The organism is Paenisporosarcina sp. TG-14, from assembly GCF_000297555.1.
Classification (GTDB): Bacteria; Bacillota; Bacilli; order Bacillales_A; family Planococcaceae; genus Paenisporosarcina; species Paenisporosarcina antarctica.
The window spans coordinates 1-57,671 of the sequence record NZ_AMGD01000033.1; the positions used below are offsets into that span (position 1 = coordinate 1).

Consider the following 57,671-nt stretch of genomic DNA (forward strand, 5'->3'; position numbering starts at 1 on the left):
AAAAGCAGCATAATCCTACTTTTAAGCATGTCACTGGATCAGGCAATTTATATATTCTTATCCAATTTTAACGTGCAATTTTAGTTGCTTGGAGTGCAAGATGGCGACTCCAGCGGGAAAAGCGCGAGCTGAAGACCCCACAGGAGCGTGTTTTTCGCGACGAGGAGGCTGAAGCCGTGCCCGCGGAAAGCGTCCATCTGGAACGGAAAGCAACGGGATACTTGATAAACTACGTAAGAAAAGACTGCCTTAAAAAAGCAGTTTTACTGACTTTCTGGACAGCCCCGCGACAAATAAATAAATCAATTATAGCCGACTAAAATTCTTCACCAAAGTCATTTGACAAAGAACCAGTGTAGTTAATCATTCAATTCATAGCCACATGCAAGAATGGAACTTTCAGCTAATACCATTAAAGAATCGATGTATGTATCACCAAGATTTAATTCTTTTTTTACAATCGATAATTCCGTACACCCTAAAATCATATAATCACAAGAAAGGTCGTCCATTTTACTAATAATTTGTTGCCATTTCAAAAAATCGACAGGCTGCGAAGCTTTAACATCATCATAAATGATAGACATAACCAATTTCTGCGTTTCTTCATCTGGGACAACGGGTTGAACACCTGCACGTTGGCATGCTAGTTGATAAACAGAAGTAGTCAATGTTCCAGTTGTTGCAAGAATACCGACTTTTTTAGCACCTATTTGAGCAGCTCGTTTTGCTGTTTCATCAATCATATGCACCATTTGAATTCCCGCTCCCTGTTGAATATCTTGATAAAATGAGTGAGCGGTATTACATGGAACAGCTAATACTTCTGCTCCAATGGATATTAATTTAGTAGCATCTGAAATCATGACTGGCACAGGGTTAGCTTTTGATCGGTCCAGTATATATGTCGTACGATCTGGGATGCTGGTGTTATTGGTAATTACCATATTGACATGTTGTTGATCTGATTTTGCTTTTGTACGTTTGACAATCATTTCACCTAGCAACATCGTTGCAAGCGGGCCGACCCCTCCGATGATGCCTAACACTTTTTTTTTCATTATTTAAGACAAACCTTTATTGTTAAAGTATTTTTTATACTTACGATAGTAATTTAAATTATTCAACGTTAATTTTGCCCAACGCTTTGGATTGAAATCTTTTTTGTAAAACAAATGATTCGTGAATTTTCCTGCAGCAATTAACTCTTTTGCTTCCTGTTTAAGTTGATCGTTTTGTGCGTACTTAAATAATACTCCTTTTGGAATGATCATCCAAAGATGCTTGTCTTTCGCATACGTCAACGTTTGTGGAATATTAAGCATATGATCATCTGCCACATACTTCATCAGGTTGTGACCACTTGCAGTAACATAGTAACTACTTCGACCATTTCGCAAGTTAATCTCAAATAACTTGTATTCACCATCTCGTAAATCAAGTTTCATATCAAAGTTTGCGAAGCCAATGTAGCCGATATCTTCTAAGAAAACACGCACTCGGTCAAGTAATGCTTCATCAAACGTATTAATGATAGCTGCATAACTTCCGATTCCTTCAGGTGAATGCTCTTCTAAAATCGGGTTACCTAAAGACATGAGTTTGACTTTTCCGTCTTTACCTACATACGCATTTAAAACACGCATGTAAGAATCGTCTCCCGGAATAAATTCTTGAATCGTTAAATTATCTTTGTAAGTTGATTTATATATCGCTTCAATGATGGCATTCTTTTCTGCTTCATCATGTGCCAAAAATACTTTTTTCTTTCCTGGGAATGAACAATTCCAATACTCGACAGAGTTAGATGCTTTGATGATGATTGGATACATAAAGTCGAGGGTAAATGAGTCCTTTGTTTTAAAGGTACAAAGTGATGTCTTAGGATAGGCAAATCCATATTGCTCACAAATATTATAGAAATTTTCTTTTAACACGATACGATCCATTAGTTTTTCATCAATGTATGGTACCGCAAAATGTAACTGTAATTGTTCTTTATTTTGGATAATTAATTTAGCATAATCGTCTCCACAGGCCAGGAGCAATAGTTTTTTATCAGCATGTTCACTTGCCACTTTTAAAAGAGCTGGAACGAACACATCTTGTTCATTTAAATTAGGAATAACTTGAAAATCTAAAATTTTGCTATCTTGTGTTGCGGATAAATTCATACGACCTAAAACGAGTGGTTTTAATCCATAAGCTTCATGAAAAGCACGTGCCATTCCGTATGCGTTCATATCTGAACCAAGTAATATAGGTAAAAACGAATGATTTGTTGTCATGGTATATCAACTCTCTTTTCCAAAACATATTGTGTATTTATATATTAACGTGAATTATAGCTGTAACCGAGCATTCACTTTTCTATTTAAATGGAAGCTATAGATATGAGGATCTATGTTCTAGTTACTAACGAATGAATAAATAACATCCACCAGACAATTATCATATACATATAAGTGCTTCAATGAGAAATTATATCATTTTTCGAACAATAGTTTAAGGGTCTACTTCTAACTGTTTAAATAATTGCTATTAATTCATCTATTAAAAGTTGATATAACTGCTTACCTATAATTTTGAAAACGTCTTACTAGACTAAATCGACAATAAGTTTCACGATTTTCGGTCCATCTAGTGGGTTCATGATGATAAACTCATTTAAATATAGACTCACACGATGGTTACCCAATTTGCCTTATGTTAAAACTTTTCTTGACCATATTCGGAAGACTTTTATACATGATATAACCGATGCAAGCCCCTAAAGTATTTAGCCATAAGTCATCTACATCACTACTGCGCATTTGAGGAAGTTGCAGTATTTCAATAGCTACTGATATAAGAAATGCAGTACCGATTACTCGCCAAGCTCGATTAAACTTTTTCCACAATAATGGAAGAAAAAAACCTATAGGGATGAACATCACAATATTTCCAACGAAATTAATTAAAAAAGGTTGCCATAAGTCCAAGTACTTGATTGCATTATAAGTCTCGGTTAATACCCGAAAAGGTTCAAGATTTATTGCTTGATGATCCCCGTTAGTAAATTGTACTTCCCCTCCCTGGCTACTTACCGCGGGTAAAATAGTCTGAGATAGCAAGCCAACAAGGAACATAAAAAACAGTGTAATGCCGAACTCACGTAAGAAGTTCGTTTGCATTTTTAATCGTTTCATTCGAAAAATACGTACCGCAATAATGACTGGTAAAATTAATACCATATAGAAACCCATGTCTTGTATATATCGAATAATCGAATCCATAATCCACCCTTTATCTTTTCTGTAGTCTACTTTATCTTAAGCTCTTTTAAATTATTATCAAATTTAATTAATACTAATGCCTTACTCTTCACGTATTCATATCACAAGAAATGGATATTCTATTTCTAGATAAGAGCAAACTTTAGGGATATCTATACTATATATCATATAATAAGATTGGAAGCCGATAAATTGAGGGTTTCAATATAGCAAGTAGTGCTAAGAAACAAATGAGTGAAGACCGGTGCGTTCTAATGTACGCTGAAGTTGACAACGCAATGCGCCGCATATTGGAATCCGAAAGGAGTGGAATAATTATGCGTTACCTAAGCACCATCATCACATTACTTTTTATCGCCTATTTAACAAGCCCACTCTGGGAAAAGCCAGCAAGTGACTATGTGGACGTATCCTTTTTAGATACGATTGATGCACAAGTAATTAAAGGATATGAATTTTTTAAAAATCAACCCTTTATTGAAAATACGATAAATGACCTTTCCAATACAGTAACTACTTTACCCGCAAAGCTAACTAATGAAGTTAATAAATCCACCTATGATCCTGTTACCCAATTAGAAAAACCAACATTAGCGACGCCAACTGATGGTTTATTTTCAGTTCATAACATTCAAGTTGGGGACAAATTGGAGACAGTAAATAAAGAACTAGGTAAAGCAAAACGTACGACATTAAATGAATATGGGTCTAAGTGGCACACCTTTCACACCAATTACCAAAACTTTTTAATGGTATCTTTTGATGACTCTTCTCGAGTGAATGGTTTATTCACTAATAACGATTTAATTGCCTCTTCTTACGGAATTAAATTAAATAGTCCTAAGACAGTTGTTCAAGAAACGTTAGGCGAGCCGCTCAAACATATTCAAAAAGAGAACATTAATTATATTTTAAATGATCGTGGAGAAATGGAAACATTTTTAATTGAAAATATTTATGTTACCGTCTTTTATGACGTTCATGAAAACAATACCGTCACAGCTATACAAATCATATCGGACAGTTTGGAAAACGAAAAAAATTCTTTATATGGTGAAACTAGTGATGCATTGCGTGAAGGGTTTGAGTTTCAATTATTTGATTTAACCAACGCCGCCCGTGTACATCACAATGTTCCTCCCGTGAAATGGGAATCAACGGTTCGAGGGACAGCTTACAAACATAGTCTTGATATGGCGAGTCAAAATTACTTTAATCACACCAATTTAGCTGGGCAATCTCCTTTTGATCGTATGACTATGGACGACATTAATTATTCAGTAGCTGGTGAAAATTTAGCATATGGTCAGTCCAGCAGTATTTTTGCACATGAGGGATTAATGAACTCTATTGGCCATCGCAAGAATTTATTAAAACGAGACTTTAAATTACTTGGCGTGGGTGTGGCTTTTAACGATGAAAATCAACCTTATTTTACAGAGAACTTTTACACACCGTAATTCATGAGAAGCCAGCCAATTATGCCGCTCCTTGTAAGAAAGTACCCACATAAAAAATATAATACAGTATCGACAATGGTTTCCGGGTCGCTTTGGATGCTAACCCACTAAACCATACCCTCCAGAACGAAAGACGCCGTTGAAGTGACTTTATCACTTTAACGGCGTCTTTCGTATATGCCAATCCTAAGGTGTGTTTCAACCTGCGCTCGCCTGGCTGCTTAGGTCACTCGTCGCTCGGGAAATATTGCAACCTCCATGCACATAGTCAATTGAATACTAATCACTAGAACATTGCACTTTGTCTGTTGAATTATTTAACCGATTAAGTTGTTTCTTTAAACCTTTATGATATTAATGCTTCACAGACTTTCCTGTAATTCAGTAACCGACGAAAGAAAGGAGATATGAAAAGTCGTTCCATCTCCGAATTTACTTTGCACCTTAATTGTTCCTTTCATTGCTTTTACTATACTGAAAACAACCATTATACCAAGACCTGTTCCTTTTGTACCTTTCGTCGAATAGTAGGGTTCCCCTAATCGTACAAGCTCTTCCTCAGTCATACCTATGCCTGTATCCTTAACTTGTATTAACACATTATTTTTAGTGAAAACTGTCTCAATGGACAAAACGCCACCATTTGGCATTGATTCAATTGAATTTTTCATTACATTGATAAAACATTGGTGAAATTTCTGACGGTCCCCTTTAATCAATCCACAAGAAGGAAACTTGGTCGAAACTTCTACAGAATTTAAATTAGCTATAGGTTGAAGTAAGTTCAACACGTGATGAAGCTCAACATGCACATCGATTTCTTCCACTAATTCTATTTGCGGTTTTGAAAAGGTCAAATAATCTTGTATGACTCTTTCGGCAGATTCTAATTCTCCTTTTAGAATGGCGAGGTATTGGGTTCTATCTTTACTTTCAATTGAATCATCTTCGAGAAGTTGAACAAAACCCATTGCAGATGTTAATGGATTCCTAATCTCATGAGATATTGCCGCTCCCATTTGCTCCACTGCTTGCAATTTTTCTACCTTTAACAAGCGTTGTCTTAAAAGAATATTTTTTTCAATAACCTCCATGATATAAGAAATCATTGCAACCCCAAGTGGTGGGATAAACAGGTAGGCTACCCAGACATCCAGCTTATTATTATGTAGATTTAGAATTTCGAGAATAACTAATATGATCAAACTTACCAGAATAGTTATACCTACTGAAAAAAGTATTCTGCATTTTGAAGTTAGTTTTAAAAACCATGGATAGATACACCATATTAAAAAGCTAAATAAACCATAAAATATTAACGAAGATAAGAACCCAATATCGAATCCATGAAATCCTCTAGTAATTATGATAAATAATCCTAAAATCGGACTTAATCCAAGATAAAGACCTCCTACCATAAATGGAACAATTCGCAAATCTAATATTAATTCTTCATTTAATTGGTATGAAAACATAAAACATAGTATTGAAGATAGAATAAAATATGATAAAGCTGTGCCCTTGTTCAAACGCACTTTACCTGATTTCTCTGCCCACATAACACAAAAGAAAAGCAATACGATCATTAAAGATAAATTAAATAAAAAATGCTTTGTTAGTTCCAAGAGCAATACCTCTTCTAGGTCTTTTAGGAAAATATTAACTTAAAACTATTCAATACACAAACATTTTTGGGTTTTCAGAAATAAAAAAGTGCCAACATTATAATGTTGACACGACTTAATTTTGTGAGTATTTAAAAAGTGAAACTAGGTGAGTTTCTCAATGAACACTACTTTTAAATAATTTCCTTCTTTAAATTCATCTATTGTTTTATAGTCTTCAGGTAAAGAAAATTCTTCTCGAATTTTATATGTACTACCTGTTTGTTTAAATGCCTTTTCAATAAACCCTTTAAATTTAGTCATTCCAAACGTACTGCAGTTAGATGATGCGACAATGACACCTTTTTTCTCAGTAATCGAAATAGCTTGCATTAGTAAATCGGGATAATCTTTCCCTGCACTAAATGTATGCTTCTTAGAACGTGCAAAACTTGGAGGGTCTAAAATGACCAAATCAAATTTTAATTGTTTACGTACTGCATACTTGAAGTAATGAAAAACATCTTCCACCATGATATCTTGCGCCTCAAAATCAATGCTATTTACACTGAACTGCTCAATCGTTTTACTTTTACTGCGGTTAGCTAAATCCACACTCGTTGTTTTTGTTGCTCCACCTAGAACTGCGGCAACCGAAAATGCCCCTGTATAAGAAAATGTATTTAACACACTCTTTCCTTTTGAATAAGAATCATGAATCGTTTTACGAACATCCCGTTGGTCTAAAAAGATACCGACCATAGCACCATCATTTAAATACACGGCAAAATTTATGTCATTTTCTTTAATAAGTAAAGGCTCAGGTGCCTTCTCTCCTGAAACAAAATCATCATCATCCATGTAAGTTCCTTGTGATGCAAAGCGTTTCTTTTCATATAAACCTTTCACATCGACTAATTTTGTTAATGCTTGAATAATGTCGTCCTTAAACTTATACACACCTTCACTATACCAACTAATAACATAGTAACCCGCATAAAAATCAATCGTACATCCACCAACTCCATCGCCCTCTCCGTTAAACACACGGAATGCTGTGGTTTTTGGATTATTAAACAAAGAAGTGCGATGTTCAATTGCTAGTTTCAATTTCTTTTCAAAAAACGTTACATCTACTATTTCATGTTGATTTTGACTTAACACCCATCCGCGACCTTTGTTTTGTTTGCCATAATACCCTTTTCCTAGAAAGCGTTGATTATCATCAACTAGCTCAATGATTGTACCTTCTTCTTTTACGTCTTTCATGTTGAGAATTGCATCTTCTGTTATGAGGGGATAGCCTGCTTTTATATTTTTAACAAAAGAAGACTTCACTTTAAGCTGTATATTTTTTCCCATGAAATCACCCAATCAATTGTTTTTCTCTATTCTACATCTGTTTCTACTGAATATCATTTATGCCATCTAAATCCCTGTGAATTTATGTGCTTTATTTATTACTTTAACCATACAATGTAAAATATTTATGTTCTAGGGAGGAGAATAATGAAATGCCGATAAAACCTAAGCAACTTCAATCAGGTGACACTATTGGAATCGTCACATTAGGTAGCCCTATAAATGCTACCACGATTAATGAAGGCATTGCTACATTAGAAAATATGGGATTCAGTGTGGTTATCGGAGACCAAGTATATAACTCTAATGGGTTCCTAGCAGGTACCCCTCAAGAGAGGGCATCTGATTTGATGGCTATGTTTGAAAATAAAGAAGTCAACTGCATCTTACCAACTAGAGGAGGAACTGGAGTCGCCGGTATCCTTCCATTCCTCAATTTCTCTGTAATTACTCAAAACCCGAAAATTATTTCAGGTTACAGTGATATAACTGTGTTACTAAATTCGTTGTATGAATACTCAGATTTAATAACATTTCAAAGTTTACTATTGCTTGATTTCAATAACCGAACGCCTGCTTATAACTTTAATCAATTCTTTGCTGCTACTTCTGCTATAGCGGCACCTTGGGAAATTACTAACCCTCCTGGCATGCCCTTTGTAAACAAAGTATCTGGAGATGTAACGGGTCCTATTGTTGGGGGAAACCTTACTTCTTTCGTTGGCACGTTAGGCACTTCTTTTGAAATTAATACCGAAGGAAAAATCTTGTTTCTTGAAGAAACTCATGAACCAATCAACACCGTGTATCGCTATTTAAGTCACTTGAAATTAGCCGGTAAATTCGACGACTGCATTGGCATACTAATGGGGGAATGCACGAGTTGCGAACCTGCTTACGGCGTTACATACAATGCACTCATCGATGAATTTCTAGTACCATTAGGAAAACCTTTAATGAGCAATATATCATCAGCACATGGTCTCTTTAAGGCAGCTATTCCTATTGGAGCTAGTGTAAAGATGAATACCGCTGATCTTACATTAACTGTTATGGAATCCGTGGTAACACCATGAATTAAGAACTAAAAAACCGATTGCAGAAAGCTGCAATCAGTTTTTATGTTTATTTTCTTATTTTTTCAACAAAGAAGCCCATTCATTTTCTAACCACTTATCAAAGCCTGCTCCTTTTTCACCTTCGTAAGCATCATATACGTCGAGTCTCATTTTCTTAAATTTCTCTTCGAACTCTTTAAAAGAATGATCTGCTGGCAAACTCTTTTTAATACGAAGCAAGATTTTAGAGGTCCCTTTTATGATGTCGAATTTTGTTTGCTTAGGTTGTTGAACATCCTCTCCTAAGCCTTTAAGCTGACGATAAGCAGCCTCTTGCACTTTAAACACCGGGTCTTTAGTCATTCTTGTCGTTAAAACATCAATAACTTTACTATGCTTATACTGACCTAGCTCTTCTACTGCATCAAAACGCGTTCTCCAACTAGACGTTCGATTCGCAGCTTTTTTTAATTCATTGTAATTTTCCGGCAATTCATTTTGTACTTTATTAGTCAATTGATTCAATCTCCTTTTATATAAAAATCCATTTGTGGACAAGAAAACATTCATGCATGGAACAGAATAATCCTTTAACAAGTATTGTACCATTTTCTGACCAATGACATACTCGGTTTCGTAAAATGAGATTATTCAAACCAATTGATGAGCTACAAAATGAAGTATTCAATCAAATCTTATTTGTTAATAATTTCTTTCAGCTCTGACCAATTAGTAATTCTTGGAATCGTCAAATGTTGATTATACGACTGATTCATAACATACACTTTCAACAAATCATTCGAAAGTGTGTTCAAAACATCTGGCTTGTCATCAAAGTAATAATCCAACTTTAACTCTTGAATGATTTTTACCTTGTCCTGATCTTTCATGCCACAGAAAAATTTCTCTGCTTGTACAGGAAAACCTTGTTCTATCAACCATTGTTTCGTACGTTCTCCATGCTCGCTAGGCCTAGCTGTTATATAGTAAATTTCATGCCCTTGCTTACTTAGTTCTACCAATGTTTCTACCGCATCTGGATAAGGAGGGCAGGATGTGTAGTAAATCTCTTCTAGGGAGCTGTTCCACATGTTAAAACCCTGCTCTGCCGTAAGACCAAATGCTTCATGAATTTCAACTTTTTTTATTTCATGAAAAACATCAATAGGGATGGTTTTGTTCAAGTTTTTATTATAAATATGGAAGGCATGTTCTCTTAGACTAATCAGTGTATCGTCGATATCAAAACCAAATTTCATACTAGTATCCCTCAATTGCTTAATCATATTTTGTAACTTGGATAGCCGACAAACTTAAAATCTTTGCCGATTTTGATGATATCTGCATCCAGTAAGTCAACCGCGTCTGCCATTTTATCGATTCCTGATCCTTCTAAAAATGTAGGTGCTTGTTGCCCTCCGATTAGTTTTGGTGCAATATAAATAATCGCTTTATCGATTAGTTTATTTTCTAAAAAGGCTGCATTAATCGTGCCTCCACCTTCAATTAATAAAGATGAAATTCCTTTTTCACCCAAAATCCGCATCACTTCTTTTGGGTTTACATGCTTCGAACCAGAAGTTGGAAATACAGAAATACTCATGCTTTCTAACAACGACTTTTTTTCTATGTCGAAGTTCTCGCTAGTAAAAATCCATGTGTCAGCCAATTTGTCTGTAATGACCTTACGATCTAGTGGTATTTTTAGCGTAGAATCTAAAATAATACGAACTGGGTTACGGCCGTTTGCAATTCTAGTTGTTAACTCTGGATTGTCAGCAATCACAGTGTTCACTCCAACTAAAATTGCCATATGCTCATTTCGTAGCTGATGGACATCATGTCTAGCTTCTTCAGATGTAATCCACTTACTATTAGACGAATGTGTTGCAATTTTACCGTCTAATGTAATTCCTGCTTTTAATGTAACGAAAGGTGTCTTTTTCACAATGAACTTATTAAACACTTCATTCATTTTTTTAGATGTTTCTTCAAGAACACCAACAATCACTTCAATCCCTGCTTCTTCAAGGATTTTCACGCCGTTACCTGATACTACTGGGTTTGGGTCAAGAGTGGCTATGATTACTTTTGTTATTCCCGCTTCCACAATGGCTACTGCACATGGACCTGTTCGCCCATGATGAGAGCAAGGTTCAAGTGTCACGTAAATCGTTCCACCTCGTGCGTTCTCTCCTGCCATACGAATTGCATGAATTTCTGCATGTGGTTCTCCAGTTTTCAAATGAGCACCCACTCCAACAATTCGATTTTCGGTGACAATAACAGATCCTACAAGAGGGTTCGGGTCTGTTTGCCCTTTCATCGCTTGCGCATTTTTTATAGCTAAATCCATATAAAATTCGTGGTTAGTCATTTGGACAAGTCCCTTCATCTTTTACCTCTAGATGCCCAGAGCGCTTAATTTTAGTTTGCAAGTATGCCTCGTTAAATTCCGAGACATCTCCCCACAAAGGTGTACGTCCTGAAATTGGGAGGCCAGCGTCAATTAGTGCGGCTACTTTTTTAGGATTGTTCGTTAACAGCGTTACTGGCTTCGAACGTAATGTTTTTAAAACTTGAATGGCATCATCATAGTTACGAGAGTCATCAACAAAACCAAGACCTTCGTTCGCTTCTACTGTGTCATAACCATTCTCTTGAAGAATATAAGCCATTGCTTTACTAAATAAACCTATTCCTCTGCCTTCATGGTTAGCTAAATAAATTAGAGCACCTGCTCCATGGTCCACAATCATTTGCATTGACTCTTTGAGTTGATAGCCACAGTCACATCTCTTACTTCCGAAAATATCCCCGGTATGACAGATTGAATGCATTCTCATTAGGGCGTCTTCTTCATGTTCGAAATCACCATAAACGAGAACACTTGATTGTTGAAATTCTGCTAGGTTTGCAGAAGATAGTTTGTCGATGATTTGATGAATATCTTCTTTTTCTTCTTTCGTTTGCAACCAACAATACCATTGAAATACGACGGTTTCCCCGAACAAATTAAGGGGTAGATTTATTGGCCCAACCAAATATATAGAACCTTGACTTGAATGAATTAATTGAATTTTATCCTCTAATACTGCAAGAGCTTGTTTTGAAACAGTTTGTACTTTACTCATATTAATATCCCCTTTTTGAAATCTCAATAAAAAACTAAAACTAACAAAGTTTCTTTTCCCTTAAGGTTACTTTATGTAAGTAATTATATTTTTGTAACTTATAGTTGTCAAGTAAGTTAACTACAACGTCCTCAAACTCTCTTTATCTTTTAATTATCGTTTCGATATACACTTTATCTTTTACTTAATTTCAGTCTATCAAACTCATTAGGTTTCATTAAGATTGAATCGGTTCTTTAACACATTCAATCAATATAGCTAGACACTTGTAACCATTCTTACGATTAATAAGTCCTGAATGTTACACCATGCCAGACTTCATGACTCATAAAAGTTAGCAGTCCGCTTCAGACACCTGCACCTTGGTCTAAAGTATAAAGAGGATGGACTTGCTCCATTCGTTCCCTTGCAACCTGGACGTGCAGAGGGATAAAGGTTTGGTTTACTAAAGATCTGACAATTGATGCTGCTTTTAAATAGATATTCGACCGAAGATACCATTTCAGCCTCTTTCTGCATACTTTATATCCAAGACTTCTTTTAAAAGTTAGCAGTGACAATTACTTTATAGAAGGCTCAGTCAAAGAATAATGTTGATGATATTTGATATCTTTCCGAAATCTAACTATTAATAAAGTAATAACAACTATGGGTGAGGGTGAGGTTAAGAGGGAACACGTGGCAATACGGCAAAAGATAAAGTAATAGAATACTATCAGATTATATATAATGATAGCGGGAAGAAGTGAGGTGATTGTATGTTAAAAAAACTTAGAAGAATTAATATGAAAACGGCTGTATTTATGGGGATTTGTTTTTACTCTTTGACAATCTTAATCCATATCCTTATTATAAGCGGCATTATTCCATTGTCGTGGGTTAATGGTGGACGGTCTGAATCCTTCGCTACTCAGCTACCAATATCTATTATCAATACTATTATTGCTATTATTGGAGGAGTATTTACGCTAATGATTGGCGGAAAAATGCTATACAAATACAAAAGAGGAATAACCGCTATATGTTGGTTTTTTGTTGTACTTTGGTCTTTTGGGTTTATACAACAATTGTTAGGAACACCTTTTGAAAAAATAGTTTGTTCGTTAATATTGCTTCTTGGAGTCATCGCGAACTTACGAATGGCGATTGAAAAAAGATAGTAATACACACTTATTATTAAAACATAAAACAAAAGGCTGTCTAATAAGTCCCTTCTATAAAATTGTAGAAAAATAAGTCTTTTTTCTCCACCTATATTTGAACATTGCAATCAGTTTGAAATTGTCTTTGAAAGACGGCAAGAAAAACATGTGCAACTGCGGTTACTCGTCCAATAACTTTCCATCGGGAATAGCGTGCGGAAGACCCGCAGGAGCAAATTGGAACGAAGACTAAGAATGCCACATCGTGTTGCAACGCCTTCGTGACAAACATCATGTTGGCCTGAGAAGGCTGAGGACATTTCTGCTGTAAGCGTCCGTCTGTCTCTTTATAAAAAGGAGTTGGTCCATTTCTGGAACCAACTCCTTTTAATCAAACATATGAAGTTTAAGCCTTTACTTTATTAGCACGTTCTTCAGATTCTGCTACTATGACGGCACAAGCTGCATCCCCTGTAATATTAACTGCAGTTCTAGCCATATCAAGCAAGCGATCAATCCCAATAATTAAGGCAATTCCTTCAACAGGTAAGTTAACTGAGCTCAAAACCATAGCGAGCATTATTAGGCCTACACCTGGTACACCTGCTGTTCCAATACTTGCTAAAACAGCTGTCAATACAATTATCACTAAAGCTGTAAGCGTTAACTCAACGTCATACACTTGAGCGATAAAAACGGTTGCCACACCTTGCATAATGGCTGTACCATCCATATTAATAGTGGCGCCTAGAGGTTGTACAAAGCTAGAAATAGACTTTGGAACCTTAAGATTTTTTTGTGCAACACTCATAGATACTGGTAACGTTGCATTACTACTAGAGGTACTAAATGCAACACCCATAGCAGGTGCAAAACCTTTAAAGAATTGAAATGGATTTCTTTTTGCTAAAATCCAAATTGCTGAACCATATGTAACTCCTCCATGAATAACCAACGCAAGTAAAACGACGCCCATATAAAGACTCATTGCTTTAATTGCATCCACACCTTGCATCCCAATAGCAGAAGCAAGAAGTGCAAACGTACCATACGGAGCAAATTTCATGACAAGGTTTACTAGATACATCATAATTTCGTTTCCTTGTTCAAGAACTTCTTTCACTCTTGCTACTTTCGAACCTAACATAGTTAAAGCTAAACCAATAAAAATGGCAAAAACAATGATTTGTAACATGTTTGCTTCAGCAAATGCTTGTGCTGGATTCTTTGGAACAATGTTTAACAAAGTTTCCGAGATTGGTGGTGCCTTTTCTCCACTGTATTCTAATCCCTCGGTATTGAATGTACCTGCATTACCTGGTTCAAGAACAAACGCTAAACCTAATCCGATAACTATTGCAATAGTTGTAGTTACTAAAAAGAATCCAATAGTTTTTAATCCAATACGACCTAACTTTTTAGGATCGCCTAGTCCTGCAGTGCCTAAAGTGATAGAGATGAAAACAATTGGCACAACGAGCATAGTGATTAGATTTATAAATAATTTTCCTATAGGAGTAAAAATATATGTATCTAAAGGAGGGAATAAATCTGGTGCAAATAAATTTAGCATAACTCCTGTTATTGCGCCTAAAATCAATGCAATAACAATTTTAATTGATAAGTTCATGAAATACCCTCTTTCTTATGACAAACTAAAGAATGAAAACTTAGGACTAGAATCTAGGATTCATAAGTTGCTGTCTATGTCTTATGATGATTGTATTCAATTTAAGTATTATTCGACTGTATTCTACTTTATTCGATTTTAATACCGCTGTAAAGAGTGCATATTATACTAGTACACATGTTGAAATTCCTAATTAAATAAAAAAGTTGGTTCAATGTATGAACCAACTTTTTAAGATTAATTTATATTTTTCGTGTTTTCATAGAAAATAACTTCTAAAGCCACTCTTCTTCAGTTATATCAAAATTCTTTTCCACCCACAGTAACGCTTCCTCAACTGATGCTAGCTTATGGTCATCTTGAATTACCCATTCTCGATCACACATAAATATATAGTACTCATCATCCTCTTCATACTTTGCAATAGCTAAGGCGGTTATTGATATTTCAATTATTGAACCGTCTTTTTCTTCAAAAAACATACTACTTAAGTTTTTATTCGTATCGTTTTTCGTTTGTTTAATCACTTTCGCTCCATCAAGTTCACTTATTATATCCATTGGGTCTGTCCTCTTTTCATCTTAAATTGGTCTGAATTTATCTTATCACTTTCATAAAAAGACTTCATATTTGAAACGTGAAACCCATACATTATTCGATTTCAGGAAGCTGAAAGACAAGAAATCGTTCATTTTCATTTTGTTCGTACAAGCCTGGTATAGTAATATCTTTCAGTAATTCGAAAGTTGTTCTTGTTTCTAGAAACTGGACATATTCTGTCGTTGGGTAGTACAAAATCAAGTCGATAGGTCTCTTATGTTGATCGACTGATTTAAGAATATTCCCGACAACATTCATGAATATTTGAACTGAAAAAGGATTGAAGAAATAAAATACATTATCCCTTGAATCGATTTCATACTCTTGGGCAAGGCATCTTTCAAAGTACAAAGAATCTATCCTTTTTTTCCCTTTCGGATCGTAATTATCAAGATTTTCAAGTGCATCTTGGTAGAGCTTTCCACTCATCTCGACCCCGACAACCGATACTTGAGCATGGTGATGGACGTAAAATGGAAGACGTCCTTTGCCACATCCAAAGTCCACAACTCTATCTGTCTTTTTTAGTTCATAGTTCTTAAAAAATTCATCCAATGCCATGTAGGGTGTTGCTTCATAGCGATTATAATGAACTGATTGATTTAACACTTCCAGCGTACCGGCAGTCTTAATACGAAGCAATCGATCAATTTCTTTTTCACTCATAAACAATACCTCTATTTTCTTAATCTTTGTCTCAATATTAACAATGCATTTTGGCTTCTGCCTGCTCCCATGAAACGGTATAACCTTTTCCTTTTGAACAAAAAACCGACGATGAGCTATACTCAGGATCTGCTTTTTTATTGTAAGCGATTCTCTCGATTACTTGTTCTTCGTTATGACACCGATCATAACCACCAAACACCAGATTGAGCATGCCTTTTCCTTGTGTATAAGAAGCAAGCTCCGCAGCGTAATTCATGAAGGTTGACACCGGAACTTTGCCAGTCAATATCGCTTTATTTCCTTCTGTTTTTGGTGAATCAAAACTGCCATATGCAATTTGAATATCTGATAATACTTTCCCCATTTGATGTAGCTCTACTTTAACTCTGAAATAATAAAACGGCTCAAGTAAATGGTTTGACGTTTTTTCTAAACCTTGTCTCAATGCTCGGTATGTAGCTTCTCGAAAATCACCGCCAGAAGTATGCATATTATCTGCTCGCCCTGTTAATAGAGTGATTTTCACGTCCGTTATGGGTGAACCTGTCAATATTCCGTTATGTGCTTTTTCAAATAGATGTTGTCGTACTAAGTTTTGATTACCAACAGTTAAATCATTTGCATGACATGTATTATTAAATGTGATTCCACTATTTCTCTCAGAAGGTTCTATTTTTAGATGAACCTCTGCATAATGTTTCAATGGCTCAAAATGACCATACCCATTTGTCGTCGACTCTATCGTCTCTTTATATAGAATTTTAGGCTCCTCAAATGATACTTCAAAATGAAACCGCTCCATTACTAGCTGTTTCAAGATTTCTAATTGAATAGTCCCCATCACGTGAATATGAATTTCCTGTAATCGCTCTTCCCACCTAACATTTAATGATGGATCCTCCACATCTAACATCTTAAAGCTTCGTAAAGCGTCTTTTATATGCACCAATGGGTCTATAACCACTCTGGACTTTAATGTGGGTATCATTTCATACACGGCTTTTTCGTGTAAAGTTCCTAAACCATCACCCGTAAATGCATTTGATAATCCGATAACAGCAAATAACTCCCCGGCTTTTACATGGTCAACCATTTTATATTTACTTCCATTATATACTCTAATTTGTGTAATTTTTCCTGTGTTTCTATGCTCATTATTTCCATAAGTTAATTCATCTCGCACGCTTATAGTACCGTTCAAGGCTTTAATAAAAGTAATTCTTGTCCCTTTGTCGTCATGACGAACTTTATAAACTCTTCCAGAAAAGGCATCTTCATTTGAATAATGTGTAGAGGTTAATTGATCGAATCTATTCAAGAATTCGATTACACCTATATCTTGTAAGGCTGAACCATACGAACATGGAAAAATTTTATTTTCTTTAATCATTAATTTTAATGCCTTTAGCCATAAATCTTTTTGATATCCTTCTTCTATATAATAGTTCAACAGCTTTTCATCTCGCTCGGCTACGAACTCAATGAGTGCTTCCGTCATATCATCTTGTTGAAAAGAGTCAGTTATATCATAAACATTAGCTGTTAAATCTGAATGAATTTCTTGCAGAACGCTTTCAACATCTGCTGCTATTCGATCTGTCTTATTAATAAAGAAAAACGTAGGTATATTGTGTTTTCTAAGTAACTGCCAAATCGTCGAAGTATGTCCTTCTATGCCTTCGACAGCACTAACAATCACTATGGCATAGTCCATCACCTGAATTGAGCGCTCCATTTCAGGAGAAAAGTCCACATGACCTGGATTATCTATTAAATAATATGTTGAATCCTTATAAGAAAAAATTGCTTGATCTGCAAATATTGTAATACCTCTTTGCCTTTCAATATCATGACTATCAAGAAAAGAATCTTTGTGATCCACTCGACCTCTTTGCTTAATACTTTTTGTGTGGAAAAGTAATTGTTCAGCAAAGGTGGTTTTACCCGCATCAACATGAGCAAATATACCAATCGTTTTATTCATACTGCCACCTCACTTACTTCAGTTCTATCTTAGCATCTACAAAGGATAAAAGCAGATACCCGCAATGAGAATCTGCTTTTATCCTTTAAATTTCAATTATGAATTATTGATTATTCTTTTTAACATTCGCAATATCAGTTTGACTATAGTTCCCTTCATCTTTGTTACCAGTTGTATTAGCAAGAACATTCTTTACTTGATTATAGGTCATACCTGATTGTTCATTTTTACTTTTGACATCAGTAATATTTGTTCCTGATTTTGTAAATGTACCTTGAATATTTTGATTGTTATTCAAAAAAGTTCACCTCCAATTCATTTTCTGTTATTTTCTCTCAATACAGCTTTTTTACTCATGGATTTAATAACTAATATAAATAACACTGGATGCCATATTGTTACCTATACAAATTTTGAATAGTATTTTCACTAAATACAAAAAATGAAATTAATGGTAAAAATCCTATTTATAGTGTTTTTAACCAGTATTATATGATAATTCTCCATAGTAATTCAATATCTCTATTAACTTAATTTGTTTGTTTAAAATAATAAATAATCGAATAATTCCGTAAAATCTATTTACTTTATTGAGTAAATACCATTTAATAGAACTATATATATATCATCTACTAGATAGATATATACATTTTATTAACTTTGGGGGCAGAGAAATGAGAAAAATTGGTAAAAAGGCGTATCTATTAATTTCTATCTTTATGCTAATTACATTAGCAGCATGTGGCAATGATACAAAAACAACTAATGATGACACAGGCGAAAAAACTGATGGTCCTGTATCAGCAAAAATTGGGGTTATTTCATATTTAACTGGTCCTGGTGCTGCATATGGTGAAGCAATCACGAATGGTTTTAACTTAGCTTTAGAAGAAATTAATGAAAAAGGCGATGTAGAAATTGAACTAGTTATTGAAGATTCAGCTGGTAAGCAAGAACAAGCTTTAACAGTTTCTCAAAAACTAATGAGTGATGATGAAATTATCGCAATATTAGGACCAACTTTAAGTACTGAAATGAATGTTGTAGCACCTGAAGCTGACTTAAACGGCATTCCAATAATGGGAACTTCTACTACAGCTGCAGGAATTCCTCAACTTGGCGAGTATGTATTCAGAAATTCAATACCTGAATCTCTAGCAATACCAGCAGCTTTGGAAAAAGCGGTTGAAAAGTATGATGCTAAAAAAGTTGCCATCCTTTATGGTAATGACGATCTTTTTACAAAGTCTGGATTTGACACAATGAAAGCAGAAGCAGAAGCAATGGGCCTTGAAGTTTTAACAATTGAAACTTTCCAAAAAGGTCAATCTGACTATAATGCACTACTGACAAAAATTAAGGGGCTTAATCCAGATTTAATTTTAGCTTCAGCACTTTATAATGAAGGCGCGGTTATCATGGACCAAGCAAGAAAAATGGGAATAGAAGTACCTTTTATTGGCGGAAATGGTTTTAACTCTCCACAAGTTATTGATATTGCCGGTGCCGCTTCAGATGGTTTAATTGTTGCAACTCCTTGGTTTGGCGATAAAGACGAACCAAAAGTTCAAGAGTTCGTTAAAAAGTATGAGGCTGAATATGGTAAAAAACCAGACCAATTTGCAGCACAAGCTTATGATGCATTATATATCATGGCAGAAGGCTTACAAAATGCTGGAGAAGCAGATAGAGACGCTCTTCGCGATGCTCTTGCAGAAATAAAAGACTTAGATGGACTGCTTGGTAAATTCTCCTTTGATAAAGATGGAGATGTTGTCATGGAGCCAACGGTTCTCATAATTGAAGACGGTAAGTTCCAATTATTTGAGTAAAGTTTGTCGATTTTAAAGAAATTATATTAGTAGTTAAGTTCAAAGCTATGCTAAGTGGCAAAAGTATTTTACTTTTGCCACTTCATTAGTCAAAATCACTTTTCCCTCTTCTATTTGAGGTGGGAGTCTTACACCCCGTTAATTTGAAATAATTTAATAGTCAAAGGAAGTGATGTCTTGTTAATAGAACAACTAATAAATGGAATAACACTAGGGAGTATATATGCCATCGTTGCCCTTGGTTTCACTCTTGTTTTTGGGGTACTTGGTATCATTAATATGGCACATGGAGAAATCTTTATGATAGGTGCGTTTATCGGTGTCTTAATGACTAGTGTATTTGGAATGCCACTTTGGGTTGCATTTATCGGAGCAATAGCTGTCACTGCCATTTTAGGATACATGCTTGAACGAATCGCATTGCGTCCACTTAGAGGAAAGCAAGGCGTATCACATCTAGCTCCCTTAATAAGTACGATTGGAGTATCTATTGTACTTGAGAATCTATCACATCATATATTCGGAGCTGGTAACCAACCTTTCCGTAATGCATTTTCTGAGATTCAATTCCAAATCGGGTCAATTACTATTTACCTTGTGCAAATAATAATATTTGTTATCTCTGTTGCGTTAATGATAGTCCTGTCCTATTGGCTTTCAAAAACCAAAGCAGGTAAAGCTCTACGTGCTACCGCAGAAAATTTAGAAACGGCAAGTCTTCTAGGAGTTAATACAAAGCGAACAATAACGACTACTGTTATTATCGCATCTGTATTAGGTGGAATAGCAGGGATCTTAGTAGGGATGGCGTTTAACTCAGTTAATCCTCAAATGGGATTATCGATGGGACTTAAGGGATTAGCCATTATCATTTTAGGTGGTATGGGTAATGTTAAAGGAGCTATGGCAGGAGGATTACTCCTTGGTGTAGCTGAGACCGGGATTGTAGCTTACGGAGATTCAGGATATCGTGACGCAGTAGCCTTTATTACAATCATCTTCATCCTGTTACTAAGACCTCAAGGGATTTTCGGTAAAAAGACAGCTGAGGCAGGAAGGTGATTTTATGTTAGGAGAACTATTAAATCCATACTATTTACAAGTCGCATCCTTTATCATGATCAATATCATTCTAGCAATAAGCATTTATATTACTCTTTCCTCAGGTCAATTATCCTTAGGAAGTGCTGGATTTATGGGAATCGGGGCTTATACTTCTGCCCTATTAACGATTAACTTTGATTTACCAATTATAATTGGTATCTTTGCGGGTGCAATAGTTGCAGGTATTTTTGGAATTTTAATTGGAATCCCTGCTCTAAGGTTACAAGGAGTCTATTTGGCCATAGCTACACTAGGTTTTGGTGAAGTCGTTCGTGTAATCTTTGTTAACTGGGAATCTGTAACTCAAGGTGCAATTGGCTTATCTGGTATTCCCCATATGGGTAGAGCACTATTAAAAAGTTTCGCAGCAATTGGTTTTGATCCAGAAATGATTGGCTTAAAAAACAATCAATTTATTTATTTACTTGTCCTTCTCATCTTATTAGGGATTAATATTTTACTCGTATGGTTCTTTACTAGACAAAATAAATCTCGTGTTGGACGAGCTTACGCAGCCATTAAAATGGATGAAAAAGCCGCTGAGTCCATGGGTATTAATATTACATATTACAAAGTTTTATCCTTTACTCAAGGGGCCGTTTTAGCGGGTTTTGCTGGTGCTTTATATGCCCATGTTTTGGCCTATATCAGTCCCGCAGATTTTGCTTATCATCGCGCAATAGAAATACTAATCTTTGCAGTGTTCGGTGGTAGTGATGTAATTTGGGGAGCTATATTTGGAGCAGCATTTATGACGGTTTTGCCTGAGGCTTTGCGATTTATAAGTGAATATCGATATATGATTTATGGTGTAATCCTTATCTTAATGATGGCATTCCGCCCTCAAGGAATCATAGATGTATCAATATTGAAATGGATTAAAAAGACAATGAAGTTTAAAAGGGGGTCCGACCATGGTACTGGAATTAAATAACATCACTAAAAACTTTGGCGGAATCTCCGCTTTAACGGATGTTTCTTTCAAAATAAATGAAGGTGAAATTTTTGGTTTAATAGGTCCTAACGGTGCCGGGAAAACGACGATGTTTAATATTATTACGAACATGTTCCTCCCCACTTCTGGGGAAATTAGTTTTCTTGGAGAAAAAATATCAGGGACTAAACCACATAAAATTACCGATAAAGGTATTTGTCGAACATTCCAAAATATACGTCTTTTCTCTCAAATGACGGTACTAGAAAATGTTTTAGTTGGAGGTCACTGCCGGATTAAATCAGGTGTTATAAGAAGTGTTATTCGTACAAAGTCTCAACGTAAAGAAGAAGAATTCATACGTGAAACCGCTACAGATTTATTAGAATTAGTAGGTTTATCTAGTTATTCAGAAGTTGTAGCGGAAAACTTAGCATACGGACAACAAAGAAGACTTGAAATTGCCAGAGCTTTAGCCAGTAATCCAAAATTATTACTGTTAGATGAACCCGCTGCCGGGATGAATGAAACCGAAACGGAAGACCTGTTTGACTTAATTAAAAAAGTACAAAAAAGAGGTATAACGGTATTATTAATTGAACATGATATGCCCTTCGTAATGAAACTTTGTGACAGAATTACTGTTTTAAACTTTGGAAAGAAACTTGCAGAAGGAACACCTCAAGAAATCCAGAACAACAAAGATGTTATTGAAGCATACCTCGGTTCAGAGGAGGACGAACAAAGTGCTTAAAATAACTGAAATTGAAACTTTTTATGGAAAAATTCAAGCTCTAAAAGGCGTTAGTCTTGAAGTAGAGCAAGGTAAGGTCGTAACTATTCTTGGTGCAAATGGTGCAGGAAAAACGACCACGATGAAAACAATTTCTGGTTTATTAAAACCAAAACGTGGAACTATTGAGTTTTTAGGGGAAGATATTACTGGCCTGAGACCCGATCAACTTCTTAGAAAAGGGATTGCGCTTGTCCCTGAAGGTCGAGCTATATTATCAAGCATGACCGTTTTGGAAAATCTTGAAATGGGTGCCTACCATCGAAACGATAAAGACATAAAAAAAGATATTGAAGAAGTAATGGCACGATTTCCAATTTTAAAAGAACGAAAAGAACAGCTTGGTGGTACCCTATCAGGTGGCCAACAACAAATGCTCGCTATTGCACGAGCATTACTATCAAAGCCCAAACTATTATTGCTAGATGAACCCTCCATGGGATTGGCACCTTTAATCGTGGCTGATATTTTCAAAATGATACGAGAAATAAAAGAAACCGGCACGACCGTCCTTCTTGTCGAACAAAATGCAAAACAAGCGCTAAAAGTAGCTGACTATGGTTACGTTATGGAAACCGGAAAAATAATAATTAATGGACTAGCTACAGACTTGTTAGAAGATACACGGATTGTAGAAGCTTATCTCGGAAAAAAATCAAGTTAATAAAGATAATTTAAGAAACCCCAATGGAATCGGGGTTTCTTTTTTCTATTATTTAAAACCTTATAAACGGGTAAAAAGATGGAGAGATTATTTCCCCATCTTTTTACCACCTATTATGAATTTCACATTACACAGTGCTGTTATTAATTTTGGGTATATCCTTTTTGATGTACTATTTCATCTTCTATTTCTTTTTGGAATCCTTCAATGCTTTCTTTACGGCGTGCATTTTTCTGTTTGATATCTTCAAGTTCTTTACCATCAGCAAAGTGCATTGCTTCTTCTGCTGCCTCCATATTATCAACTGTATTCTTTTTCATTTCCTTAAGCTTTTCTGCATTATCAGATCGATCATCTGGTTTCGGGGTATTCCAAGACATAACAATTCCTCCTTCAATTTTGTAAATCGTACAAGAATTATTCTTCCCGATTTAATGAAACCTATCCGTTAAATTTTATGACTAATAGCTTGTAACTTTTTTAAACAAAGGACATTCAAATAAAAATAATGCTATTTATTTCCAGCAAATCACCTCTTAAATACATATCAAATTTAAATTATTTACAAACTAAGGATAAACTTGAGAACTTTTTCTTTCCAAAGGATTATCAATACTTCCTGAGTAATCTTTCTTGGATTTAACTGAAACAAATTCTTCTTCTGGATAACGATAGACGGTAAGTGCCCCTCCAAAGACAACTCCCTGATCGATGTTGATAGTATTATTAACCAATAAAGGACGTGGTTTTGGATCATGCCCCCAAACAATCAACGAACTTTTATTATGTGAAATAAACCAATCCTTTCGCACAGGCTTTCCCGTTTCATCAAATCCATCTGTATCTCCAAAGCGACAGAAGTCACTAATAGCTTGCGATTGCTTTCCGATAAAATCGTCTTTAATACCGGCATGCGTGCAAATTAATGACTGTATACCGTTCTTCATAAATACATAGTGAGAAGGTGCAGAAAGAAAAAATTCCTTCAACTTGTGTTTTAATTCAAGTGCTTTTACAGCTCCAGATTCTTTTTCAAATACTTTAAATTCTTCTTCCACTCTTTCATCACCATGCTTTAATGTTACAGTTCTTCCATCCAACCATCTTGCAATTTTCCAACCGTGGTTGCTATCAATCATATAAGCAAGATCCATTTGAACATGTTCGTAGAATAAAATCATCGTTTTAAGAGAATGAGGTCCTCTGCTCATGACATCGCCAATGGAAACAAACTTTCTGCCATCCGGATGAATATAAAGACCTGTTTCATTTTTTTTATATCCTAATTTTTCGAGCATAAGAATTAGTTCCTCATAGCAACCATGAATATCACCGATAACATCTATTCCTTGCTGTATATCTTTTATAATAGGGTTTGTAAGTCTGATAAATTCAAGATTTTTTGTTTCCTTAACTAAATGAATGGAGTCGTATTCTTCTTTTATTATCAAACTCTTTTCTCTTTTGAAAATTTGGTACTGTTCTTTGATTCTCCTCTCTCCTCGAGGATTCTTTCGTTGCCTATCTCTTATTAACAGTTTTTCTTCAGGTATTTCGAGAACAATTGATACAATTTGAACATTGTTTTTTCTAGCTAGAGAAATATATCGTTTGCGACCATCACAGTGAAGGTGAGTTGCATCCACAAACGTTAATTTATTTAAACGACATCTTGCTTCAATCGCAGAATCCATCACGTCGAAAGCTTCTTTAGAAATGCTATTGTATTCGTCCGTTAGGTTATCTTCTTCATCTTTTTGTCTGTCACACAAATTAATAAATTCAATGTCACTTACTAAAACTCTAAATACATCTGAACTTATAATTTCAGATGACAGTATATTTTTCTTTTCGACCATATTTTTTAACAAAGTCGATTTTCCACTATTAGATGGACCTATCACCAAGACTATACCTGCATGCGGCAAAATAAGTTGCAATGAAAGTTCTCCTCTCTTCACAAAATTTAATTTTCAATTAAAGGTATTAAATTCGGCTTTATCCATTTAAATTGATAGTTATTGTAATAATTGATGTTCCAAATTTATTGCTCATAGTATTCGCTAATGGGCTTTGTAATAATCATTCAATGGCTAAGATTATTACAAAGAAAAAAGGTAGCTTTCTCATTTGAGAAAGCTACCTTTTCCTTAACATTTAGTTGAAAAATAGAACAAAGCATTAAATCATACTCTTTCCTTTTTTATAAAAACTTAACATATCTTCTTTAGGCACTAGTGCTCCACCCGTCGCCCACACGATATGTGTTGCTTGGTTCATATTCGACTTATTTTGTTGTGCATATTTAGATGCTACTATTTGTCCAGGGCCGATAAGACCAGACGTTGCAGACGGTTCTATATATACTCCTTCACTGTCTGCAAGTAAAGCCAGCAATTTAAATAAATCATCATCTTCCAATGTATAAATGCCACTTACCAAATGTTCACTAATAGATGATGCGAAACTTGAAGGCCTTCCTACTGCTAATCCATCTCCTTCGGTTTTATTATCTATCCCGAAATCCTGAACACTAACTTTTTCTTTTTCTCCTGTTAATAATCCAATTAACACAGAGGGTGAATGGGTTGGCTCTACAAAGAAACAATGAACATTATCCCCAAAAATTTGCTTTAATCCGAATGCAATCCCCCCCGGTGAACCACCTACACCACAAGGTAAATAAACAAATAAAGGTTGTTCTTCGCTTACTATAATATTTTCCTCTTCAAGCTGGTTTTGCAAACGCATTGCCGCAACACTGTAGCCTAAGAATAAAAGTTTAGAATTTTCATCATCGACAAAATATCCACTTGGATTCTCTGAGGTTTGTTGTCTGCCTGCCAAAATCGCTTCACTAAAATCTCCTTTGAACTCATGTACAGTAGCACCTTTTTCACGCAGCAATTCTTTCTTCCACTGCTTTGCATCCGCTGACATGTAAACAGAAACATGAAAACCTAGTTTTGCACCAATAATACCAATGCTTAACCCTAAATTTCCTGTTGAACCAACACCAATTGAGTACTTGCTAAAAAACTCTTTAAATTTATCACTAGAGAACACTGTGTAATCATCTTCTTTGCTAACTAAACCTTCTTCAATCGCTAATTTTTCTGCATAATGAAGTACCTCGTAGACACCGCCTCGTGCTTTTATTGATCCGGCAATTGGCAGTTCGTTGTCACATTTCAAATAAAGCTCACCATTAAGGTTGGCGTCATACTTACTGTTCAACTCAGTTTTCATATTAGGTATTTTTCTTAATGGTGATTCAATGATCCCCTCTGTCACTTTAGTTTCAGGAAATGCATGTGATAAAAAGGGAGCAAAGCGTTGCCATAATCGAGCTGCGTCTTCCATATCTTCTTTATTAACTGGAAGTGAGGATATCTCACTCATTTTTTTTAGATGCGGATTCAACCAAACAACTGTTTCTAACTTAGTGATTTTACTTAGAAGTGGATATTTTTGAATCCAAATTTCTAATTTCTCTTGTTCAAAGACAACCATGTTATACATCCTTTCTGTTTGTGTTAAGGTAATCCATATTCTTTATGATGCACTTAAATGAAGTTATTACTTCTACTTATAATAAATGATGTCACCGAGACTAAATATTACATAAACTTTAGTTTAATGAACTTACTGGTTTAAGTTAATAATACAGATGATTCGGTAATTTTCACAATTTTTTAATAACGAAAGAATTGGTCAAAAAAGTCCAACAACCTTTTGGCTGTTGGACTTCTATACGTTTTATATTAATTTAATTTATTTTCCAATTAGCTCTTAACTGGCTTCAGGGAATATTCTTTGAACGGTTTCATTAAATTCTTCAAATAGACCTGCAACAGGTTTACCTTCATCAATTTTATTGCCATAGTCAGTCATTCGTTCTACAAAATCAGGATTTACTGAAACATATACATTATTAACGTTTGCGTTCGTCGCTTCTACTTGTTCTTTAATCTTTGCCTGAATCTGGTCCATGTCTTCTGTTTCATTTTCTAAGACCGCTCCTACATAAGCGTTATTATTTGTAATAATGACCGTCGCGCTATCTACTTCATCTAACTCTACGACTTTATCCGCAGCTTCATCCGCCAATTCTAATAGTGACTCATCTCCACCCATATTACTTTCAGTTTCAACGTTATCGTTCGTTGTCTCATTTACTGTATTATCGTTGACAGTATCATTTGTTGCCTCTCTTGTACCACAGCCCATTAATGTAAAACTTATGAGAAAGATTGTTGCTACCATCCATAATTTTTTCATCTAATTCCTCCTTAATTTGTTTCCTTTAGATTGGGACCTTTTAAATCTTTTTATGTATGGTACATTTTATAATTCATTTGAAACAATTAAAAATGACATAAAGTAATGAATTATTTAAATTAGGATATTCTAAAGAATAAACCAAAAAGGAGGTTTTTGAGTTGAAGCAGGTTTTTCTTTTTACACTCTATGTAATTACATTGTGCTTTCTTTTTTTCACGGTCGTTTCAGCAAAAGAACCACCAACAAATGAGCAACGTATGGAAGAACGAATGTCTTATTATTTGAAATTCGAGAACTTAATGGTCCCTTGGTACTATTTAGCCGCGGTAGATCAGTTTGAACGTAATATTCAACAAGTACGAAATGATATCCCTAAAAAGGATAGCATTATTTCCATTCAATTTTCCAAAGATTACTGGTCGGGTTCGCTCAATCCTAATAAGGAAGATACATCACCCGAATCCATAGCTTATTTTGGGGGTCAAGGACTAGACGGTAATGCAGACGGGCTGGCGGACCCGAATCATGATGTAGATGTGCTTTATACATTAGCTATTTACTTAGGTAATTACGGACAATCTGAAGAAGGTTTTAAAATGGCCTTATGGAATTATTATAAGAGCGAAAAAACCGTTAATCAAATCATGACGATAGCTAATTTATATAAACACTTCAACACACTGGATTTAGGTGAACATGTTTTTCCAATACCGTTAAATCATAATTATAGTTATAACGGAACATGGGGAGCCAACAGAGGCTGGGGAGGTCGACGAATACATGAAGGAACTGATTTGTACGCTGATTATAGCGTTCCTGTAAAATCGACGTCTTATGGAGTAATTGAAGTAATGGGATGGAATGAATTTGGAGGTTGGCGAGTAGGCATTCGAGATATACAAAATACCTACCACTATTACGCTCATTTAGCTTATTTTAACAAGGATATTAAAGAAGGAGATATTGTAGAATTAGGAACTATTATTGGTTATGTTGGCAGTACTGGATACGGTAAAAAAGGAACTTCTGGTCGATTCCCCCCTCATCTCCATTATGGCATGTACAAATATAATGGACGGACAGAATGGGCATTCGATCCATACCCTCACCTGAAAATTTGGGAGCAACAAGCGAAGAAAACCAAACGGTAAATGGTTAGCCGAACTCCAGAGAATTTGCTAATAAGTTGATCGCCTTCAAGGTTGCACTCAGTGTGCACTTTAAAAAGTACCAACGCTTAACATCATTCCCACGGCTATCGTCGCTAGAATTCACTTTTTGTAGATGCGACTATGAAACTTTAATGCCAATCATTTCGTATGTATAGTCAATTCATAAGGAATGGGGACTTGATGAGATGGGTAAATATTCGATTGAGGAATTTGTTAGACAAACTAAGCAAAATGACAACGACAATGATTATTTCGAATTAGAAACGGAACGAATCCTGGAAGTAAACTTATCAGGGCTAGTCTGGGCCAAGACGGGATCGATGATTTCGTACACTGGACAGATTAAATTTGAACGGGAAAAAATACTGGAACATGGCGTTAGTCAAATGTTTAAAAAAGCGTTAACGGGTGAAGGTGCTTCTCTTATGAAAGCACAAGGAAACGGGAGACTGTATTTAGCTGATCAAGGTAAAAAAATCACGATTTTCGAGTTAAACAATGAGTCGATTACAGTGAATGGGAATGACCTACTCGCTTTTGAACCCGGCATTAAATGGGATATTAAACTTATGAAGAAAGTAGCGGGAATGATGTCCGGCGGATTATTTAATGTGAATTTAACAGGGAAAGGTAGAGTAGCAATTACCTGCCATTATGAGCCTTTGACCCTTATTGTCCGTCCTGGGGAATCAGTTATCACTGATCCGAACGCAACTGTCGCATGGTCCGGTCATTTAACCCCAGAATTCAAAACAGATGTGAGCTTTAGAAATTTATTAGGTCGTGGAAGTGGGGAATCAATTCAAATGGAATTCAAAGGTGAAGGATTTGTCATCGTTCAGCCGTTTGAAGAAGTATATTCATCTGGAAATGGTCCTTCTTAAGTGTGTAGGTTCGATTAATAATGTCTCCATTGGAGTAAAAAATATCAATTCCATAACAAAATAAAAAACACCCTCAGTATATTGTAACCATACTTGAGGGTGCTCGTTTTTTATGCAATAGTGGGTAAATGACTAGAGTTTTTTACATGCTAGAACAAATTTTTCGAAAATCTTCAAGGAAGGGTCATCATTAGTAATGGCCATATTTTCAGGATGCCACTGAACACCTAATACAAACGAATGCTCCTCACTTTCAATCGCCTCAATGACCCCATCACTCGCATAACCGCTCACGCGAAAAGGTGATGGAACGTTTCGATTGGCCTGGTGATGGCGACTGTTGACCTTAAAACGATTGGAACCTGTTACTAGTTGTAACAGCGTCCCACCAGCCACATCGACAAAATGTGAACCATGTGATTTGGGTGCAATCTGCTTATGTTGAAGAATATCATGCTTTATTTGAGACCCTATATCTTGATACATATCACCACCTACAGCAATATTAAGTATCTGGCACCCCCGACAGACACCTAATATTGGTTTGTCGAGTGATAAAAATCTCCGAATGAGCATTAATTCAAAAGCATCACGAGTTGGAACAATGACTCCTAAATACGGTTGTGGCTCTTCACCAAAAAGAGTTGGATCAATATCATAACCACCTGTAAGAAAAAGACCATCGATTGATGCGGCAATTTCCTCAACATCACGGATATCCTCTAAATTAGGCAGCATCAATGGTATGCCTCCCGCCTGCAATATAACATTCGCAGAATCAATAGATATCATATAATGGTCTCCATCAAGCTCCATATAAGAGGTAACTCCAATAATCGGTTTCGCTTCCCCCACCCTATTTCAAACAAATTTAGTCCCGGAAAAAGAGTTCGATTCATGCAAACATCAGGCGATAAAATGGTGAATTCATCATCTGCTTATTGGGACCATATTTCTTCATATGCAAACTCTAGTGAAATAATGATTACATTACAGAAATGTTTATAAATTTGAAAGAAACTAAATCATTTACTCAGTAAATCATGTACTGCTATTTTAGGAGAAACTGCTGGATGATCCATCATTTGATTGCAACACCCATCAGCACGATTATTAATTACTACGTCTACTCTCGATTTACATACCCTTCAATCCCCACAATCGGTATGGTTACACCAGCATTACTCAGCATGCCTATTTTTAACGGCATTTGGTCTTAAGTCTCAACCCAAGTAGCGATGATATAAAGTTCTAGCTTCAGCAATGTCTTTTGTTCCGTGGATTAATACCCGTCCATCTTTAAAAATAACCAGGCGATGATCACCAATTGAAAAAGAAAGTAAGTACGGATTTTGTGAAATCTTCCCTCCTTGTTCTGAAAGAACCTTAGCCAAACTTTCTAAATTTCTATCCATTGTTTCAGGAGGTCTTATTTGAACGGTATCTCTTCCACATAATACGGCGGTTTTTATTTGGTTTGAAAAAGCTAAATACGGATACGTAGGATTTGAACCGCAAGATAAACAACTTTCTTTCTTAATTTTGTCTACGTTAATACCTGCATATTGATTTTTCCAGAGATCAAATGAAACAAGTTTTTTTCTTAATGCATAATAATCTTCAATCAAAAGTTTTAAGGCTTCTGTAGTTTGATAAGAAACGACCATTTGAACAGTAGGACTAATAATTCCGACGGTATCACAAGTAACCCCACCCATTGGCACAGTTTCTAGCAAACAATTTAAACAAGGAGTTTCTCCTGGAAGTACAGTATAGGTAATTCCATAACTTCCAACACACGCACCATATATCCAGGGAATCTGAAACTTCTGGGAAATATCATTTATAATCATCCGGATATCAAAATTATCAGTTGCATCCATGATTAGATCCACGTCTTTAACAAGCTGTAACATTTCCTCTACAGAAACATCCATCACATGGCACTCAATGTCTACCTCCGAATTTATGAGCGTTAAGTGTTCTTTCGCTGCGATGGCTTTTGGAATTCGATGATTCGCATCCCTTTCGGTATAGAGCTGTTGACGTTGGAGATTACTCCATTCCACGTAGTCTCGATCCACAATAGTCAACTTCCCTATCCCTGCACGAACAAGCACTTCGGCACTCCCCGTTCCAAGTGCTCCTGCACCAATCACTAATACATGTTTTTTTCTTAATTTCGATTGTCCTTGTGACCCTATTGGAGCGAATAGTTTTTGTCGTGAATAACGTTCATTCAACTAAAGCTCATCCCTTCCGAAGGGCTACTAGCTGTCGCATATCGCTTTTTCGGAATACGACCTGCTTCAAATCCTAATCGTCCCGCTTCAATCGCTAGCTTCATGGCCAATGCCATTTTCACTGGATCATTTGCTCCTGAAACAGCAGTATTAAGTAATACACCGTCGGCACCTAACTCCATCGCGACGGCTGCGTCAGAAGGCGTCCCAATACCAGCATCAATTATTACAGGCACTTTTGCCTGTTCGATAATAAAGCTAAGGTTTAATGGATTAATGATCCCTTGACCAGAACCAATGGGTGATGCACCTGGCATAATGGCGTGACAGCCTAATTCTTCTAATCGTTTAGCTAATAGAACATCGTCTGATGTATAGGGTAAAACGGTAAATCCCTCTTTTAACAGTTCTTCTGAAGCCTTTAATGTTTCTATAGGATCAGGCAATAACGTTTTTTGGCATCCAATTACTTCAACTTTAATCATGTCACAAAGACCAGAAGCTTTAGCTAATTTAGCAATTCGAACCGCTTCTATTGCTGTCTTTGCACCTGCCGTATTTGGCAGTAAAATGTACTTTTTTAGGTCTAATTTTTCTAAAAAATTAGGTAGACTTGATTCAAATATATTCATTCTACGAACGGAGAACGTTAATATCTCTGCTCCTGAAACAGCTACTGCTTCTTTTTGAATATCAAAATCAGGATATTTTCCAGTGCCCAATAATAACCTTGACGTGAATTCATATGATCCAATCTTTAACATCATCATCCGCCTCCTACAAAATGTACTAACTCAACTTTATCCCCATTACTAAGTTCGGTTTCTTGGTGTGATGTTTTTTCCAATATCATTTCATTCCATTCAACGATAACTACCTTTTGTTGTAATTCGAAGTGCTGCAAAAGGTTAGCTACTGTTTCCACCGTATTTGGGACTTCTATTTTGTTCCCGTTAATCACTAATTCCATTTGCTTCACTCCTTTTTTATGTTAATTGCCTGACCAAACGATCTACCCGAAAAGGTTCCAAATTTAGTGATGTTGGTTTACCTTCAACCAAGTCGGCGATAACCTCACCAGTTATAGGAGAAAGTAATATTCCATTTCTAAAATGCCCTGTTGCAATAAATAAACCTTTGTATATAGGGTGTTCTCCTAAGTACGGAAGCCCATCAGCGGTTTGCGGTCGAATGCCAGCCCATGCCCGCTCCCATTCTGCTTCAACAATGGACGGCATCAGTTTTTTTGCTTGTTCCATCAGTATGGATATTCCCTCTACCGTAACTTTTTTGCAAAATGTTCTTGGCTTTAAAGTTGCACCGACAATGATTCTTCCCCCCTTCTTAGGGACAAGGTAGCAACCATGCGAAAATACTGTAGTCGTTAGTATTTGACTATGTGTAACAACAGAAAAACATTCACCCTTCACAGGATAGGTATCTAGCTGTAAGCCTGTTTTTGAAAGTAACTTCCTACTCCAAGCACCACCTGCAACAATGACATTTTCACTATTAAAATTTCCTTCATTCGTTACAACACCCGAGACCTTCCCTTTTGACAGCTGAAAGTAATATACTTCCACGAATTCCTTTATTACTACACCACGTGCTGCTGCAGACTTTAAAAACCCTAAAGTTAACTGAGTAGCTTCTACTTGCCCATCTTTTTCAAGATGCATTGCTCCTGTAATCGCATCAGACAATACTGGCTCTTTCCTTCTTACCTCTTTACCTGTCATCCAATCGGCTTGCTCTCCACTTTGTCGTTGGATAGCAATGACTCGCTTATATTCCTGCTGTTGCTGTTCGTTTAAGGCAACCTTCAACATGCCTTTATTTATAAGTTCTATATCTATTCCACTCGTCTCTTTTATCTCGCCAGCTAGTTGGGTAAACATCGCTCTACTTTTTCTAGCTAATTGAAAAAGTGATCCTTGTCCATCCATTTCTGCTTGAGCACCCAGCATCCCAGCAGCAGCTCCAGAGGCTTTACTAGCAAGTCGTTCTTTTTCCAGCAAAAGGACTTTACCCCCTCGTTTTGCAAGGTTATACGCAATGGCTCCCCCGATTACTCCGCCTCCTACTACGATTGCATCATAAACATATCTCATCAAAAATCCCCTTCTCCCATAAAAATATTTAAGTACAATTCAGTTGTTAAGTAGATAGATTTTGATAATATTCTTTTACTGCTGCTAAAGGATTTTCTGCTTCTAAGACCCCAGACATCACAGCAATTCCCTGTGCACCTGCATCGATGACTCCTCTAATATTTGTAGGTTTTATACCACCTATTGCTAATACTGGTATCAAAACATGATGAGCTACGAGTTCTAATTGATTTAAACCCTTAGATACTAATCCTGGCTTCGATTGTGTGGGAAAAATATGTCCGAAAATAACATAATCTGCTCCTAGTTCTTGTGCAGTTAGACCCTCGTCAATTGAATGCACAGAACATCCAACTCTCAAGCTTGTAAACTGTTTTTTAACAATTTCTACAGGTAAAGAATGATAGGCTAGTTGGGCTCCTGCTACTTTTGAAGCAAAGGCAACATCTACTCGATCATTGATTATTATTTTAGAAAGAGGCACTTTCTGGTCTGTTAATAAATTCACTATTTCGTAAATCTCATTGGCCGTTTTAGCCTTTTCACGAATATGAATGGCATCGATATATGGATGGATCTGACCTACAATTTCCGCTAATTTCTGAGGTTCCTGTTTCCCAGTGGATATGACATGTAATTCTGCATTTTTCATTCCAACTATCCTCCTCATTTTTGAAAGCAAAGATGATACCCTTAATATCTATAATTCCAGAAATCAAAAAACCACCCCGGCGTTGGAGTGGTTTGTTATTATATGTATAGACTATAACTACATTTCCACTTCCCTACGCCAGTTCTAATTAGATCAGGTTCAAAGGGTCTGGACTTTCTCCATCTCAGTCTTTAAAGACTCCCCTAGTGTATTTATATTCAATTGTATGAGACTGTTACAAAATATTAATTCATTTTCTATGATTTTCTATGTGAATTTTAATGCTCCTTTTCGGACCGGCCATTCCTCTAAATTGTAAGCCATTTCCCAAAATGAATATTCGTAATGACTACTAATGATAAAATGTTCTTTCATTTGCTCACGGTCATCTTCTGTTAGCTTTTCGGCAATCTTGTCTAGTCTATTAATTTGTTCCTCGACTAATGTTCTAAAACCTTCTCCACCATATGCTGCAATCCATTCTTGGTAAATTGGTTCTTTAGGGGAACACGTCTGCAGTTTCTCCCCAATTTCATAGTAAAGCCAGTAGCATGGTAATATTGCTGCGATAATATCACCTAAATGTCCTTGATATGCCACACGATACATATGGGATGTATATGCATAAGCAGTAGGTGACGGCTTGAAGTTTGCTTGTTCTGCTTCAGTAATTCCAAGACGACGTGAAAAGTTTCGATGTAAAGACAATTCTGCTTCATATGTTCCCTGTGCATGAGATGCTAATCTACTTGTAGTGTCAAGATCCTTTGCCCTTGCAGCACCTAAAGCTTGAACCCTTGCAAAATGGGACAAATAATAAGAATCCTGCATGACGTAATACCTGAAACTTTCTAAAGACAATGTACCATCCCCAATTCCTGTTACAAACGGATGATGAAAGCTTGCTTCCCAAATGTAATCGGATTCCTCTCTTAAAAGCTTAGAAAATGTCATGAATACTTCCTCCTCAATAATTTTACTCGAATAGTAACCTATCCCTGATTTATAAGAAAAGCGTAAAGCTCCACACTAGCTCGAATTAAGAAAATACTCTTAAAAATATATACTTTCACATATTTTTGCATATAAAAAACCACTTTCTTAACAATCATAAGAAAGTGGTTGTATCGGAAAAATAGGTAGAAACGTATTGCTCCGCAACTCCACTTTCCTACGCTGGTGTAAACCAGATCAGGTTCTAAGGGTCTTAAAGTATTACTTTAATCTCAACCTTTATTAGTAAGTAAATAATTTCTATTTACTTATAGAAAGGTCCCCCTAGTGGAAGATATTACTATTCAATTGTTCGTAACCATCATAACATGTTTTGGTTTCTTTTCCATTCTAATATGTCATGAAACGATTGAATTAATATTCTATGAGTTTATTTTTCTATTCTTAACTACTATCTCACCTCGAATCACTCTATGTCCACTACTGCTCATACCTGTTACTTCTACCTTAACTTCAGCAACACATTTCTCTTTGACAACGCCTGTTAATTCCACTCCGTCTCCAACCTGCAGAGGTGCAAGAAACATGACATTCATTTGTTGTATCAGTAAGTGGGCATTCATATAAGACGACAGTATTCGACCTGTGAAACCCATAGTGAGCATTCCATGAACGATGGGCTGATCAAATCCCTTTTGTTGTGCAGCATCTTGGTCTACATGTATTGGATTGAAATCTTTTGAAACTTCTGCATATCTTGTAATCCAAATTGAAGGAACGTTTTTGATTGAGATCGTCTCGAGTGAATGACCAACTTCTAAAGCAAATAACGTATTCACTTTTTCATCTCCCCAATTAGTGTAGAGTTTGAAGTGAAGATGACTTTACCTCTTTCATTTTCACCAACTAGTTCATTATCCAAAATAAGGAATGAGCGTTTGGATTTAACCGACTTTAACGTGATCATACACGTATAAGTTTGGCCCGCCATCACTGGTTCACTATAGTTAATCGATTGATATTTATGAATAAAAGAGTCACCTCCATTCATCCAAGGTACTTTAATATATTGCCAAAAAATCATAGGCATGCAGGGTGGTGCTGGAATATCGGCGTACCCTTTATTAATAGCTTCTTTGTAATTGAAAAAAAGCGATTCGGTTTCTTCGATTGAACGTGCATAATCAGCAATCATTTCTCTGGTGACTGCTACTTTAAAGGGAGTGGTTGTAAATCCTTCATAGGAATAGTAATCCATTTCATTCTTCCTCCATATATTTTTCAAATAAGGTTGCTATTCCAAGTCCGCCACCTATCCCGATTGTGGCAATACCATAGCGACATTGAATAGACTTCATTTCAGAATAAAGTCGAGTAACAAGAATTGCTCCAGAAGCTCCATATGGATGACCATAAGCAATTGCTCCCCCACCTTTATTAAGTCTTTCATAAGGGATTTGAAGTGATTTTGCAGAAGCCACAACTTGGGCTGAGAAAGCTTCATTTAATTCGACAATATCAATCTCGTCCATAGTTAATTGAGATTGTAAAAGGAGTCTTTTCACTGCTAGAACTGGTCCAATACCAGGCGTATTCGGATCGACACCTACTGTAACTGCATCTTTAAATTTCAGCTGTATCGAAAGTCCAAGTTCTTTTGCTTTTTTTTCAGAAAGAATGAGCGATAACGCAGCACCATCATTGAGCCCACACGAATTTGCGGCTGTTACAGTACCTGTTTCTATGAAAATAGGTCGTGCTCGTTGAATGAGTTTTTGATAATTCATACCTGGTTTTAATGCTTCATCTCGGTCAAAAGGAACAATTGAAATCTGTTCACTAACAAATCGATTTTTATGTAAAGAGTCATACGCTCTCTCATAACTTAACGCTGCGAAGGTATCTTGTTCATCTCTAGTTACTCCATATTTTTCTGCTACATTTTCAGCACCGATTCCCATGTCAGGGTCTCCGATTGAATCCGGCGAAAAACGAGCTCGCTTTGGAAAAGTCGACAAACTTGTGCTCTCTACCCCACCTGCCAAGTAAATCTCTCCTGCTCCTGCTTGAATAAGTCGACAAGCAAGATTAATCGCTTCAAGACCTGAACCGCACTGACGGTCAACGGTTAATCCTGGAACCACTAGTGGAAGCCCAGCTGTCAAGGCAGAGAGTCTCGCCAAATTCCCACCAGGTCCTACAACATTTCCGAGAATAACATCGGAAACATCTTCAGGTTTAATACCAGTATTTAGTAAGAGAGCTTTAATCAGTTTTGAAACCATTTGCTCAGGTGGAATATCTTTTAAAACTCCTCCCTTTTTCCCAATAATCGTTCTTTTCGAATTGACAACTACAGGTATATTCATTTCAATTGTTCCTTTCGAATAAGACATTCCTTCAACTCTGCACGTGCTATTTTTCCATTTGACGTATAAGGAAATGAATTCACAAAGTGATAAGTTCGAGGTACTTTATAGTTTGCTAATTGCTTTCTGCAATAAGATGTCATGACATGTTTTTTTAGAATTTGATTACTTTTTGTTTTTACAATTGCAACAATTTTTTCTCCCCAATAATCGTCTGGCATTCCAAGAATCATTACCTCTTCAATTTCTTCCATTTGATAAAGAACACTTTCAATTTCTTCAGGATAAACATTCAGCCCTCCCGTAATAATCATGTTATTTTCTCGACCAATGATTGTTAGGAATCCATCCTCATCTTGTTTAGCTAAATCCCCTACAGTTGCCCATCCATTGTCAAAAACCCGGTTTGTTTCAGACTGATTTTGATAATATTCCATAAAAATCATGTCACTTTTCACATATAACAGACCAACTTCCCCAACATCCACTTCACTTCCATCTTTACGAATCGAAATCTCAACGTTATGAAACAGTTTCCCTACTGATCCTGTCTTCTGTTCATTCCCATCGTTCTCAAGATACGAAACAAAACTCAATTCAGATGCTCCGTAAAACTCATATAGCTGTGCTTCTTGAAACTGATTTCGGACCTTTTGCTTCAATCCTTCTTCCCATTTTGCCCCAGAAGAAATTAATCTTATTAGTTTTTGTCTATCATGGCCCATCCAAGCTTCTTTTACTAATGGGACAAACATCGTTGGAACTACATACAGTGTTGTAATACTCGACTTTGATAAATGTTCAAACGTTTCACTTACTGAGAATTTCTCCATAAGGGTGATGGAACCCCCTAGGAACAACGTGCTAATGGCTGCGTATAAAAACAATGAATGCGCGAGCGGACCAGGAACTAATACACAATCTTCAGGAGTGATACCAAATTCAGTCGCACTACAATCAAAGCTCTTCACCCAAGATTTATGGCTTCTAATAAAGCATTTTGCAGCACCTGTTGATCCTGATGTAAACCCCATATAAAATGGTGCTTTTTCATCAATTTTAATATCAGAAGAGTGATATTCGCTTTCATCCAGTATTTGGTCTAATTCTGATAGTAAGATAATAGTGGAGGAAAGGCCAAACACTTTTTGATAAAATTCCTGATTTGTCACTATGAGATTTGGAGAACATTGATCAAGTCGGTCTTTTATTTCTTTTCTCGTCCATTTTATGTCAAAGGGCACAGCTACCCACCCAGCCTTAGTCGCACCTAAAAATAAATGTAAAAAAGCAACAGTATTTGGTAATAAAAGCACGACCTTCTTCATCAATTTACTATTATCTTGCGACTGAAAATACGAAGATAATCGATTGACTTTTTGATTGAGTTCTTCAAATGTAAACTGTTCTGTTTTTGTAAGAATAGCTATTGAACTCGGCTTCAATGAAGCCCATTTCCCAAGGGTATCCGTGATCAACATATTCTACAACTCCATCTTGTTGTTTATTTTTCAGCATACATGTCTCTCTTATAATAAGTAAACTCTTCCATATGAAATGAAACGTAATTATTTCATTTTTATCGATAAGAAAAACCGGGCAAAGTACGCCCGGTCCCTTAAGAAGGGTAACCATAGATACCCGTTTATTTCCGCTACGGTGGACGCTTTTCGCGGGCTTGGCTTCAGTCTCCTCGTCACTGTAAAAACATATGCTCCTGCGGTTACTCGTCGCAAAGATATTGGACGAATGACAGTTCGTCCAATATCTTTCCTACGGGATTAGCGGGACAGGTGAGACCCCACAGTGGAGCGATAAGTAGAACAAAGGCTAAGAACGTCACATCCTCTGTGACAACGCCTTTGTGACAAACATCGTGTTGGCCTGAGGAGGCTCTCCGCCCGCCCCGTGGAAAGCCGTCCGCCTGGAGCTCAAATCAGCGGTATCATACTAGAACCTACTCCTTAAAATACCCGGAATACTGGATTCATGGCACCCCAAATTTATATACTTTCTTATTTTGTAAAAAAAGAGGCTACAGTAGCCTCTTTTTTTTGGTTTAAGTATTGATTAGCTGCTTGTTCTTATTTTCCGTTGAGTTGATGCCATGCGCATCATTACAGAATTCCTGTGTAATTGAGAAGCAAAAAGAGAAGCTAATATACATTTTATAACATCCCCTGGGATGAATATTAAACACGAGATGTATGCTTTTACTAATGGTATTTGAGTAACAAATGCCATATAGGCACCACCAATTAAATACACAATCACAATGCCGCCGATAAATGTATAAAGGAAAAGTTTCCAAAAACTAATTTTCCCTTTAGTATGATCAACAAACCATCCAATTGCAAAAGCAGCTATTGGCCAGCTTAGCAAGAAACCTCCTGATGGTCCCATAAATACGGGAATTCCTGTTCTTCCACCCGGTAATACTGGTGCACCAATAACAATAAGTAATAAAAAAATAGCGAGACTTAGTGCACCACGCTTTGCTCCTAATACCGCGCCTGTCAGCATGACACCGAGCGTTTGAGCCGTAATCGGTACTGGTGAAAAAGGAATTTGTAGTGCAGGTAGAAAGCCTAGAATTGCGATTACCGCTGCAAACATTGAAGCCAGCATCATATCTCTTAATTTCATTAAACTTACCCCTCTTTATCAAATGATTCCTGTACATTTATATACTAATGCGATTTTTCATTTACGTCAACTTATTTTATTTTTAAGTTTACGTAAAATCCGTATTTTAAAGGCTTTTTAATATTCGTCAAAATGATAGAGTTTCAAATCTATCTAAATCTAGTAATTGAGGTAAGAACATCACAAATTTAAGAATTCTTTTTTACTTTTACTTTTACTAAATTTATAGATTAAAAAAAGCTTGTCACGAGTGACAAGCTTTAACCATATGAGATATTCACATGTTCTTTATTGTGACTGAACAGCTACTACAGTTTCAGGAAGATACCCCTTTGGTGTCCTAACATCTTGTAACCAACATGCTACCGTGTGTTTACCTTCTACTACCGTATCTTGTGGTGTGAAACTATGGCACACCTTCATCGTATGTGGACATCTTGCGGCAAAAGCACAACCTTCACCAAGAGTCGCTAAATCAGGAGGTGAGCCTAAGATAGGCAATAAAGGTTTGGACCGATCTTCATTTAACTTTGGCATCGACTGTAATAGTCCTAAGGTGTACGGATGTTGCGGGCTATAAAAAATTTCATCAAGCGTTCCTTGCTCTACAATCTTCCCAGCGTACATAACAGCTACTCGGTCCGCCATATTCGCTACTACTCCTAGATCGTGAGTTATTAATATAATGGCTGTATCCATTTTTTGTTGTAAGTCTTTCATTAAATCCAAAATCTGTGCTTGAATTGTTACATCTAGTGCAGTTGTAGGTTCATCTGCGATTAAGACTTTGGGATTACAAACAAGTGCCATGGCAATGACTACACGTTGTCGCATTCCTCCTGAAAACTGGTGCGGGTAATCTTCTAACCTTGCTTCGGCACTTGGAATACCAACTAACTTCATCATTTCCAGTGCACGTTTGCGAGCAACCGTTTTAGATAAGTTTTGATGTTTTTGTAAACCTTCCATAATTTGCTTTCCAACTTTCATCGTGGGGTTTAACGATGTCATGGGGTCCTGGAAAACCATTGAAATTTCAGATCCACGTATTTCCTGCATTTTTTTTATCGGAAGGTTTAATAAACTTTTATCTTCATATAAAATATCGCCTTTTGTAATTTCCGTATTATGTTTCGGTAACAGACGCATAATCGATTTCGCTGTGACTGATTTTCCCGACCCAGATTCACCAACTATTGCGAGTGTTTCTCCTTTGTTCAAATCAAAACTAACTCCTCTTACAGCTGTAATTCTTCCGGTTTGGGTCTTGAATGACACATGCATATTATCAACTTTCAGTATATTTTTCTTCATTTTGGACCCTCCCCTATTTTCTCATTTTCGGATCTAATGCATCTCGTAATCCATCCCCAAGTAAATTAAAGCAAATCATAATTGTACTAATAATCACCGCTGGGTAAATTAACTTATATGAAAAGAAACGCATTGACTTATAACCATCTTCAATTAACACACCTAGAGATGCCAGTGGTGCCTGTAAACCTAAACCGATAAAACTTAAGAATGCTTCAAAGAAAATAGCCGTCGGAATTGTGAACATAACCGTAACGATTATTGGACCCATGACATTTGGTAATAAGTGTTTCCAAATAAGTCGTAAGTTAGATGCTCCGAGCGTTCTCGAAGCTAACACAAACTCTTGACCTTTCAACTGCAATATTTGTCCGCGAACAACTCGTGCCATTCCAACCCAACCTGTTATAATCATCGCTAAAATAATTGACCTTATACCGGGTTCCAATATAAGGATAAAGAGGATGATAACAATTAAATTAGGTATTCCCATAAGTACTTCTATAATTCGTTGCATAATATTATCGACACGACCACCATAAAATGATGAAATTCCTCCGTAAATTACACCGATGATTAGATCGAGCATTGCAGCAACTAAAGCGATGAATAGAGAAATCTGTGTCCCTTTCCATACTCGAGTCCATAAATCTCGACCGAATTCATCTGTTCCGAACCAGTAATTCACTTGAATTTCTCGCTTTTCATATTGGTCGATACCTTTTGAATCGCTTCCGTTTAGACCTAACCATTCTAAACCTTGTACTTTAGGCGGCAAGTTGGAGTGTTCAATATTTTGACTTCGGTAAGTATAGTCGTTCAGACTGGGTCCGATAATAGCGGTGGCTATTAATATCAGAAGTAAAACGAGTGAAATCATTGATCCTTTATTTTTGGTTAGTCTCTGAAAAGCCTCTTTCCAGAAAGAAACAGATAGTGCTCCAATTTCCTCACTCTTTTTTTGATCTAGTGGTGCCTTTACAAATAAATCCGCAGTAATTTCAACTGTATTATATTCTTCTCTTATTTTAATATCATTTTCTATACGGACTTCTTTATCTGAATTTTTCATGCTGATTCCCCCTTATAATTAATTCGGGGATCTAAAAATCCATAAATAACATCGACTAAAAAAACGACAAATATGAATAATGCGCTATAAAATATCGAAATTCCCATAATTACGCTATAGTCAAGAACCAGAATAGACAACGTAAACTGTTCACCGAGACCCGGTACAGCAAATATTTTTTCAATAACTAACGTCCCTGTCATTATTGCCACGGCAAGTGGTCCTAACATAGTCACAACTGGAATGAGTGCATTTCGAATAACATGTTTTACGATTACTTGCTTTTCAGTTACCCCTTTCGCTCTCGCAGTTACTACATAATCTTGTCCGAGTACTTCCAACATCTCACTTCTAATAAACCTAGCAACAGTTGCTATCACCGTAACTGACAATGCGAATGACGGTAATATGGTACTGGAATATCCTTCCCATAGAGCTACAGGTAACCACTCAAGCTTTACACCGACATAATATTGAAGCAGTGCGGCAAAAACGAAAGATGGAATTGACATACCTAAAACAGCTAACGTTACAGAACCATAGTCAAAAATCGAATTATGTTTTAATGCAGATACAATGCCGAGCACTAAGCCTATGATTGCACCAAAGATAAGTGCTTGTAGTCCAATAAAAGCAGAAGGACCTATACGGTCGCTAATTATACTTGAGACAGTTCTACCTGCATTTTGAAAGGAGTAGCCTAAATCACCTTGTACCAAGTTCCCAAGGTACCTTATGTATTGAATTCCGACAGGTTGATCAAGTCCATATTTTGCATTTAATATGAGCAATTGTTGTTCTGTTAACTTCTCAGGATTTGTAAAAGGTGTCCCTGGGAGAAGTTGCATCAGAAAAAAAGTTATCGTAACGACTACAAAAAGAGTAAGTAACATATAGCCAATTCGCTGGATTAGGTATTGCTTCATACGAACACCCCTTCTGAAAGAAAAACGTTTAATAAAAAAAGTACGAGGGTGCCACAATTTGGCTACACCCTCGTACTTATAGCTGTATAACCTCTAAATTATTCTTCGATGGATGACCACTTGTAACTAAACTCAGCACCAGTTGGATGTACTAGAACATCTTTAATTTTCTTTCTAATTAAGATGGATTCACCCTCTTGGTAAAGTGGTGCAATTGCTGCATCCTCTTCCAATAAGATTTTTTCAAGATTTAAAAGCATTTCATAACGTTTTGCAAGATCTGTTTCATTTCTAGCTTCTGTGACTAATGCATCTAACTTCGGATTGTAATAATCCATACGGTTAGCAGAACCATCTTTTAACCACATATCCAGATATGTCATCGGATCACTGTAGTCTGGTCCCCATGAAGATAAAGATAAATCATATTCAATTGCTTTTTCAATAACAAGACGTTGAGCAAAAGGAACTGCCTTAATATCCAATTTGAATCCAGGTAGATTATCTTCTAGCTGTGCTTGAATGTATTCAGCTACTTTTTTATGATCATCTGAATCTGCGATGTTAATGGATACCGTTAAATCTTTTTGACCAGTTTCTTTTAAGCCTTGCTCCCATAGTTTTTGAGCTTCTTCAATTGTTCCTGTATTAAAGTCTCCGTTTAGCTCACGGAAATCTTTATTGTCAGGTGAGTTATAGAAACCACCTGGAACAACTCCATTTAAAGGTGTAGACCCATCTTTTAAAATAACATCCGTTAAACTTTTTTTATCTATTGCCATATTAATTGCTCTACGAATATCTTTATTTCCTAATACAGGATGATTATGATTGAAACGCAAGAAGACTAGACCTGATTCTTTCATAGTTTGAAAGTTTTCATCCTCTTTATATTGATCGACTAAGGCAGAACTTAACTCAACACGATCCACTTTTTCTGTCTCATACAAATTCGTTCCAGTTGATGGGTCTTTCACAACAAAAACGTTGATTTTATCCAACTTTACTGCATCTGCATCCCAGTACTTTTCATTCTTTTCATATTTCCAACCTTGCTCATGCGTCCATTCAACAAGTTTGTATGGTCCGTTAAATAATATATTGTCATATTCAAGGGCATACTGATCACCTTGTTCTTCAACAAATTTTTGATTTTGTGGTAAGAATGTCGGGAATGTCAATAACGTTTGGAATAGTGGATTTGGTCCTTCTAGCGTTACTTCAAGTGTTTTTTCGTCAATCGCCTTAATACCAAGTTCATCTGAATCTTTTTCTTCATTCAAAATTGATTCAGCGTTTTTAATACCTGCTGTTACGAACATGAAGCCATACGCGCTATTTTCCTTCATTACTCGTTTCCACGCGTATTCAAAATCTTGTGCTGTCACGGGATCTCCGTTACTCCAATTTGAGTCACGTAATGTAAATGTGTGGATGACTTTATCATCGCTTTCTACATGTTCAGTAGCTAAAGCTTTAATCGGCAAGTTATTTTCATCTTGACGATATAATCCTTCATTTACGTTGTTTAATACTGTAAATGCTATACCATCATGCGCTTTTGTAGAATCTAGAGTAGGAACATCAGCGGGCTCTGTAATATTTAGGACTTGGCTAGCATCTTTATTGTCTTCAGTCTTTTCATCCGTTTTTTCTGAAGAACTAAAATTACATCCAGATAATATTAATGCAAATACCATAGAAAGGATGAATGCTGAATTTTTTAACTTTATTCCCATATTTTTATCCCCTTTATATTTCTTATTTTCTACATCATAAATGCTATTTTACTATTTGGCAATAAGATATTTTAATTTTCAAACAATATAATGATGTGATAATCTTTCAATAGAAGATACGATGAAAGGAATGTCAATTTATGATATCTAGAAACAAATTACTATTTACGTCAATAATAGTTTCATTGATGGTGCCCTTCTTACTTTATAAATCTTGGAGCATCAGTATATGGATAGATTCACTTTTTTTAGTTGGACTATTACTACTAATCATTTGTTCAATCATGATTTTAATTGAAGGCGATTTTTTCACAGCATTCATTAAAAGTTCCAAACATTTTTTCTACCGTATGAGCAAAAAAGAACAAGTTATTCGTGAAAGTGAAAAGAGAACGAATCACACAGTCACTTATAGTGAAAATTTCCCATCTCGTAAAATCTTCTTTGAAATAGGCATTCTATTTTGCGTTATCAGTTTGACAGTTTCAATCTTCTCTTTTATTTAGGAAGATGGCGTACAAAGTTTTTAAATGCAAAACCTTTCACTTGATCTTCCGAGTAATGTTTTAAAAGTTCATTTAATAGATTTTGTTGCATTGAGGCATTTTCCAAATTAACTATTTTTGCTGAAATTCCGTCAAAATCAGAACCTAGACCAATATTATTTTCCCCACCTAAGGAGCAGAAATGATCGATATGTTCAATTAAATCACCAATTTCAACATTCTTCCTGTCCTTTACAAACTCAGGGCAATACACCACATGGACCATTGCATCTTTTTCAAACATAGCTTTTGCTTGCTCGTCAGTTAAGTTTCTAACATGATTCATGATTAACCTAGAGTTTGAATGACTGGCAACTGGAAATTTTGCTTTATCAATAACATCCCAAAAAGCTTTTTCACATAAATGCGATACATCTGTAAGTATTTTGTGTTTATTGTTAAACTCAACGATTTCTTCACCGAAAGATGTTAGACCAGCGCCACGCTTTTCTCCTGCCCCATCTGCTGCCAAATTTGTATTATTCCATGTCAGGCCAACAGAACGTACACCTAATTGATATAATATGGAGAGTTTATTCAAGTCATTGCCAATCACATCTACTCCTTCAAGCGTTAGCAATGCCCCTATCTCGTTCTCTTGTAATCGTTCAATATCTGACCACTCTTTTATTAATTTCATGTCCGGGTTATTTTCGAGTACATCTGTGTAAAAATAATGGATTTGATCAAGTGCTACTTGAAATTTTTGTTCTGTTTTGATATCAGGATACACAAAAATAGCAAAAGCCTGAACTTTAACTTCCCCTTTTTTCAGTCGTTCCATATTCGTATCGAGTTCATTAGCGTCTTTAAATTTTATTTCTCCTCGTGAGTTATTGAGCTTTAATAAAACATCGCAATGCAAATCAATTATATTCAATATCCCTATCCCCTTTTTTCTAGTTATTAAAATTTCGATACCTATTTTTTTACACAAAAAAACCCAGGCAACTAGATTAGCCTGCTGGATTTATTTTCTATACTTTTATTTTACTCATATAATTAACTTACAACAGCATGTGTAGTAGCTGTTGGATAACATTGAACGCCATCTGTAGTCACTAGTTTTCTGAATTCTGATAACAGATAATTTGTGACTGGACCTGGTTTACCATCTTGAATTTTTCTACCATCCACTTCAATTACAGCAATTACCTCAACAGCTGTACCAGTTAAGAAAACTTCATCCGCCACATATACGTCATGTCTTGTAAATGGTGTTTCTTTTAGTACATAGCCGTTTTTGTTGGCAAGATCTATAATGGCATTTCGTGTAATTCCATCTAAGGCACCAAGATAAACTGGCGGTGTAATTATTACGCCATTTTTAACAATGAAAATATTATCTGCTGATCCTTCTGTTACATAGCCTTGAGCATTTAACATAAGTGCTTCATCTACTCCAGCCTGATTGGCTTCTAGCTTAACAAGTATATTATTAAGATAATTAAGCGATTTAACTTGCGGGCTTAATACATCTGGGCTACTTCTTCGTGATGCTACAGAACCAATTCGCAGTCCCCGTTGATATAGTTCCTGAGGGAAAAGAGCTAGCTTTTCTGCTATAACAATAACTCGTGGTTGTGAGCAAGAGGCTGGATCGAGGCCTAGATTCCCCATACCTCGAGAGACAACAACACGAATATAGGCGCTATCGAGTTGATTTTTTTTAATGGTGTCCACAATAATTTGCACCATTTCCTCCTTCGTGTATGGAATATTTAACATGATGGATTGTGCAGATTCATATAAACGTTGAATGTGTTCGGCCATCCTAAAAACATTTCCGCTATAAACGCGAATGCCTTCGAATACCCCATCTCCATACAGAAATCCATGATCGTAGACTGAAACGACTGCATCTTCTTTCTTTACAAACTGACCACCTAAGAAAATCCATTGATTGCTCATACATAACCACTCCTCTCTTTAACAACTCTCAAACTTCAGTAAGAGTATTAAGCGTTTTTTAGAACACGAATTAAATTCTGAATAATCCGAAATTTAGTTGTTGAAGTTAATCATACAACAATTATATTCAGAATCAACTACTTATTTCTTAAAAGATTAGAGATTTTGTCTAATAATTATTTCAGATAGCGCTTTCATTGTTGGTTTAATAGGATAAATCTAATGTAATAAAAAGATTGTAAATTTTTATAAAACGCTTACATATCCCTGGATTATTAAAGTTTATTTTAGCAACAGGATTTACAGCTGAAATTTAATGAAATTATTCAAATGATCAAGGAAAATAATGCTCAGTATAATTCATCGAGTAGACCGAATACTAAGATGTTTAATACACGAAAGGAGGACTGATTTTAAAATGAGATTTATTACTTGGGGTGCAATTGGAGCTACTATTTTTGGAGTAGTCCGAGGAATACAAAACGGAACTTTTCAGCAAATGATGAAAAACATTCCCACTAAATTAAATGCCCAGAATTTACAACAGATGGCCCAACCAATGCAAGGGATGGCAAAACCTATGCAACAGATGGCGCAATCAATGCAGGATATGGCAAAACCAATGCAAGGAATGCCTAATAACCCTACTACTGAAACAAAACAGCAAGGATACTAATTTGTTTCTAAATCAAATAATTAATTAGTAAGCATTTGTTCAAACTGTCTATAGGTCAACCGGTAAGGTTCACCTATAGGCTTTTATTATTTTTCTTACTTTTAGCATGGAACTACTTTTTATGTATAATTTTAACCTTTAAAAATCAGATAGGTAGCAATGAAATAGCCAAGCATGATTAACAATGAAGGCATCATATAAGAAAAAGTAGTGGTAACCTTTTTACGCATTAACGAAATCATGACCAATACAGATAAAACTGTTACTGTCATAGCAGTAATTTCATGTGAATGCGCTACATTTGAAAGAATAGGACCTTGTCTATAAACGATATCCGTTCCCATAAGAATTAACATATTAAAAATGTTACTTCCAAGAATTGAACCGATTGCTATATTTATATTCCTCAATCTTAACGCAACAAATACAGCCACCGCTTCAGGTAATGATGTAGTAGCTGCCATAAGAAAACTACCAATAAAAGTTGATCCAAGTCCTGTTTTCTCTGCAATTATATCCCCAGATACGGATAACAACGTCCCTGCTATCATAATTGCTACTGCAGCAAGAAAAAAACTTATTATAGCTTTTCGTATGGTTGTTGTTGGTTTGTTTGACTTTGAATTACCTATCACTTTTCCATCAAATTCAGGAGCCATTAATTGATTATCAGGTAAGCCTTCTGATATTCTGCTTATTACATACATGCCTGTCCCGTAAACAACAGCTATCAACAGTGAATCAATCCCCACACCGAGTACCACATAATCTAATTTTCTAATTAACGCAATTAAGGTCATTGTAGTTAAAATTAGCCCTAATCCTGCAGTATATAAGTGGCCTATATTTGCTTGTTGAAGCAGTCTATTCTTTCTATAATAAACATCAAAACATGCAATAATGAAGAGGTTAAACATGTTTGAACCTAACATATTTCCTATTGCAATATCTGGATTTTCAATTAAGACAGAAGAAAGACTTGTCGTTACTTCGGGGAGTGAAGTTGCACCTCCTAGTAGTACTGTACCAACAAGTAATCCACCAAGAGAAGTTTTTCCACTTAAGACATCTGCATCGTTGGACAGCTCAATCGCTGCTAAAATCGTAACGATTGCCGCCAAACCAAAAATTATATAGACCATTGCCTTCCCCCATTTACTTACGGAAAATTCTCCAACAAAAACACCAATTATATAATTCTATTAAAGAAGAGGTCTTGTCATTACAAAAAAATCGCACCTTTTTTAAAAGATTGCGATTTTCCACTTTTCGATTCATAGTTAATTGACTATTATAGATTTGTGATTAGCTTAAAAGATATAAAAAATATTAATCCCTATTAAAAGAATTGATCGTATAAGTTTCATTTTAAAGCCCAATAGAAGCCCATATAGGCATATGAAAAATCCAGCAACTAGATAAGTTGCTGGATTCTTAATTAAATCTATACATTCTTTCATACAATGACTTGTTTTATATGAAGAATCAGATACAAATTCTATAATATCTGAGATAAAAAAAGTTTTGTTCTGTCATGTTTTGGATTATCAAATAGTTCACTAGGAGATCCAACTTCTATAATCTCTCCAAAATCAAACAGAACAATACGGTCGGCTACTTCACGAGCAAAGTTCATCTCGTGAGTAACAACCATCATGGTGATTCCGGATCCTGCTAACGTTTTTATAACATCCAAAACCTCTTTAATCATTTCAGGGTCTAAAGCAGAAGTTGGTTCATCAAATAACAGAATTTTAGGTTGCATAGCTAATGCCCGAGCAATCGCAACCCTTTGCTGTTGTCCCCCTGAAAGCTGCCCCGGATATTTATGGGCTTGTTCAGGAATACCTACCCGTTCTAGTAACTCCAAGGCTATTTTTTCCGCTTTGGCTCTAGACCACTTACGAACCCAAATAGGTGCTAGAGTTATATTTTTTAATATGGTCATATGTGGGAACAAGTTAAAGGATTGAAAGACCATCCCTGTTTCCATACGAATGGCTTCGATATCAGCAACATCATTGGATAGAGGAATACCATCAACGGTTATTTCCCCTTTCTGAATTTCTTCTAAACCATTCACTGTCCGGATGAATGTAGATTTTCCTGAACCGGAAGGACCTAATATCACCACGACTTCTCCTTGTTTTACATTTAACGATACGTCTTTTAATACATGGAGACTACCAAACCATTTATTTAAGTTAGTGCATACTACTATATCTTCTCTTTGATCGAGAGGTATCTCTACATTAAAGTCTTCAAACATACATAATCCTCCTCCTGGATTTAAATGCAAGATTTATTTTCTTATCGCTTACCTACGCCTAAAGCTCCTTCAAGCCTTCTACTCGCATAGGACATCATATTACAGAAGATAAGGAAGACGATGGCAATGAATATAAATACTTCCATCTGCGTCCCAAGAAACTCGGGATTGGAAATTATATTCTTACCTATACCGAGTATATCGGTTAAGCCGACAATGGCTACGAGTGAGGTATCTTTGAATATCCCTATAAATAGTCCCACAATTGCTGGGATAACGGCACGTAACGCCTGCGGCAAGATAATAAAAGTCATCTTAAATGTTGCATTTAATCCAAGTGCCTCTGCAGCTTCAAATTGACCTCGAGGGATTGATTGCAATCCTCCACGTATATTCTCTGCCAAATAGGCGGCAGTAAATAGGGTGAATCCAACCATAGCTCTAACAACATTATCGATATTAATTCCCTCACCTAAAAACAAGGGTAACATCAGTTGAGCAACAAATAATATCGTAATCAACGGAACTCCACGGATCAATTCAATATAAGCAATACTGAACCAACGAATAATAGGTAGTTTACTCCTTCTCCCTAGAGCAAGTAAAACACCTAAAGGGAAGGAAAAAACAATGGCTACAATAGCTATTAGTAAAGTTAATAAAAAGCCACCCCACAAATTCGTCCCAACATGATTAAATATCCCAAATCCACTCAAAAGAAAAATACTCACAGGGAACATCAAGAACCATGCTACGAGGATAAATTTCTTCAACTTTAATCCTTTCTTTCCTATCAAACATGTAGCAACAATGGCAATTATATTGATTAACAACCATATACGTGTTTCTATCATGACGAAAGGTAAACTCGCTAGGATGATATACAAACCAGTCACAATCGTCGATAAATGTCCTATTGTTCCCTTCCAAATTCCCCAGGAAAGACCCATAAGAATAGAAATAAGAGTTAAGATTATCCAAACCCTCCATAATTCTGTGACCGGGTATTGACCCACTACGAGCAACCTGAAATTAGCTGAAATAACATGCCAATTGGCTTTAAAGAATATCCAATCAATTGAATTTTTTAAAACTAAATACGTAATGGACGCAAAGACTATCGTCAGAATCACGTTTACCCAATTACTAAATAAATTTTCTTTTAACCACCCAAAAACACCTAATGATGAATTAGGTGGAGCTATCTCTGTTCGCACTAATTCTTTTATTTTTAATTCATCTTTATCCATTTTGCTCACCTCTCTACCAGTTGCGAATATTTGTTAAATATATTCATCAAAAGTGATGTGAATAAGCTCATTGATAAGTAGACGAGAATTACAATGGAAATAACCTCAATGCTTCGACCCGTTTGACTTAGTATCGTAATTCCAACACCTACTAGTTCTTGATAGGCAACAGCTGCGGCTAAGCTTGAATTCTTTATTAGATTTAAATATTGACTCGTTAAGGGAGGAATAATAATCCGAATAGCCTGGGGTAGAACTACGAGTCTTAAGATGGTTGGGCTTTTCAATCCTAATGCTTTTGCTGCTTCAACTTGTCCTTTTGGAACGGCCAAAATACCTCCACGAACAATTTCAGCAATAAAAGAAGCAGTGTACATAACGAGGGCAACTAAAAGTGCACCAAATCCTGGTCCAATTGTATAACCACCTAAGTAACCTCTTCCTGCAATTTCTGGGATACTTAATAGAAATGGTGACTCCAATGTGACAAACCAAGCAATTATTAATAAGCTAACGATCGAACCACTTGCCCAGAAAAAAGGATACTTTCTCTGACCTGTTTCTACTTGTCTCTTGATTCTAATTTTCCATACAACAATAGAAAGAATAATACCGATAAGGAATGAAATTAACCAAATAAAGGAAGAAGAAGTCAACCCAAGCCACGGAATAACCGCTCCTCTATTGCTAAAATAGAATAATCCAAATGCATCAAGGCTTTTCTCAATAACAGGGAAGCTTAAAAATACTGCATAAAACCAAATGAAAATTTGAACTAAAAGAGGGGTGTTCCGAAAAATTTCGACATAAGCAGCCGCCACAGTTCTTACTAACCAGTTATTCGATAATCGAGAAACCCCTACTATGAAACCTAGGATTGTTGCTAAGATAATTCCAATAAAAGCCACTTTTATCGTATTTAGAATACCTACAATAAATGCTTTTCCATAGGTATCCTTTGAGGAAAAATCAATCACCTTGTCCCCAATATCGAATGCAGCCATTTTCCCTAAAAAGTCGAACCCAAAGACCATCCCAATTTGCCTCATGCCCGCAAGAGCATTGGAAAAAAAGAAAACTCCAGCAAGAACAACTATCACAGCAAATATAATTTGTAGAAGAATGGGGATGACTCTTTTGTCTCTCCAAAAAGGAATTGACGTCGAAGATGAATGTTTATTCACGTATCTCACCTCACAGTAGTTTTACTATCCCTATAAACGATAATAGGCCTGTCCCTAACTTAGAAGGTATACAGACCTATTTTCAATTGGTACTTAACGGAAAGGTGGTGAATACATTAAGCCACCATTTGTCCAAAGTTCATTTGGACCACGCTCTAAATTAAACACGGTTTCTGGACCAAGATGACGATCATAAAGCTCACCGTAGTTACCTACAGCTTTAATTACTTGAACAACAAAGTCCTTCTCTAATCCAAGTTGCTCTCCCAAATCCCCTTCAACGCCTAGGAATCGACGGATTTCAGGATCATCACTATCCATGAAAGTTTCAATATTACCCTTAGTAATACCATACTCTTCAGCTTGAATTAACGCGTATACAGTCCATGACACAACAGCAACGAATTTAGAGTCGCCATCTTTCACAGATGGTGCAAGAGGTTCTTTAGACAATACCTCCGTTAAGATAAAATGGTCATCAGGTTTGGATAATGTAGATCGTCGAGAAACAAGTCCAGAACGGTCTGTTGTGAACGCATCCACACTGCCTTGTTCATATGCAGATATTGCTGCATCCTGATTATCAAATACTACAGGCTCATAACTGACTCCTATCTTACGCATTTGGTCAGCCAAATTAAGTTCTGTTGTAGTGCCTGATTCAACTGCAATCCGAGATCCTTCTAAGTCTGCTAAACTTTCAATTCCGCTATCTTTACGCACCATCATGCCTTGTCCGTCATAAAAAGTGACTGGTGCAAATGCAAGACCTACTGACGCGTCTCGAGAAGTTGTATGAGTAGTATTTCTTGCTAATACATCCACTTCACCCGTTTGAACAGCAATAAAACGTTCCTCTGCGGATAATGGTCTGAATTCAACAGCAGTTGGATCTCCAAAGATAGCGGCTGCCACTGCTCTCGTAATATCAATATCCATTCCTTCATAACTTCCATCTGAAGCTACATAACCGAAACCAGGTATCGTAGCGTTAACACCACCAACTAATTTCCCTCGCTTCTTGATAACTTCTAGCTGTGACTTCGTTTTAATTTCCTCATCCGATTTTTCTGAACATCCAGCTAAGATAACTGAAAATACTAGTAACATACTTAAAATTGTTAATAAATTTTTTTTCATATTTTTATCCAGCCCCCTATTTTTTTAGTAACTTTCAAATTTTAAATACTATTTAGTTTGACCTATCCCCCTTTAATAGACATTTAATAAAAATAGCCTAGTTAACTCTATGATGTGGACCGTTCGAAAATACCAAATAATTTAGTGATTTGTTTCAATATTAGAAGTATTAAACTACTGAAGGTCTCAACTTCGTTTGTAGAACTAGACAATGCTACTATCGAATGAATGAATGAAATTACCGATATATATTTATACTTTTTTATTTTAAGTAACTCTTCTCTCTGTTATTACAGTTGATTTAGAATTTGATTGTTTCTAGACTGGTTACTTCTTTAATAGATTTTTTAAAGGATTTCTTCTCGATCCTTCTACCAAATAAAAATAGTAGTGCAACCAAATTTTCTGGCTGCACTACTTTATTAAATGTACTATCTTTGTTTGCATAAATTGTCTTCAATTATTGGAGATTCTCAATTTGTGCTGTTAATTCTTCTGCAAGATTTTGTTTTACTAAGTGTTCTCCTAAGTGGTCGCTACCGCAAAATGTTAATCCTTCATAAACTACATAAGAATCTCCTTCATATATTTCTCCATTACAGTAGTCACAGTTGTATACGACAATTGCTTGTTGTGGATCTGAGGGTAAACCCACACCTGTTATCATCGGATTTTCGATTTGCATGATAATCATCCTTTTTGTTTTTTGTTCAGTTTCTCCAATCTACCTATTGTGATTCAACATAATGAAAAAATTCCGTTTAAAACTATTTATGAGAGATTTTCACTAGTTCTTTTAGTTGTTGTAGGACTTCTGCAAACTTCTGTTCTTCTATTCCTTGTCGGAAATCACGAAATGGATTGCCTTGTTTTTTTAACCTTTCAATAACCATGGGAATGGAAAATAAGTCTGGTTTCAGTGAATTATCTACTTCATCCCAGTATAGTGGAGTCGCGATTAGCCCTTGTTCGTTACCTCTTGGAGAATAGGGAGCTATTATCGTTTTCCCTTCATCATGTTGGACATAGTCCAAATACAATTTATTATGTCGATTCTTTTTAAGTCGCTCAGTGGTAAACCATTGTGGTTCCTGTTCGCATAAGAAATTACAAACAAACTTTGTAAATACCCGGGTGTCTTCATAAGAAAATGTGTTCATAGGTAATGGAATATAAACTTGTATCCCTTTCCCACCAGAAGTTTTCACAAAAGATTGGATTCCGAATTGGTCAAAAATTGCTTTCATTCGTAATGCCGCTTCTATGGCTAAAGAAAACTCATGAACTGAAGGAGGGTCAAGGTCAAACACAATTTCAGTTGGCTGATTTGTTTTAATCGTTTGAAAAGGAATGTGAAACTCTAGCGCAAGTTGGTTCCCTAGCCACAGTAAAGATTCAACGTCATTACAGACAATATAACGGATGTCATCTACCTGTTTAGTTGTCACAAAATCTGGAACACTAACTGGGCTATTTTTTTGATAAAAACTTTCACCCATTGCACCATGTGGAAAACGAATAACCGTAAGAAGGCGGTCACGTAAAAAAGGCAGGATATAGGGAGATATATTTTGTAAGTACAGCAAGTAATCATCTTTTTGTATACTAATTACTGGCCATATAGGCTTGTCAGGGTGGGTTATTGTCATAATTTCTGGAAGTGGAAAAAGCTGTCGTTGCATTTGCTGCCACCGACAATCGATTGACTCCTTGTTAAAATTAAATGCATGAAACCTTGGTTCCCTTAAATGCTTTCCATCGAAATCGATACAGGCAATATCTATGCAAATGGATGGTTCTAGTGCCCAAACACTTTCGGCTAACTTAGTTCCATTCGATTTAAATAGCATTATTAATGTATTTAACTCTTCATCTTTAAGGCCGTGGCGGAAGGTCACAATTTCAACAAGAGCCTCCTTATGATAAATAGCACCGTGAAAAAAGCCATTGCTTTTATCATATTTAGTTAAGATGACAGTGACATATCGCCAGTTTTTTATTTTTAACCATTGGACGGTACGCTTATCACTAGTCCAGCTACTGTTTTTTTTCTTGGCGACTATACCTTCCCCATTACTTACCTTAATATGGTTCCACAACACTTCATTGTCTTGGTAAACATCTATTGCTTGAATTCGATTTATGTCTTCATAGCTTATTGAAATTGGAAGCTTCATCTTCTGAAAAAACTTTTGTAGTTTGTGCTTTCGTTTTGTGATTGAAAAATCTGTTTGAACTTCTCCTTTAACTTTCAAAAGATCAAACACAATATAATGACACGGAAATTCTTGAACATGTTTCATGATTACATCTTGATTACGCATTCGACCTCTTAATTGAACGATGGAAAAATCACTTTGAAAATTATTCGTTAAATACACTAACTCTCCATCTAATGATAATGGCAAGGAAGAACTGATTTTTTTCTGATTGTCATGACAAAAGCTAATAATTTCTGGAAACATCTGATTAAGCACTTTTCCATTTCTACTCTTAAGAATAGGAGCAGCGTCTACCTCCCAGTCCAATATGCAACGAAAACCATCATATTTAGCTTCGTACACCCATTCTTTTCCTAGGGGAATATCCGTTGCGGCAGTTAAAAGCATTGGCTTCAATTCTTACCCTACTTTCGGTTGTTTTGTTCTAGCTTTTGATTATTTTCCACACTTGATACATAAATAGGATCAAAACATTGCATAGTAAGGAAAAGAAAGAGTAGGTGAAAGCAATTGCACACAGTTTGGAAAGGAAGTATTAGCTTTGGGCTTGTAAATATTCCAGTTAAGCTTCACACTGCGACCGAAAATAAAGATATTAAGTTACGTCAACTACACAAAGAATGTCATACACCAATTAATTACCAAAAAGTTTGTTCAGGCTGTAATAAAGAAGTTCAAAGTGAAGACATCGTAAAAGCTTATGAGTATTCCAAGAATAAGTTTGTTGTATTGGATGAAGAAGAACTGGAGAAGTTAAAAAAAGAAAATGAAGATAAAGCAGTAGAAATAATCGACTTTGTAAAGTTAGAGGAAATTGATCCTATATACTTTGAACGTAGTTATTTCATGGCACCCGATAGTGG

At 36.0% G+C, this 57,671-nt stretch carries 57 protein-coding genes and 2 riboswitches (1 of these 59 running past the window's edge); of the genes, 14 read left to right on the forward strand and 43 right to left on the reverse strand.

Features of this window, described 5'->3' with window-relative positions; translation table 11 throughout:
• Nucleotides 1-359: 359 nt before the first annotated feature.
• From C406_RS0110975 to C406_RS0110985, 3 genes are all read right to left on the reverse strand, one after another.
• A complete protein-coding gene (locus C406_RS0110975; RefSeq protein WP_017380672.1) occupies nt 360-1,061 on the reverse strand; it encodes an aspartate/glutamate racemase family protein in 702 nt (233 codons plus the stop codon).
• 3 nt (nt 1,062-1,064) lie between these two features.
• Complete coding sequence (locus tag C406_RS0110980) at nt 1,065-2,288, reverse strand: carboxylate--amine ligase (protein ID WP_017380673.1); 1,224 nt, start codon at nt 2,286-2,288, stop codon at nt 1,065-1,067.
• A gap of 402 nt (nt 2,289-2,690) precedes the next feature.
• A complete protein-coding gene (locus C406_RS0110985) occupies nt 2,691-3,275 on the reverse strand; it encodes a VanZ family protein (protein WP_017380674.1) in 585 nt (194 codons plus the stop codon).
• Between the two features lie 317 nt (nt 3,276-3,592).
• On the opposite strand from C406_RS0110985, the gene C406_RS0110990 reads away from it, so the two are divergent.
• The gene (locus C406_RS0110990) at nt 3,593-4,735 is read left to right on the forward strand and encodes a CAP-associated domain-containing protein (protein ID WP_017380675.1); all 1,143 of its coding nucleotides are present in this window, start codon (nt 3,593-3,595) and stop codon (nt 4,733-4,735) included.
• Between the two features lie 362 nt (nt 4,736-5,097).
• On the opposite strand, the gene C406_RS0110995 is transcribed toward C406_RS0110990, so the two are convergent.
• On the reverse strand, nt 5,098-6,360 hold the full coding sequence (locus C406_RS0110995; protein ID WP_017380676.1) for an ATP-binding protein: 1,263 nt from the start codon (nt 6,358-6,360) through the stop codon (nt 5,098-5,100).
• A 144-nt stretch (nt 6,361-6,504) separates the two neighbouring features.
• Nucleotides 6,505-7,701 (reverse strand): class I SAM-dependent rRNA methyltransferase, encoded by a 1,197-nt coding sequence (locus tag C406_RS0111000; protein ID WP_017380677.1) that lies wholly within the window; start codon nt 7,699-7,701, stop codon nt 6,505-6,507.
• Nucleotides 7,702-7,853: 152 nt separating this feature from the next.
• Here C406_RS0111000 and C406_RS0111005 point away from each other — a divergent pair, with 152 nt between their 5' ends.
• Nucleotides 7,854-8,777 (forward strand): S66 peptidase family protein, encoded by a 924-nt coding sequence (locus C406_RS0111005; protein ID WP_017380678.1) that lies wholly within the window; start codon nt 7,854-7,856, stop codon nt 8,775-8,777.
• Nucleotides 8,778-8,834: 57 nt separating this feature from the next.
• Here the strand turns inward: C406_RS0111005 and C406_RS0111010 are convergent, their stop codons facing one another.
• From C406_RS0111010 to C406_RS0111025, 4 genes are all read right to left on the reverse strand, one after another.
• Nucleotides 8,835-9,275, reverse strand: coding sequence for a HEAT repeat domain-containing protein (locus C406_RS0111010; protein ID WP_017380679.1), 441 nt, complete (start codon nt 9,273-9,275; stop codon nt 8,835-8,837).
• Between the two features lie 179 nt (nt 9,276-9,454).
• The gene (locus C406_RS0111015) at nt 9,455-10,018 is read right to left on the reverse strand and encodes a 5' nucleotidase, NT5C type (RefSeq protein ID WP_017380680.1); all 564 of its coding nucleotides are present in this window, start codon (nt 10,016-10,018) and stop codon (nt 9,455-9,457) included.
• A gap of 23 nt (nt 10,019-10,041) precedes the next feature.
• Entirely contained in the window at nt 10,042-11,136 is a 1,095-nt protein-coding gene (gene ribD / locus C406_RS0111020; RefSeq protein ID WP_026045676.1) for a bifunctional diaminohydroxyphosphoribosylaminopyrimidine deaminase/5-amino-6-(5-phosphoribosylamino)uracil reductase RibD, read from the reverse strand.
• Nucleotides 11,129-11,893 carry a GTP cyclohydrolase II gene (locus tag C406_RS0111025; protein ID WP_017380682.1) on the reverse strand — a complete coding sequence of 255 codons (765 nt, stop codon included), beginning with the start codon at nt 11,891-11,893 and terminating at the stop codon, nt 11,129-11,131. The genes ribD and C406_RS0111025 overlap by 8 nt, the downstream gene beginning before the upstream one ends.
• A 758-nt stretch (nt 11,894-12,651) precedes the next feature.
• Between C406_RS0111025 and C406_RS0111030 the strand changes: the two genes are divergently transcribed.
• Nucleotides 12,652-13,053 carry a hypothetical protein gene (locus C406_RS0111030; protein ID WP_017380683.1) on the forward strand — a complete coding sequence of 134 codons (402 nt, stop codon included), beginning with the start codon at nt 12,652-12,654 and terminating at the stop codon, nt 13,051-13,053.
• A 388-nt stretch (nt 13,054-13,441) separates the two neighbouring features.
• Here the strand turns inward: C406_RS0111030 and C406_RS0111035 are convergent, their stop codons facing one another.
• The 5 genes from C406_RS0111035 to C406_RS0111055 form a co-directional block, all read right to left on the reverse strand.
• Nucleotides 13,442-14,665 (reverse strand): dicarboxylate/amino acid:cation symporter, encoded by a 1,224-nt coding sequence (locus C406_RS0111035; protein WP_017380684.1) that lies wholly within the window; start codon nt 14,663-14,665, stop codon nt 13,442-13,444.
• A 275-nt stretch (nt 14,666-14,940) separates the two neighbouring features.
• Nucleotides 14,941-15,225 carry a hypothetical protein gene (locus tag C406_RS0111040; protein WP_017380685.1) on the reverse strand — a complete coding sequence of 95 codons (285 nt, stop codon included), beginning with the start codon at nt 15,223-15,225 and terminating at the stop codon, nt 14,941-14,943.
• A gap of 91 nt (nt 15,226-15,316) precedes the next feature.
• A complete protein-coding gene (locus C406_RS0111045; protein WP_017380686.1) occupies nt 15,317-15,931 on the reverse strand; it encodes a methyltransferase in 615 nt (204 codons plus the stop codon).
• A gap of 37 nt (nt 15,932-15,968) precedes the next feature.
• A complete protein-coding gene (locus C406_RS0111050) occupies nt 15,969-17,918 on the reverse strand; it encodes a GTP-binding protein (protein WP_017380687.1) in 1,950 nt (649 codons plus the stop codon).
• Between the two features lie 103 nt (nt 17,919-18,021).
• Nucleotides 18,022-18,216 (reverse strand): hypothetical protein, encoded by a 195-nt coding sequence (locus C406_RS0111055; RefSeq protein WP_017380688.1) that lies wholly within the window; start codon nt 18,214-18,216, stop codon nt 18,022-18,024.
• 376 nt (nt 18,217-18,592) lie between these two features.
• On the opposite strand from C406_RS0111055, the gene C406_RS0111060 reads away from it, so the two are divergent.
• The 5 genes from C406_RS0111060 (at nt 18,593) to C406_RS0111080 (ending at nt 23,245) form a co-directional block, all read left to right on the forward strand.
• Nucleotides 18,593-19,750 carry an ABC transporter substrate-binding protein gene (locus tag C406_RS0111060; RefSeq protein WP_017380689.1) on the forward strand — a complete coding sequence of 386 codons (1,158 nt, stop codon included), beginning with the start codon at nt 18,593-18,595 and terminating at the stop codon, nt 19,748-19,750.
• A 177-nt stretch (nt 19,751-19,927) separates the two neighbouring features.
• Entirely contained in the window at nt 19,928-20,812 is an 885-nt protein-coding gene (locus C406_RS0111065; RefSeq protein WP_017380690.1) for a branched-chain amino acid ABC transporter permease, read from the forward strand.
• 4 nt (nt 20,813-20,816) lie between these two features.
• The gene (locus C406_RS0111070; RefSeq protein ID WP_017380691.1) at nt 20,817-21,788 is read left to right on the forward strand and encodes a branched-chain amino acid ABC transporter permease; all 972 of its coding nucleotides are present in this window, start codon (nt 20,817-20,819) and stop codon (nt 21,786-21,788) included.
• A complete protein-coding gene (locus C406_RS0111075; protein ID WP_017380692.1) occupies nt 21,769-22,542 on the forward strand; it encodes an ABC transporter ATP-binding protein in 774 nt (257 codons plus the stop codon). Before C406_RS0111070 ends, C406_RS0111075 begins: the two co-directional genes overlap by 20 nt.
• Nucleotides 22,535-23,245, forward strand: coding sequence for an ABC transporter ATP-binding protein (locus tag C406_RS0111080; protein ID WP_017380693.1), 711 nt, complete (start codon nt 22,535-22,537; stop codon nt 23,243-23,245). The genes C406_RS0111075 and C406_RS0111080 overlap by 8 nt, the downstream gene beginning before the upstream one ends.
• Before the next feature lie 143 nt (nt 23,246-23,388).
• On the opposite strand, the gene tlp is transcribed toward C406_RS0111080, so the two are convergent.
• The 4 genes from tlp to C406_RS0111100 form a co-directional block, all read right to left on the reverse strand.
• Nucleotides 23,389-23,625 carry a small acid-soluble spore protein Tlp gene (gene tlp / locus C406_RS0111085; protein ID WP_017380694.1) on the reverse strand — a complete coding sequence of 79 codons (237 nt, stop codon included), beginning with the start codon at nt 23,623-23,625 and terminating at the stop codon, nt 23,389-23,391.
• Between the two features lie 189 nt (nt 23,626-23,814).
• Nucleotides 23,815-25,185 carry an AAA family ATPase gene (locus tag C406_RS20200; protein ID WP_017380695.1) on the reverse strand — a complete coding sequence of 457 codons (1,371 nt, stop codon included), beginning with the start codon at nt 25,183-25,185 and terminating at the stop codon, nt 23,815-23,817.
• A 241-nt stretch (nt 25,186-25,426) separates the two neighbouring features.
• Complete coding sequence (locus C406_RS0111095; protein WP_017380696.1) at nt 25,427-26,758, reverse strand: D-serine ammonia-lyase; 1,332 nt, start codon at nt 26,756-26,758, stop codon at nt 25,427-25,429.
• Nucleotides 26,759-27,037: 279 nt separating this feature from the next.
• On the reverse strand, nt 27,038-27,526 hold the full coding sequence (locus C406_RS0111100) for a YhcN/YlaJ family sporulation lipoprotein (protein WP_017380697.1): 489 nt from the start codon (nt 27,524-27,526) through the stop codon (nt 27,038-27,040).
• 161 nt (nt 27,527-27,687) lie between these two features.
• Between C406_RS0111100 and C406_RS0111105 the strand changes: the two genes are divergently transcribed.
• Nucleotides 27,688-28,680 carry a M23 family metallopeptidase gene (locus C406_RS0111105; RefSeq protein WP_017380698.1) on the forward strand — a complete coding sequence of 331 codons (993 nt, stop codon included), beginning with the start codon at nt 27,688-27,690 and terminating at the stop codon, nt 28,678-28,680.
• A 206-nt stretch (nt 28,681-28,886) separates the two neighbouring features.
• On the forward strand, nt 28,887-29,585 hold the full coding sequence (locus C406_RS0111110) for an AIM24 family protein (protein ID WP_017380699.1): 699 nt from the start codon (nt 28,887-28,889) through the stop codon (nt 29,583-29,585).
• Nucleotides 29,586-29,717: 132 nt separating this feature from the next.
• Here C406_RS0111110 and C406_RS0111115 read toward each other — a convergent pair whose 3' ends face one another.
• Complete coding sequence (locus C406_RS0111115) at nt 29,718-30,440, reverse strand: gamma-glutamyl-gamma-aminobutyrate hydrolase family protein (RefSeq protein ID WP_272943005.1); 723 nt, start codon at nt 30,438-30,440, stop codon at nt 29,718-29,720.
• Nucleotides 30,441-30,658: 218 nt separating this feature from the next.
• Between C406_RS0111115 and C406_RS20520 the strand changes: the two genes are divergently transcribed.
• Complete coding sequence (locus C406_RS20520) at nt 30,659-30,805, forward strand: hypothetical protein (protein WP_155966734.1); 147 nt, start codon at nt 30,659-30,661, stop codon at nt 30,803-30,805.
• Nucleotides 30,806-30,808: 3 nt separating this feature from the next.
• Here the strand turns inward: C406_RS20520 and C406_RS0111120 are convergent, their stop codons facing one another.
• The 15 genes from C406_RS0111120 to C406_RS0111190 all read right to left on the reverse strand — a co-directional run bounded on the left by C406_RS0111120 (nt 30,809) and on the right by C406_RS0111190 (nt 45,611).
• Nucleotides 30,809-31,828, reverse strand: a complete 1,020-nt coding sequence (locus C406_RS0111120; protein WP_017380701.1) for a thiazole biosynthesis adenylyltransferase ThiF — start codon at nt 31,826-31,828, stop codon at nt 30,809-30,811.
• A complete protein-coding gene (locus C406_RS0111125; RefSeq protein ID WP_026045677.1) occupies nt 31,825-32,592 on the reverse strand; it encodes a thiazole synthase in 768 nt (255 codons plus the stop codon). Before C406_RS0111125 ends, C406_RS0111120 begins: the two co-directional genes overlap by 4 nt.
• A gap of 2 nt (nt 32,593-32,594) precedes the next feature.
• Nucleotides 32,595-32,798: a sulfur carrier protein ThiS gene (thiS, locus tag C406_RS0111130; RefSeq protein ID WP_017380703.1), complete on the reverse strand. Its 204-nt coding sequence runs from the start codon at nt 32,796-32,798 to the stop codon at nt 32,595-32,597.
• Nucleotides 32,799-32,814: 16 nt separating this feature from the next.
• The gene (thiO, locus tag C406_RS0111135; RefSeq protein WP_017380704.1) at nt 32,815-33,939 is read right to left on the reverse strand and encodes a glycine oxidase ThiO; all 1,125 of its coding nucleotides are present in this window, start codon (nt 33,937-33,939) and stop codon (nt 32,815-32,817) included.
• Nucleotides 33,940-33,985: 46 nt separating this feature from the next.
• Nucleotides 33,986-34,591, reverse strand: coding sequence for a thiazole tautomerase TenI (tenI, locus tag C406_RS0111140; protein ID WP_017380705.1), 606 nt, complete (start codon nt 34,589-34,591; stop codon nt 33,986-33,988).
• Between the two features lie 113 nt (nt 34,592-34,704).
• Nucleotides 34,705-34,806: riboswitch (TPP riboswitch) on the reverse strand.
• A gap of 52 nt (nt 34,807-34,858) precedes the next feature.
• Entirely contained in the window at nt 34,859-35,545 is a 687-nt protein-coding gene (gene tenA, locus C406_RS0111145; RefSeq protein WP_017380706.1) for a thiaminase II, read from the reverse strand.
• 197 nt (nt 35,546-35,742) lie between these two features.
• A riboswitch (TPP riboswitch) is annotated at nt 35,743-35,881 on the reverse strand.
• 86 nt (nt 35,882-35,967) lie between these two features.
• Complete coding sequence (locus C406_RS0111150) at nt 35,968-36,384, reverse strand: MaoC/PaaZ C-terminal domain-containing protein (RefSeq protein ID WP_017380707.1); 417 nt, start codon at nt 36,382-36,384, stop codon at nt 35,968-35,970.
• Nucleotides 36,381-36,803 carry an FAS1-like dehydratase domain-containing protein gene (locus C406_RS0111155; RefSeq protein ID WP_017380708.1) on the reverse strand — a complete coding sequence of 141 codons (423 nt, stop codon included), beginning with the start codon at nt 36,801-36,803 and terminating at the stop codon, nt 36,381-36,383. The genes C406_RS0111150 and C406_RS0111155 overlap by 4 nt, the downstream gene beginning before the upstream one ends.
• A gap of 1 nt (nt 36,804) precedes the next feature.
• Entirely contained in the window at nt 36,805-37,914 is a 1,110-nt protein-coding gene (locus C406_RS0111160) for an acetyl-CoA C-acyltransferase (protein ID WP_026045678.1), read from the reverse strand.
• Complete coding sequence (locus tag C406_RS0111165; protein WP_017380710.1) at nt 37,911-39,395, reverse strand: AMP-binding protein; 1,485 nt, start codon at nt 39,393-39,395, stop codon at nt 37,911-37,913. Before C406_RS0111165 ends, C406_RS0111160 begins: the two co-directional genes overlap by 4 nt.
• A gap of 589 nt (nt 39,396-39,984) precedes the next feature.
• Complete coding sequence (locus tag C406_RS0111170; RefSeq protein WP_017380711.1) at nt 39,985-40,560, reverse strand: biotin transporter BioY; 576 nt, start codon at nt 40,558-40,560, stop codon at nt 39,985-39,987.
• A gap of 288 nt (nt 40,561-40,848) precedes the next feature.
• Nucleotides 40,849-41,874 (reverse strand): ABC transporter ATP-binding protein, encoded by a 1,026-nt coding sequence (locus C406_RS0111175; RefSeq protein WP_017380712.1) that lies wholly within the window; start codon nt 41,872-41,874, stop codon nt 40,849-40,851.
• A gap of 13 nt (nt 41,875-41,887) precedes the next feature.
• Complete coding sequence (gene opp3C, locus C406_RS0111180) at nt 41,888-42,946, reverse strand: oligopeptide ABC transporter permease (RefSeq protein ID WP_017380713.1); 1,059 nt, start codon at nt 42,944-42,946, stop codon at nt 41,888-41,890.
• Nucleotides 42,943-43,872 carry an ABC transporter permease gene (locus C406_RS0111185; protein WP_017380714.1) on the reverse strand — a complete coding sequence of 310 codons (930 nt, stop codon included), beginning with the start codon at nt 43,870-43,872 and terminating at the stop codon, nt 42,943-42,945. The genes opp3C and C406_RS0111185 overlap by 4 nt, the downstream gene beginning before the upstream one ends.
• Nucleotides 43,873-43,970: 98 nt before the next feature.
• Nucleotides 43,971-45,611 carry a peptide ABC transporter substrate-binding protein gene (locus tag C406_RS0111190; protein ID WP_017380715.1) on the reverse strand — a complete coding sequence of 547 codons (1,641 nt, stop codon included), beginning with the start codon at nt 45,609-45,611 and terminating at the stop codon, nt 43,971-43,973.
• A 284-nt stretch (nt 45,612-45,895) separates the two neighbouring features.
• Between C406_RS0111190 and C406_RS21055 the strand changes: the two genes are divergently transcribed.
• Entirely contained in the window at nt 45,896-46,117 is a 222-nt protein-coding gene (locus C406_RS21055; RefSeq protein WP_237740550.1) for a DUF3899 domain-containing protein, read from the forward strand.
• Here C406_RS21055 and C406_RS0111200 read toward each other — a convergent pair.
• The gene (locus tag C406_RS0111200) at nt 46,110-47,036 is read right to left on the reverse strand and encodes a dipeptidase (protein WP_017380717.1); all 927 of its coding nucleotides are present in this window, start codon (nt 47,034-47,036) and stop codon (nt 46,110-46,112) included. The genes C406_RS21055 and C406_RS0111200 overlap by 8 nt on opposite strands.
• 122 nt (nt 47,037-47,158) lie before the next feature.
• Nucleotides 47,159-48,067, reverse strand: a complete 909-nt coding sequence (ilvE, locus tag C406_RS0111205) for a branched-chain-amino-acid transaminase (protein ID WP_017380718.1) — start codon at nt 48,065-48,067, stop codon at nt 47,159-47,161.
• 418 nt (nt 48,068-48,485) lie between these two features.
• On the opposite strand from ilvE, the gene C406_RS0111210 reads away from it, so the two are divergent.
• A complete protein-coding gene (locus C406_RS0111210) occupies nt 48,486-48,743 on the forward strand; it encodes a hypothetical protein (protein ID WP_017380719.1) in 258 nt (85 codons plus the stop codon).
• A gap of 131 nt (nt 48,744-48,874) precedes the next feature.
• Here the strand turns inward: C406_RS0111210 and C406_RS0111215 are convergent, their stop codons facing one another.
• The 7 genes from C406_RS0111215 to C406_RS0111245 form a co-directional block, all read right to left on the reverse strand.
• Nucleotides 48,875-49,885, reverse strand: coding sequence for a sodium:calcium antiporter (locus C406_RS0111215; RefSeq protein WP_017380720.1), 1,011 nt, complete (start codon nt 49,883-49,885; stop codon nt 48,875-48,877).
• Between the two features lie 356 nt (nt 49,886-50,241).
• Nucleotides 50,242-51,012 carry an amino acid ABC transporter ATP-binding protein gene (locus C406_RS0111220; protein ID WP_017380721.1) on the reverse strand — a complete coding sequence of 257 codons (771 nt, stop codon included), beginning with the start codon at nt 51,010-51,012 and terminating at the stop codon, nt 50,242-50,244.
• A gap of 41 nt (nt 51,013-51,053) precedes the next feature.
• Complete coding sequence (locus tag C406_RS0111225; RefSeq protein ID WP_017380722.1) at nt 51,054-52,262, reverse strand: amino acid ABC transporter permease; 1,209 nt, start codon at nt 52,260-52,262, stop codon at nt 51,054-51,056.
• A 5-nt stretch (nt 52,263-52,267) separates the two neighbouring features.
• Nucleotides 52,268-53,446 (reverse strand): amino acid ABC transporter permease, encoded by a 1,179-nt coding sequence (locus tag C406_RS0111230; RefSeq protein ID WP_017380723.1) that lies wholly within the window; start codon nt 53,444-53,446, stop codon nt 52,268-52,270.
• A gap of 93 nt (nt 53,447-53,539) precedes the next feature.
• On the reverse strand, nt 53,540-54,586 hold the full coding sequence (locus tag C406_RS0111235) for an amino acid ABC transporter substrate-binding protein (RefSeq protein ID WP_017380724.1): 1,047 nt from the start codon (nt 54,584-54,586) through the stop codon (nt 53,540-53,542).
• 460 nt (nt 54,587-55,046) lie between these two features.
• Entirely contained in the window at nt 55,047-55,271 is a 225-nt protein-coding gene (locus C406_RS0111240) for a hypothetical protein (RefSeq protein ID WP_017380725.1), read from the reverse strand.
• Between the two features lie 82 nt (nt 55,272-55,353).
• Nucleotides 55,354-57,204, reverse strand: a complete 1,851-nt coding sequence (locus C406_RS0111245; protein ID WP_017380726.1) for a DNA ligase D — start codon at nt 57,202-57,204, stop codon at nt 55,354-55,356.
• Nucleotides 57,205-57,318: 114 nt separating this feature from the next.
• On the opposite strand from C406_RS0111245, the gene ku reads away from it, so the two are divergent.
• Nucleotides 57,319-57,671 carry the 5' portion of a non-homologous end joining protein Ku gene (gene ku, locus C406_RS0111250; RefSeq protein WP_017380727.1) on the forward strand. Its footprint extends 475 nt past the window's final position, so 353 of the gene's 828 nt are visible here — the first part of the coding sequence; its start codon is at nt 57,319-57,321; the stop codon falls past the right edge of the window.

Coding starts and splice junctions, on each gene's coding strand:
- C406_RS0111025 (WP_017380682.1), bottom strand. CDS start 11,893: ATGAGTAAAGTACAAACTGTTTCAAAACAAGCTCTTGCAGTATTAGAG.
- C406_RS0111170 (WP_017380711.1), bottom strand. CDS start 40,560: ATGAAATTAAGAGATATGATGCTGGCTTCAATGTTTGCAGCGGTAATC.
- C406_RS20520 (WP_155966734.1), top strand. CDS start 30,659: ATGATCCATCATTTGATTGCAACACCCATCAGCACGATTATTAATTAC.
- tenI (WP_017380705.1), bottom strand. CDS start 34,591: ATGAAAAATGCAGAATTACATGTCATATCCACTGGGAAACAGGAACCT.
- C406_RS0111210 (WP_017380719.1), top strand. CDS start 48,486: ATGAGATTTATTACTTGGGGTGCAATTGGAGCTACTATTTTTGGAGTA.
- C406_RS0110980 (WP_017380673.1), bottom strand. CDS start 2,288: ATGACAACAAATCATTCGTTTTTACCTATATTACTTGGTTCAGATATG.
- opp3C (WP_017380713.1), bottom strand. CDS start 42,946: ATGAAAAATTCAGATAAAGAAGTCCGTATAGAAAATGATATTAAAATA.
- C406_RS0111045 (WP_017380686.1), bottom strand. CDS start 15,931: ATGAGTGAAAAAGAAATTGATCGATTGCTTCGTATTAAGACTGCCGGT.
- C406_RS0111240 (WP_017380725.1), bottom strand. CDS start 55,271: ATGCAAATCGAAAATCCGATGATAACAGGTGTGGGTTTACCCTCAGAT.
- C406_RS0111190 (WP_017380715.1), bottom strand. CDS start 45,611: ATGGGAATAAAGTTAAAAAATTCAGCATTCATCCTTTCTATGGTATTT.
- C406_RS0111220 (WP_017380721.1), bottom strand. CDS start 51,012: ATGTTTGAAGACTTTAATGTAGAGATACCTCTCGATCAAAGAGAAGAT.
- C406_RS0111165 (WP_017380710.1), bottom strand. CDS start 39,395: ATGTTGATCACGGATACCCTTGGGAAATGGGCTTCATTGAAGCCGAGT.
- thiS (WP_017380703.1), bottom strand. CDS start 32,798: ATGGAATTAGTGATTAACGGGAACAAAATAGAAGTCCCAAATACGGTG.
- C406_RS0111095 (WP_017380696.1), bottom strand. CDS start 26,758: ATGGTTGTCTTTGAACAAGAGAAATTAGAAATTTGGATTCAAAAATAT.
- C406_RS0111030 (WP_017380683.1), top strand. CDS start 12,652: ATGTTAAAAAAACTTAGAAGAATTAATATGAAAACGGCTGTATTTATG.
- C406_RS0110990 (WP_017380675.1), top strand. CDS start 3,593: ATGCGTTACCTAAGCACCATCATCACATTACTTTTTATCGCCTATTTA.
- ribD (WP_026045676.1), bottom strand. CDS start 11,136: ATGACTAACCACGAATTTTATATGGATTTAGCTATAAAAAATGCGCAA.
- thiO (WP_017380704.1), bottom strand. CDS start 33,939: ATGAGATATGTTTATGATGCAATCGTAGTAGGAGGCGGAGTAATCGGG.
- C406_RS0111175 (WP_017380712.1), bottom strand. CDS start 41,874: ATGAAGAAAAATATACTGAAAGTTGATAATATGCATGTGTCATTCAAG.
- C406_RS0111225 (WP_017380722.1), bottom strand. CDS start 52,262: ATGGATAAAGATGAATTAAAAATAAAAGAATTAGTGCGAACAGAGATA.
- tenA (WP_017380706.1), bottom strand. CDS start 35,545: ATGACATTTTCTAAGCTTTTAAGAGAGGAATCCGATTACATTTGGGAA.
- C406_RS0111070 (WP_017380691.1), top strand. CDS start 20,817: ATGTTAGGAGAACTATTAAATCCATACTATTTACAAGTCGCATCCTTT.
- C406_RS0111015 (WP_017380680.1), bottom strand. CDS start 10,018: ATGAAATTTGGTTTTGATATCGACGATACACTGATTAGTCTAAGAGAA.
- C406_RS0110985 (WP_017380674.1), bottom strand. CDS start 3,275: ATGGATTCGATTATTCGATATATACAAGACATGGGTTTCTATATGGTA.
- C406_RS0111040 (WP_017380685.1), bottom strand. CDS start 15,225: ATGGATATAATAAGTGAACTTGATGGAGCGAAAGTGATTAAACAAACG.
- C406_RS0111125 (WP_026045677.1), bottom strand. CDS start 32,592: ATGTTAAAGATTGGATCATATGAATTCACGTCAAGGTTATTATTGGGC.
- C406_RS0110975 (WP_017380672.1), bottom strand. CDS start 1,061: ATGAAAAAAAAAGTGTTAGGCATCATCGGAGGGGTCGGCCCGCTTGCA.
- C406_RS0111235 (WP_017380724.1), bottom strand. CDS start 54,586: ATGAAAAAAAATTTATTAACAATTTTAAGTATGTTACTAGTATTTTCA.
- C406_RS0111160 (WP_026045678.1), bottom strand. CDS start 37,914: ATGAATATACCTGTAGTTGTCAATTCGAAAAGAACGATTATTGGGAAA.
- C406_RS0111005 (WP_017380678.1), top strand. CDS start 7,854: ATGCCGATAAAACCTAAGCAACTTCAATCAGGTGACACTATTGGAATC.
- C406_RS0111075 (WP_017380692.1), top strand. CDS start 21,769: ATGGTACTGGAATTAAATAACATCACTAAAAACTTTGGCGGAATCTCC.
- C406_RS21055 (WP_237740550.1), top strand. CDS start 45,896: ATGATTTTAATTGAAGGCGATTTTTTCACAGCATTCATTAAAAGTTCC.
- C406_RS0111035 (WP_017380684.1), bottom strand. CDS start 14,665: ATGAACTTATCAATTAAAATTGTTATTGCATTGATTTTAGGCGCAATA.
- C406_RS0111100 (WP_017380697.1), bottom strand. CDS start 27,526: ATGAAAAAATTATGGATGGTAGCAACAATCTTTCTCATAAGTTTTACA.
- C406_RS0111155 (WP_017380708.1), bottom strand. CDS start 36,803: ATGGATTACTATTCCTATGAAGGATTTACAACCACTCCCTTTAAAGTA.
- tlp (WP_017380694.1), bottom strand. CDS start 23,625: ATGTCTTGGAATACCCCGAAACCAGATGATCGATCTGATAATGCAGAA.
- C406_RS0111060 (WP_017380689.1), top strand. CDS start 18,593: ATGAGAAAAATTGGTAAAAAGGCGTATCTATTAATTTCTATCTTTATG.
- C406_RS0111185 (WP_017380714.1), bottom strand. CDS start 43,872: ATGAAGCAATACCTAATCCAGCGAATTGGCTATATGTTACTTACTCTT.
- C406_RS0111000 (WP_017380677.1), bottom strand. CDS start 7,701: ATGGGAAAAAATATACAGCTTAAAGTGAAGTCTTCTTTTGTTAAAAAT.
- C406_RS0111110 (WP_017380699.1), top strand. CDS start 28,887: ATGGGTAAATATTCGATTGAGGAATTTGTTAGACAAACTAAGCAAAAT.
- C406_RS0111050 (WP_017380687.1), bottom strand. CDS start 17,918: ATGAATAAAACGATTGGTATATTTGCTCATGTTGATGCGGGTAAAACC.
- C406_RS0111215 (WP_017380720.1), bottom strand. CDS start 49,885: ATGGTCTATATAATTTTTGGTTTGGCGGCAATCGTTACGATTTTAGCA.
- ilvE (WP_017380718.1), bottom strand. CDS start 48,067: ATGAGCAATCAATGGATTTTCTTAGGTGGTCAGTTTGTAAAGAAAGAA.